This window comes from Brevundimonas sp. AVps23W, from assembly GCF_058681395.1.
In genome coordinates this window covers 3,004,801-3,060,570 of sequence record NZ_CM178738.1, presented here as the reverse complement: position 1 = coordinate 3,060,570, position 55,770 = coordinate 3,004,801, and the positions used below count along the sequence as shown (strand labels likewise).

Annotated in this window: 53 protein-coding genes, 2 tRNA genes and 1 riboswitch (2 of these 56 cut by a window edge); of the genes, 34 read left to right on the top strand and 21 right to left on the bottom strand. The window is 68.4% G+C overall.

What is annotated here, in order from left to right; all coding sequences use genetic code 11:
• The 7 genes from ACW177_RS14860 to ACW177_RS14830 form a co-directional block, all read left to right on the top strand.
• Positions 1 to 189, top strand: partial view of an endonuclease domain-containing protein gene (locus ACW177_RS14860; protein WP_492026446.1) — the end only. Its footprint begins 216 nt before the window's first position; the window shows 189 of its 405 coding nt (coding positions 217-405); its start codon lies off the left edge, out of view; its stop codon occupies positions 187 to 189.
• 3 nt (positions 190 to 192) lie between these two features.
• Positions 193 to 1,611 (top strand): sensor histidine kinase, encoded by a 1,419-nt coding sequence (locus ACW177_RS14855; RefSeq protein WP_492026445.1) that lies wholly within the window; start codon positions 193 to 195, stop codon positions 1,609 to 1,611.
• Between the two features lie 142 nt (positions 1,612 to 1,753).
• Positions 1,754 to 4,663, top strand: coding sequence for a bifunctional [glutamine synthetase] adenylyltransferase/[glutamine synthetase]-adenylyl-L-tyrosine phosphorylase (locus tag ACW177_RS14850; RefSeq protein WP_492026444.1), 2,910 nt, complete (start codon positions 1,754 to 1,756; stop codon positions 4,661 to 4,663).
• 71 nt (positions 4,664 to 4,734) lie between these two features.
• Positions 4,735 to 5,463: an EF-hand domain-containing protein gene (locus tag ACW177_RS14845; protein ID WP_492026443.1), complete on the top strand. Its 729-nt coding sequence runs from the start codon at positions 4,735 to 4,737 to the stop codon at positions 5,461 to 5,463.
• Positions 5,464 to 5,529: 66 nt separating this feature from the next.
• Positions 5,530 to 6,102, top strand: coding sequence for an RNA polymerase sigma factor (locus tag ACW177_RS14840; RefSeq protein ID WP_492026442.1), 573 nt, complete (start codon positions 5,530 to 5,532; stop codon positions 6,100 to 6,102).
• Entirely contained in the window at positions 6,099 to 6,509 is a 411-nt protein-coding gene (locus ACW177_RS14835) for a hypothetical protein (protein WP_492026441.1), read from the top strand. The genes ACW177_RS14840 and ACW177_RS14835 overlap by 4 nt, the downstream gene beginning before the upstream one ends.
• Positions 6,506 to 7,027, top strand: a complete 522-nt coding sequence (locus tag ACW177_RS14830; protein ID WP_492026440.1) for a periplasmic heavy metal sensor — start codon at positions 6,506 to 6,508, stop codon at positions 7,025 to 7,027. The genes ACW177_RS14835 and ACW177_RS14830 overlap by 4 nt, the downstream gene beginning before the upstream one ends.
• 181 nt (positions 7,028 to 7,208) lie before the next feature.
• On the opposite strand, the gene ACW177_RS14825 is transcribed toward ACW177_RS14830, so the two are convergent.
• Positions 7,209 to 7,886: a bifunctional 4-hydroxy-2-oxoglutarate aldolase/2-dehydro-3-deoxy-phosphogluconate aldolase gene (locus tag ACW177_RS14825; RefSeq protein ID WP_492026439.1), complete on the bottom strand. Its 678-nt coding sequence runs from the start codon at positions 7,884 to 7,886 to the stop codon at positions 7,209 to 7,211.
• 215 nt (positions 7,887 to 8,101) lie between these two features.
• On the opposite strand from ACW177_RS14825, the gene ACW177_RS14820 reads away from it, so the two are divergent.
• From ACW177_RS14820 to ACW177_RS14810, 3 genes are all read left to right on the top strand, one after another.
• A complete protein-coding gene (locus ACW177_RS14820; RefSeq protein WP_267515525.1) occupies positions 8,102 to 8,359 on the top strand; it encodes an Lrp/AsnC ligand binding domain-containing protein in 258 nt (85 codons plus the stop codon).
• A gap of 68 nt (positions 8,360 to 8,427) precedes the next feature.
• The gene (gene hmgA, locus ACW177_RS14815; RefSeq protein WP_492026438.1) at positions 8,428 to 9,723 is read left to right on the top strand and encodes a homogentisate 1,2-dioxygenase; all 1,296 of its coding nucleotides are present in this window, start codon (positions 8,428 to 8,430) and stop codon (positions 9,721 to 9,723) included.
• The gene (locus ACW177_RS14810) at positions 9,720 to 10,082 is read left to right on the top strand and encodes a hypothetical protein (protein ID WP_492026437.1); all 363 of its coding nucleotides are present in this window, start codon (positions 9,720 to 9,722) and stop codon (positions 10,080 to 10,082) included. The genes hmgA and ACW177_RS14810 overlap by 4 nt, the downstream gene beginning before the upstream one ends.
• 211 nt (positions 10,083 to 10,293) lie before the next feature.
• Here the strand turns inward: ACW177_RS14810 and ACW177_RS14805 are convergent, their stop codons facing one another.
• A complete protein-coding gene (locus ACW177_RS14805; protein WP_492026436.1) occupies positions 10,294 to 10,680 on the bottom strand; it encodes a DUF983 domain-containing protein in 387 nt (128 codons plus the stop codon).
• Positions 10,681 to 10,841: 161 nt separating this feature from the next.
• On the opposite strand from ACW177_RS14805, the gene ACW177_RS14800 reads away from it, so the two are divergent.
• The gene (locus ACW177_RS14800) at positions 10,842 to 13,658 is read left to right on the top strand and encodes a tetratricopeptide repeat protein (RefSeq protein WP_492026435.1); all 2,817 of its coding nucleotides are present in this window, start codon (positions 10,842 to 10,844) and stop codon (positions 13,656 to 13,658) included.
• Positions 13,659 to 13,692: 34 nt separating this feature from the next.
• On the opposite strand, the gene ACW177_RS14795 is transcribed toward ACW177_RS14800, so the two are convergent.
• The 3 genes from ACW177_RS14795 to ACW177_RS14785 form a co-directional block, all read right to left on the bottom strand.
• Positions 13,693 to 13,971, bottom strand: a complete 279-nt coding sequence (locus ACW177_RS14795; RefSeq protein ID WP_008263548.1) for an HU family DNA-binding protein — start codon at positions 13,969 to 13,971, stop codon at positions 13,693 to 13,695.
• Between the two features lie 113 nt (positions 13,972 to 14,084).
• Positions 14,085 to 14,903, bottom strand: coding sequence for a flagellar type III secretion system pore protein FliP (gene fliP / locus ACW177_RS14790; protein ID WP_492026434.1), 819 nt, complete (start codon positions 14,901 to 14,903; stop codon positions 14,085 to 14,087).
• A gap of 131 nt (positions 14,904 to 15,034) precedes the next feature.
• A complete protein-coding gene (locus ACW177_RS14785; RefSeq protein ID WP_492026433.1) occupies positions 15,035 to 15,310 on the bottom strand; it encodes a flagellar biosynthetic protein FliO in 276 nt (91 codons plus the stop codon).
• A 139-nt stretch (positions 15,311 to 15,449) separates the two neighbouring features.
• Here ACW177_RS14785 and flgB point away from each other — a divergent pair, with 139 nt between their 5' ends.
• From flgB to fliE, 3 genes are read left to right on the top strand one after another with little or no spacing between them, the layout of a single operon-like run.
• Positions 15,450 to 15,857, top strand: a complete 408-nt coding sequence (gene flgB, locus ACW177_RS14780) for a flagellar basal body rod protein FlgB (protein ID WP_492026432.1) — start codon at positions 15,450 to 15,452, stop codon at positions 15,855 to 15,857.
• Between the two features lie 16 nt (positions 15,858 to 15,873).
• A complete protein-coding gene (gene flgC / locus ACW177_RS14775; protein ID WP_395942763.1) occupies positions 15,874 to 16,293 on the top strand; it encodes a flagellar basal body rod protein FlgC in 420 nt (139 codons plus the stop codon).
• 10 nt (positions 16,294 to 16,303) lie between these two features.
• A complete protein-coding gene (gene fliE / locus ACW177_RS14770) occupies positions 16,304 to 16,606 on the top strand; it encodes a flagellar hook-basal body complex protein FliE (protein ID WP_492026431.1) in 303 nt (100 codons plus the stop codon).
• A 16-nt stretch (positions 16,607 to 16,622) separates the two neighbouring features.
• Here fliE and ACW177_RS14765 read toward each other — a convergent pair whose 3' ends face one another.
• Both ACW177_RS14765 and ACW177_RS14760 read right to left on the bottom strand, forming a co-directional pair.
• Positions 16,623 to 17,432, bottom strand: coding sequence for a metallophosphoesterase family protein (locus ACW177_RS14765; RefSeq protein ID WP_492026430.1), 810 nt, complete (start codon positions 17,430 to 17,432; stop codon positions 16,623 to 16,625).
• Between the two features lie 44 nt (positions 17,433 to 17,476).
• Positions 17,477 to 18,067 (bottom strand): polysaccharide biosynthesis/export family protein, encoded by a 591-nt coding sequence (locus tag ACW177_RS14760; protein WP_492026429.1) that lies wholly within the window; start codon positions 18,065 to 18,067, stop codon positions 17,477 to 17,479.
• A 209-nt stretch (positions 18,068 to 18,276) separates the two neighbouring features.
• Here ACW177_RS14760 and ACW177_RS14755 point away from each other — a divergent pair, with 209 nt between their 5' ends.
• On the top strand, positions 18,277 to 19,239 hold the full coding sequence (locus ACW177_RS14755) for a transglutaminase-like cysteine peptidase (protein ID WP_492026428.1): 963 nt from the start codon (positions 18,277 to 18,279) through the stop codon (positions 19,237 to 19,239).
• A gap of 194 nt (positions 19,240 to 19,433) precedes the next feature.
• Positions 19,434 to 20,558, top strand: coding sequence for a cell wall hydrolase (locus ACW177_RS14750; RefSeq protein WP_492026427.1), 1,125 nt, complete (start codon positions 19,434 to 19,436; stop codon positions 20,556 to 20,558).
• On the opposite strand, the gene ACW177_RS14745 is transcribed toward ACW177_RS14750, so the two are convergent.
• The 3 genes from ACW177_RS14745 to ACW177_RS14735 all read right to left on the bottom strand — a co-directional run bounded on the left by ACW177_RS14745 (position 20,555) and on the right by ACW177_RS14735 (position 23,356).
• Positions 20,555 to 21,928, bottom strand: a complete 1,374-nt coding sequence (locus ACW177_RS14745) for an FAD/NAD(P)-binding protein (RefSeq protein ID WP_492026426.1) — start codon at positions 21,926 to 21,928, stop codon at positions 20,555 to 20,557. The genes ACW177_RS14750 and ACW177_RS14745 overlap by 4 nt on opposite strands.
• Positions 21,929 to 22,037: 109 nt before the next feature.
• Complete coding sequence (locus ACW177_RS14740; RefSeq protein ID WP_492026425.1) at positions 22,038 to 22,952, bottom strand: WecB/TagA/CpsF family glycosyltransferase; 915 nt, start codon at positions 22,950 to 22,952, stop codon at positions 22,038 to 22,040.
• 47 nt (positions 22,953 to 22,999) lie between these two features.
• Complete coding sequence (locus ACW177_RS14735; RefSeq protein WP_492026424.1) at positions 23,000 to 23,356, bottom strand: VanZ family protein; 357 nt, start codon at positions 23,354 to 23,356, stop codon at positions 23,000 to 23,002.
• A gap of 208 nt (positions 23,357 to 23,564) precedes the next feature.
• Here ACW177_RS14735 and ACW177_RS14730 point away from each other — a divergent pair.
• From ACW177_RS14730 to ACW177_RS14695, 8 genes are all read left to right on the top strand, one after another.
• Positions 23,565 to 23,651: transfer RNA gene (locus ACW177_RS14730), tRNA-Leu, on the top strand.
• A gap of 144 nt (positions 23,652 to 23,795) precedes the next feature.
• Positions 23,796 to 24,410, top strand: a complete 615-nt coding sequence (locus tag ACW177_RS14725) for a ribonuclease D (protein WP_267515541.1) — start codon at positions 23,796 to 23,798, stop codon at positions 24,408 to 24,410.
• 4 nt (positions 24,411 to 24,414) lie between these two features.
• A complete protein-coding gene (gene lptC / locus ACW177_RS14720; protein WP_492026423.1) occupies positions 24,415 to 25,083 on the top strand; it encodes an LPS export ABC transporter periplasmic protein LptC in 669 nt (222 codons plus the stop codon).
• Positions 25,080 to 25,598, top strand: coding sequence for an LptA/OstA family protein (locus ACW177_RS14715; protein WP_492026422.1), 519 nt, complete (start codon positions 25,080 to 25,082; stop codon positions 25,596 to 25,598). The genes lptC and ACW177_RS14715 overlap by 4 nt, the downstream gene beginning before the upstream one ends.
• 37 nt (positions 25,599 to 25,635) lie before the next feature.
• Positions 25,636 to 26,430: an LPS export ABC transporter ATP-binding protein gene (lptB, locus tag ACW177_RS14710; protein WP_492026421.1), complete on the top strand. Its 795-nt coding sequence runs from the start codon at positions 25,636 to 25,638 to the stop codon at positions 26,428 to 26,430.
• 966 nt (positions 26,431 to 27,396) lie between these two features.
• A complete protein-coding gene (gene rpoN, locus ACW177_RS14705) occupies positions 27,397 to 28,896 on the top strand; it encodes an RNA polymerase factor sigma-54 (protein WP_492026420.1) in 1,500 nt (499 codons plus the stop codon).
• Positions 28,897 to 28,958: 62 nt separating this feature from the next.
• Positions 28,959 to 29,597 carry a ribosome hibernation-promoting factor, HPF/YfiA family gene (gene hpf, locus ACW177_RS14700; RefSeq protein ID WP_492026419.1) on the top strand — a complete coding sequence of 213 codons (639 nt, stop codon included), beginning with the start codon at positions 28,959 to 28,961 and terminating at the stop codon, positions 29,595 to 29,597.
• Positions 29,598 to 29,681: 84 nt separating this feature from the next.
• A complete protein-coding gene (locus ACW177_RS14695; protein WP_492026418.1) occupies positions 29,682 to 30,149 on the top strand; it encodes a PTS sugar transporter subunit IIA in 468 nt (155 codons plus the stop codon).
• 8 nt (positions 30,150 to 30,157) lie between these two features.
• On the opposite strand, the gene ACW177_RS14690 is transcribed toward ACW177_RS14695, so the two are convergent.
• From ACW177_RS14690 to proB, 7 genes are all read right to left on the bottom strand, one after another.
• Complete coding sequence (locus ACW177_RS14690; RefSeq protein WP_271163746.1) at positions 30,158 to 30,406, bottom strand: DUF1150 domain-containing protein; 249 nt, start codon at positions 30,404 to 30,406, stop codon at positions 30,158 to 30,160.
• A gap of 63 nt (positions 30,407 to 30,469) precedes the next feature.
• Complete coding sequence (locus tag ACW177_RS14685; protein ID WP_492026417.1) at positions 30,470 to 30,892, bottom strand: Hsp20 family protein; 423 nt, start codon at positions 30,890 to 30,892, stop codon at positions 30,470 to 30,472.
• A 112-nt stretch (positions 30,893 to 31,004) separates the two neighbouring features.
• Positions 31,005 to 32,315, bottom strand: coding sequence for an ammonium transporter (locus tag ACW177_RS14680; RefSeq protein WP_492026416.1), 1,311 nt, complete (start codon positions 32,313 to 32,315; stop codon positions 31,005 to 31,007).
• Between the two features lie 35 nt (positions 32,316 to 32,350).
• On the bottom strand, positions 32,351 to 36,862 hold the full coding sequence (gltB, locus tag ACW177_RS14675; RefSeq protein WP_492026415.1) for a glutamate synthase large subunit: 4,512 nt from the start codon (positions 36,860 to 36,862) through the stop codon (positions 32,351 to 32,353).
• Entirely contained in the window at positions 36,859 to 38,286 is a 1,428-nt protein-coding gene (locus tag ACW177_RS14670; RefSeq protein ID WP_492026414.1) for an NAD(P)-dependent oxidoreductase, read from the bottom strand. Before ACW177_RS14670 ends, gltB begins: the two co-directional genes overlap by 4 nt.
• A 155-nt stretch (positions 38,287 to 38,441) precedes the next feature.
• Positions 38,442 to 39,704 (bottom strand): glutamate-5-semialdehyde dehydrogenase, encoded by a 1,263-nt coding sequence (locus tag ACW177_RS14665; protein ID WP_492026413.1) that lies wholly within the window; start codon positions 39,702 to 39,704, stop codon positions 38,442 to 38,444.
• Positions 39,701 to 40,870: a glutamate 5-kinase gene (gene proB, locus ACW177_RS14660; RefSeq protein WP_492026412.1), complete on the bottom strand. Its 1,170-nt coding sequence runs from the start codon at positions 40,868 to 40,870 to the stop codon at positions 39,701 to 39,703. Before proB ends, ACW177_RS14665 begins: the two co-directional genes overlap by 4 nt.
• A 67-nt stretch (positions 40,871 to 40,937) precedes the next feature.
• On the opposite strand from proB, the gene ACW177_RS14655 reads away from it, so the two are divergent.
• From ACW177_RS14655 to ACW177_RS14640, 4 genes are all read left to right on the top strand, one after another.
• A complete protein-coding gene (locus tag ACW177_RS14655; protein ID WP_492026411.1) occupies positions 40,938 to 41,717 on the top strand; it encodes a ZIP family metal transporter in 780 nt (259 codons plus the stop codon).
• Positions 41,718 to 41,948: 231 nt separating this feature from the next.
• Positions 41,949 to 44,168: a glycoside hydrolase family 3 N-terminal domain-containing protein gene (locus tag ACW177_RS14650; RefSeq protein ID WP_492026410.1), complete on the top strand. Its 2,220-nt coding sequence runs from the start codon at positions 41,949 to 41,951 to the stop codon at positions 44,166 to 44,168.
• A 100-nt stretch (positions 44,169 to 44,268) separates the two neighbouring features.
• Entirely contained in the window at positions 44,269 to 45,429 is a 1,161-nt protein-coding gene (gene carA, locus ACW177_RS14645) for a glutamine-hydrolyzing carbamoyl-phosphate synthase small subunit (protein ID WP_492026409.1), read from the top strand.
• A 4-nt stretch (positions 45,430 to 45,433) separates the two neighbouring features.
• Positions 45,434 to 46,378, top strand: a complete 945-nt coding sequence (locus tag ACW177_RS14640) for a hypothetical protein (RefSeq protein WP_492026408.1) — start codon at positions 45,434 to 45,436, stop codon at positions 46,376 to 46,378.
• Between the two features lie 120 nt (positions 46,379 to 46,498).
• Here the strand turns inward: ACW177_RS14640 and ACW177_RS14635 are convergent, their stop codons facing one another.
• The 4 genes from ACW177_RS14635 to metX all read right to left on the bottom strand — a co-directional run bounded on the left by ACW177_RS14635 (position 46,499) and on the right by metX (position 49,417).
• A complete protein-coding gene (locus ACW177_RS14635) occupies positions 46,499 to 46,765 on the bottom strand; it encodes a hypothetical protein (protein ID WP_492026407.1) in 267 nt (88 codons plus the stop codon).
• Between the two features lie 306 nt (positions 46,766 to 47,071).
• Positions 47,072 to 47,146, bottom strand: a tRNA-Glu gene (locus ACW177_RS14630).
• A 52-nt stretch (positions 47,147 to 47,198) separates the two neighbouring features.
• On the bottom strand, positions 47,199 to 48,377 hold the full coding sequence (gene metB, locus ACW177_RS14625; RefSeq protein WP_492026406.1) for a cystathionine gamma-synthase: 1,179 nt from the start codon (positions 48,375 to 48,377) through the stop codon (positions 47,199 to 47,201).
• The gene (gene metX / locus ACW177_RS14620) at positions 48,374 to 49,417 is read right to left on the bottom strand and encodes a homoserine O-succinyltransferase MetX (protein ID WP_492026405.1); all 1,044 of its coding nucleotides are present in this window, start codon (positions 49,415 to 49,417) and stop codon (positions 48,374 to 48,376) included. Before metX ends, metB begins: the two co-directional genes overlap by 4 nt.
• A gap of 79 nt (positions 49,418 to 49,496) precedes the next feature.
• A riboswitch (SAM riboswitch) is annotated at positions 49,497 to 49,609 on the bottom strand.
• Between the two features lie 419 nt (positions 49,610 to 50,028).
• Between metX and ACW177_RS14615 the strand changes: the two genes are divergently transcribed.
• From ACW177_RS14615 to ACW177_RS14590, 6 genes are all read left to right on the top strand, one after another.
• Positions 50,029 to 51,765 (top strand): amino acid kinase family protein, encoded by a 1,737-nt coding sequence (locus tag ACW177_RS14615; RefSeq protein ID WP_492026404.1) that lies wholly within the window; start codon positions 50,029 to 50,031, stop codon positions 51,763 to 51,765.
• Between the two features lie 3 nt (positions 51,766 to 51,768).
• Entirely contained in the window at positions 51,769 to 52,725 is a 957-nt protein-coding gene (gene thrB / locus ACW177_RS14610; protein WP_492026403.1) for a homoserine kinase, read from the top strand.
• 304 nt (positions 52,726 to 53,029) lie between these two features.
• Entirely contained in the window at positions 53,030 to 53,314 is a 285-nt protein-coding gene (locus ACW177_RS14605) for a hypothetical protein (protein WP_492026402.1), read from the top strand.
• Between the two features lie 510 nt (positions 53,315 to 53,824).
• Entirely contained in the window at positions 53,825 to 54,460 is a 636-nt protein-coding gene (locus ACW177_RS14600) for a hypothetical protein (RefSeq protein ID WP_492026401.1), read from the top strand.
• 2 nt (positions 54,461 to 54,462) lie between these two features.
• The gene (locus ACW177_RS14595; RefSeq protein ID WP_492026400.1) at positions 54,463 to 55,509 is read left to right on the top strand and encodes a hypothetical protein; all 1,047 of its coding nucleotides are present in this window, start codon (positions 54,463 to 54,465) and stop codon (positions 55,507 to 55,509) included.
• Between the two features lie 152 nt (positions 55,510 to 55,661).
• Positions 55,662 to 55,770, top strand: partial view of a CsbD family protein gene (locus ACW177_RS14590; RefSeq protein ID WP_492026399.1) — the beginning only. The gene runs 200 nt beyond the window's last position; only the first 109 of its 309 coding nucleotides appear in the window; it begins with the start codon at positions 55,662 to 55,664; its stop codon lies beyond the right edge, outside the window.

Below are 55,770 nucleotides of genomic sequence, written 5' to 3'. Positions count from 1 at the left end.
GATCGCGTGCGTGACGCGGTCTTCGCAAGAGAGGGTTTGATCACCTTGCGGTATGACAACCTCCGGGTCCGGGATCAGTTGGCGGAGATCATCGAAGATGTGCGTGGGTCTTGCCTGGCCCGCCCCACCCGGTCGCCGCAGCGCGGCGACCCCCCTCCCCCGCAGGGGGAGGGAGACGGCTTGTTCTGATTCATGCGTCTTCCCTCCCTCCTTCGCCGCACGCCCTTCCGGCTGACGCTGCTGTTCCTGGCGCTGTTCGTGGCGGCGGCGGGGGCGATCCTGGCCTATGTCTATTTCGCCTCGGCGTCCGAGGCCCAGGCGCGGGCGCGGACGGATGTGGAGACCGAGCTTGAGGCCCTGACCGCCGTCCACCGCACGCGCGGGATCGACGCCCTGAACCAGGCCCTGGTCGAACGAACGATCCGGGGCGGTCCCTATTTGTATCTGCTGACCGGGCCGGACGGGAAGATCGTCACCGGCAACCTGTCCGTCATGCCCTTCGATCTCGACGAGACGCCTCAGGCGGGCCGGGGCGAGTGGAGCACCTTCCGCCTGACCGACACCGATCCCGACGGCCGGGTCGAGACCCGACGCTCCATCGGGGTGATCATGCCCCTGGCGGGCGGCGACACCCTGTTCGTCGGCGAGGATATCGGCGGGATCGAGGAATATCTGTCGCGCCTGACCCAGGCCCTGTGGGGCGCCATGGGTCTGGTCATGCTGTTGGGGCTGGCCGGCGGCCTCTACATCAGCCGCCGGGTCGAAAGCGCCATGGGCGGGCTGAACCGCGTCGTCCAGGCGGTGCAGGACGGCGACCTGAAGCAACGCGCCGTCATCCGCCACACCGGCGACGAGCTGGACGAGCTGGGCCAGGGACTGAACACCATGCTGGATCGGCTGGAGGGGTCGATGGCCTCGATCCGCCATGCCGGCGACGCCATCGCCCACGACCTGCGCTCGCCCCTGACCCGGATGCGGGCCAAGCTGGAGGTGGCCCTGATCGACGCCGAGGCTGGCAAGATCGACGGTGTCGACGCCCTGGGCATCGCCCTGGACGAGGCCGACCATCTGCTGAAGACCTTCAACACCGTCCTGGCCATCGCCCGTCTGCAAGCCGGGGGGGCGCCGGACCCCAAGCTCATGGACGCCGCCGAACTGGCCGCCGACATGGCCGAGCTTTACGAACCGGCGGCCGAGGACAAGTCCATCGACTTCTCGTCCGAGGTCGAGACCGGCCTGATGATCGAGGGCAACCAGCCCTTCCTGGCCCAGGCCCTGGCCAATTTGATCGACAACGCCATCAAATACACCCCGGCCGGCGGGGCGGTGAAGCTGCGGGCGCGGCGGCGGTCGTCGGGCGAGATCGAATATTCCGTCACCGACACCGGCCCCGGGGTGCCGGAAGAGGACCGCGAACGCGTGGTCCAGCGCTTCGTCCGCCTGGACAACAGCCGCACCGAGCCGGGTTCCGGCCTGGGCTTGTCGCTGGTCACGGCGGTGGCCGAGGCCCACGGCGGCCGGGTGGTGCTGGACGAAGGCCCCGGCGCCTATGACGGCTTCGGGCCGGGGCTGCGGGTGGCGCTGGTGCTGCCCCCGGCGAGCCAGAACTAGATATTTCCGCTCATCCCGGCGAAAGCCGGGACCCAGTCCTTTGGGCGCGCGGCCTTGTGATCCGTGTCAGGATCGTGGTCCAACGCTGTGCCGAGCGAAAGCACTGGGTCCCGGCTTTCGCCGGGATGAGCGGAAGAGTGGAATGCCTGATCCCAAGCCCCAACCCCTGTTCGAGATCCTGACCTCCGCAGGCCCCGTCGCCAACCCCGCCGCCGCCGAACGCCTGCTGGAAACCCTGACCCAGGCCGCCGAGGCCGACGGCTGGCGCGACACCCTGGACGCCGCCTGGCCCGCCCTGGCGCCTGTGGCCGGCGCCTCGCCCTATCTCGCCGGCCTGATGCGTCGCCGCCCCGCCCATCTGCGCCGCCTGCTGGAGACCAACCCGACCTCGGGCCTGATCCGCATTCTCGCCGACACCGACGCCCTGGACGCTGAACCCGATGATGTCCGCGCCCCGCTGCGGGTGTTGAAGGCCGATCTGCACCTGCTGACGGCCCTCGCTGATCTGGGCGGGGTCTGGGATCTGGATCAGGTCACCGGCGCCCTGTCCAGCTTCGCCGACGCCGCCTGCCGCGCCGCCCTGCGCGCTGTCGCCGCGGAACAGCGCGCGCGGGGCCGGCTGATCTCGCCACCGGACGATGCGCGCGGCCCTGTCCCCGGCCTGTTCGGCCTGGCCATGGGCAAGCATGGCGCGAACGAGCTGAACTATTCGTCCGACATCGACATCTCGCTCTTCTTCGAGCCGCGCCTGATGGGTCTGGCCCTGCGCGAGGGCGAGGAGATGCAGGACTTCGCCAACCGGGTCGGCAAGGGGATCGCCACCCTGCTGACCGAACGGACGGCCGACGGCTATGTCTTCCGCGTCGATCTGCGGCTGCGGCCCGACCCGTCCTCGACCCCGCCCGTGGTCGCCGGGCCGATGGCCCTGGCCTATTACGAGAGCGTCGGCCAGAATTGGGAGCGGGCGGCCTTTATCAAGGCGCGGCCGGTGCTGGGCGACCAGCGCGCCGCCGCCCGGTTCGTGAAAGCCCTGCGCCCCTTCGTCTGGCGCCGCAGCCTCGACTACGCCGCCGTCCTCGACATCCAGTCGATCAAGAAACAGATCCACGTCCACAAGACCGGCGAGGGGCTGCAGGCCGCCGGCGCCAATCTGAAACTGGGCCGGGGCGGCATCCGCGAGATCGAATTCTACGCCCAGACCCAGCAATTGATCCTGGCCGGCCGCGACCCCGACCTGCGCGCGACGCGGACCCTGGACGCCCTGACGGCCCTGGCCCAGGCCGACCACATCCCCGTCGCCGTCGCCCAGGAGATGTCCGCCGCCTATGTCGAGCTGCGCGGCCTGGAACACCGGGTCCAGATGCTGGACGACGAGCAGACCCACCGCCTGCCCGAGGACGCCCAGGCCCGCGCCGCCGTCGCGGCCCTGGCCGGCTGGACCGACCTGGCCGCCTTCGACGCCCATGTCGAGGCTCTGCTGGTGCGGGTCAACACCCGCTACGGCGAACTGTTCGAGGGCGGCGAGGAGCTGGATTCCAGCTATGGCAGCCTGGTCTTCACCGGGGTCGAGAACGATCCCGAGACGCTGGAGACCCTGCGTCGCATGGGCTTTTCGGAGGCGCCCTCGGTCGCCGACACCATCCGCTCCTGGCACCACGGCCGCATCCCCGCGACCCGGACCGAGCGGGGGCGCGAACTGTTCACGCGGCTGGCGCCCCGCCTGCTGGAGGCTCTGGCGCGGTCCGGCGCGCCCGACGACGCCTTCCGCCGGTTCGCCGTCTTCTTCTCGGGCCTGGCGGCGGGGGTTCAGGTCCAGGCCCTGTTCCTGAACCAGCCGAAACTGTTCGAGATGGTGCTGGGCGTCATGGCCTTCGCGCCGCGTCTGGCCCGGACCCTGGGGCGTCAGCCGGCGGCCCTGGACGGGGTGCTGGACGCCCGCTTCCTGGCGGACCTGTCGGACGAGACCGGCCTGACCGAACAAATGCTGCGCGAAGCGGACGAGACGGAAGATTTCGAAGGCGCAATGAACGCCGTGCGCCGCCTGCACCGCGAACAGATGTTCCGTATCGGCATCCACGCCCTGACCGGCCGGGCGGGACCCGAAGCGGCCGGCCGCGCCTACGCCGCCCTGGCCGACGCCGCCATGCGCACCCTGTCCCCAGCGGCTTTGGCCGAAACCGAACGGTTGGGCGGCGGCTTCCCTGGAGCGGTGGCCGTGGTGGCCCTGGGCAAGGCCGGGTCGCGCGAGATGACGGCCGGGTCCGATCTGGATCTGATGACCCTGTACGACGCCCCGCCCGAGACCGTGTCCGAGATCAAGGGCTGGACCGCCGACGTCTTCTACGCCCGCTTCACCCAGCGGCTGATCGCGGCCCTGTCGGCCCATACGGCCGAGGGCGGCCTGTACGAGGTGGACATGCGCTTGCGGCCCACAGGGTCCAAGGGGCCGGTGTCGGTGCGGCTGTCGACCTTCGACGACTATTACGCCGGTGAGGCCGAGACCTGGGAATTCATGGTCCTGACCCGCGCCCGCGTCGTCTGGGCCAGCGATCCGGTCTTCGGCGACCGGGTCTCGGCGGCGATCGAGGCAGCCTTGCGTCGGCCCCGCCCCGGCGTCGATGTGCCCGCCGACATCCGCAAGATGCGCGCCCTGATGGACCGCGAACGTCGCCCGCACGGCTTCTGGGATCTGAAGCTCTCGCCCGGCGGCCAGGTGGACGCCGAGTTCGCGGCCCAGTACCGCCAGCTCCAGGCCGCAGTGGCGGGCGAGGCCCTGACGCTCTCGACTCTGGAGGCTCTGCACGACGACCCCGTCCTGGCCGAGGCCTGGCGGGTGCAGCAGCGGCTGGCCCATCTGCTGGCCGCCGCCTTCGAAGGCCGGGTCGATCCCGAGGCCGAGCCGGGGGTCTTCCAGCTGCGGCTGGCCGAGGCGGCGGGGGCGCAGGACTTTGCGGCGCTGAAGACCGAACTGACCGAACTGCGGGCGCGGGCGCGCAAGGCCTTCGAACGGGCGGTCCCCGCCGGTCGCGAAGAGGGCCGCGACGGAGATTAGGCCGGGCTGCGTTCAATCTCCTGACAGGGCATGTCGAAGGCCGCGAAAAGCGGTCTCATGGAGATATCGAGATGAGAAAGATCTTTCTGAACAGCCTCAGCGCCGTCGCCTTGGCTGCGGCCATGGGCGCCGTCGCCGGGGCCGCCACCGCCGAGGTTCCTCCGCCGCCTCCGCCGCCGCCGGCTGATGCGCCCCCGCCGCCGAATGACATGGACGGTCCTTTTGAGGACGCTCCGGATCGTGACGCCGACCTGACCCGCGCCGCCTTCGTCGATGCGCGCGTCAGTCGCCTGACCGCCCTGGACGCCAACCGCGACGGCACGGTCAGCGTCGCCGAGCGTGAGGCCGCCATGCAGACCAAGCGCGCCGAGCGAGCCAATGAACGCTTCGCCAAGCTGGACGCGAACAGCGACGGCGCCATCAGCCGCGCCGAGTTCGACGCCGGCCGTCCTGAGCGTGCTGACCGCCCCGAGCGAGCCGACGGCGACGACCGCGGTCCCCGTGGCGAGCCCGGCCCGGGTCGCGGCGGCCCTCGCCATGCGATGCGCGGTTCCGGCGGTCCTGAAGGCCCCGGCGCGCCGGGCGGACCCGAAGGTCGCGAACCCGGCCCCGTGGTGATCGCCGAAGTCGCCGCCAAGCTGGGCGAGCGCTTCGACAAGATGGACGCCGACAAGAACGGCGTCGTCACCGCCGAGGAACGTCGCGCCGCCATGCCGGCCCGTCGCGGCGAGCGTCCCGATCACCGCCGCCATCAAGGTCCGGGCCAAGAACCGGCTTCCCCGCCCCCCGCTTCGGAGTAAGAACAGTGTCGGGGTCGGCCTTCGCTTGCGAATCGGTCCCTTTCGTCAGCAGCGGAAGAGGCGGGTTTGGTCGCGATCGTCGACCCCGACGAGGATCTGGTGCGCCGCGTGGGTCAGGGCGACCCGGCGGCCGCGCAGACGCTTGTCGCGCGCAAGCTGCCGCGCATCCTGGCCCTGGCCCAACGGATGCTGGGCGATGCGGCCGAGGCCGAGGACGTCGCCCAGGAGACGATGCTGAAGGCCTGGCGTCAGGCGCCGAAATGGACCCCCGGCAAGGCCCGGTTCGACACCTGGCTGCACCGGGTGGCGCTGAACCTCTGCTACGACCGGCTGCGGCGGCGGCGCGAGATCCCTACGGACACGCCGCCCGACCGTCCCGACGAAGGCCCGGCGCCGGATCGGGGTCTGCTGGCGGCCGAGACGGGCGTGCGGGTCGATGCGGCGCTGAAACGCCTGCCGGACCGACAGCGCGAGGCGCTGGTCCTGTGCCATTATCAGGAGCTGTCCAATATCGAGGCGGCCGCCCTGATGGAGATCAGCGTCGAGGCGCTGGAGAGTTTATTGTCGCGCGGACGCCGCGCACTGCGTCTGGCCCTGGCGGATATAGCCCCAGGGGCGAGTGAAGGAGACGGACGATGAAGGCGGAACGGTTGCACGCCCTGGCGGAGGCTTACGGCGCCGACCTGCGTCGGTGGCCCGCGTCCGAACGCGCCTTCGCCGAGACCCTGATCGCAGCCGACCCGTCGCTGCGATTCGTGCTGGATCAGGCGGCGGCCCTGGACGCCCTGCTGGACGCCTCGCCCGCCCCGACGCCCTCGGCCGATCTGGCGGCGCGTATCCTGGCCGCCGCCCCGAAGACCAAGGCTCGTCGCTTTCATCTGGACCGGATCGCCCTCTATCTCGGCGCCGGCTGGGCGGCGGCGGCCTGCGCCGGGGTTGTCGCGGGCGTGGGCCTGACCACCCATGTCACGGCCAATGAGCGGGCCGATGCGGTCCTGTATCAATCCACCCTGGTCGCGGTGGACGACACGGAGGTTCTTGGATGAGCGGTCGCACGCTGAAGATCGCCTTGGCGGCGTCGGTGGCGCTGAATCTGTTCGCCCTGGGGGGCGGAGCGGCCTTTCTGATCAGCCGCGCCAAGGTGGACGAACGGGTGGCCGAACAGCGCCGTCCCGGCCGCGAAGGCGGCTTCCCCCAGTTGATCGCCCGGCTCAGCCCGGCGGCCCGCCAGGAGGTTCGCCTCTCGATGCGCGCCGTCGCCCTGTCGGCCCGCCCGGACTTTGAGGCGGCGCGCGAGGCGCGGCGTCAGGCGATCGAGGCGGTCAAGCAGCCGCAGATGGATCCGGCGCGCGTCCAGGCCCTGCTGGACCAGTCCCGCACGGCGGAACTGCGCGGCCGAGCGCGCCTCGAAGGCGGGACTATCGCCATGCTGGAGAAGCTGGACGTCCGCGACCGGGCCGCCCTGGCCGAGCTTCTGGCCCGCAGGGGGCCAGGCGGCGCCGCGCGGGGCGACGGAAAGCCTCTGCCCCCGCTGCCGCCCCTGGACGCGCCTCCGCCACCCTGATCCCGCGCCCCCCGATCCGTCACCCTCGGGCTTGTCCCGAGGGCCCACGGCGGAGACAGACTCCACCTAACCGCTTGAAGGCGGGCGTTTCCGCGTCCTGCGTTCGTGCGCGCTGAACCGTGGGCCCTCGGGACAAGCCCGAGGGTGACGGGTGACGGGTGACGGGTTGCGGGGAGGGGGCTTAGCCCTTCGACGCCCGGAACGCCGCCACCGCATTTACGGTCGCGCGGACCTTGGCCTCGATAGCGGCCCAGTCGCCCGACTTGACGGCTTCGTCGGTCACCAGTTTCGATCCCATGCCCGCCGCCACGATGCCGGCGCCGAACCATTTGGCGATCGAGGCCTCGTCCGGATCCACCCCGCCGGTCGGCATGATCTTGACCCAGGGCATCGGCCCCTTGACCGCCTTGACGAAGTCCGGCCCTCCGACCGACGAACCGGGGAACAGTTTGACGATGTCGCAGCCCAGCTCGTGCGCCTCGCCGATGTCCGTCACCGAGCCGCAGCCGGGGAAATAGGCCACCATGCGCCGGTTGCAGACCTTGGCCACGTCGGGGACCAGGCAGGGGCTGACCACGAAACGCGCGCCCCGGTTCAGGTACAGCGACGCCGTGCCGCTATCGACCACCGAGCCGATGCCCAGCACCACCTCCGGGTCGGTCTTGATCAGTTCGCGATTGATCTCGCCGAACAGGTCGCAGGCGAAGTCGCCGCGATTGGTGAACTCCACCACCGGCGCCCCGCCGCGCGCGCAGGCGCGAATGACGTTCAGGCTGACCTCGGGATCGGGATGATAGAAGACGGGGCAGACGCCCTGGGTCTCGAGCGCCTGAAGCACGCTGACGCGATCATGGGCCATGTCTTACATCTCCGCCTGTCCCGAGCCACGCCGGAACGCCTGTGTTGCACCGACCGGTCGCCCGGCCCTGTCCCTGCTTATCCCAGCCGCCGCCGAAAGCGAAAGCCGCGCGGCCGGGTTCGTAGCGCTGCGGCGGAACATATTGTTTCACCCGGCGTCTTCGACCTCGTGTCCAAAACCGGTTAGGAGCCGGGCCAGCAACAGGAGCCCCCGCCATGATGACCGCCATCTTCGTCTTCATCAAAACCGAGCTGGGCTACGCCAATGACGTAGCCGCCGACATCGTGGACAATGTCGAGAACGTCTCCGAGGTCTATTCCACCTCGGGTCAGCACGACCTGCTGGCCAAGTTCAACCTGCCGCGCGACGCCGACATCGGGACCTTCGTCACGAAACAGGTCCAGACCCGGCCGCATGTCCGCGACACCTTCACCGTCATCACCTTCTCGCCCTTCCTGCCGTCCAAGGGCTGAACGGGCCCTCGCGACAGGGTGACGTTGGCGCATCGGGGGGCTAAACCGACGCCATAGGGAGACCCCATATGACGCGATCCAACGCGCCCGCCTATCAAACCGGCTTCGGCAATCATTTCGCCACCGAGGCCGCGCCCGGCGCCCTGCCGACGGGCCAGAACTCGCCGCAGAAGACGCCCATGGGCCTGTACGCCGAACAGCTGTCCGGCACGGCCTTCACCGCCCCGCGCGCCGAGAACCGGCGCAGCTGGCTGTACCGCCTGCGCCCCTCGGCCCAGCACGGCCCCTATGTGGCCTTCGACCAGGGGCGCGTCCGCTCCGGCCCCTTCGACGAGACCCCGCCCAATCCCAACCGGATGCGCTGGGACCCTCTGCCGATCCCCGAGACCCCGACCGACTGGGTCGAAGGCCTGGTGACCTATGGCGGCAACGGCGAGCCCGACGCCGGAACGGGCGCGGGCGTTCACCTGTATGTCGCCAACCGCTCGATGGTGGACCGCGTCTTCTACGACGCCGACGGCGAACTGCTGATCGTGCCCCAGCAAGGCGCGCACCGCTTCGTCACCGAGATGGGGGTGATCGAGGCCGATCCCGGCCACGTGGTCCTGATCCCGCGCGGCGTCCGCTTCCGCGTCGAGATCGACGGGCCCGTGCGCGGCTATGTCTGCGAAAACTACGGCAGTCCCTTCCGCCTGCCGGACCTGGGCCCCATCGGCGCGAACGGCCTGGCCAATCCGCGCGACTTCGAGACGCCCGTCGCGGCGTTCGAGGACGTGGATCGCCCGACCCAGTGCGTTCAGAAATACGGCGGCCGTCTGTGGGCCACGACCTTCGATCACAGCCCGCTGGACGTGGTGGCCTGGCACGGCAATCTCGCGCCCTGCCGCTATGACACGGCGCGGTTCAACACGATCAACACCGTCAGCTACGACCACCCCGATCCGTCGATCTTCACGGTCCTGACCAGCCCGTCCGAGACGCCGGGCACGGCCAATATCGACTTCGTCATCTTCCCGCCGCGCTGGATGGTGGCCGAGCACACCTTCCGGCCGCCCTGGTTCCACCGCAACGTCATGAGCGAGTTCATGGGGCTGGTGACCGGCGCCTATGACGCCAAGGCCGGCGGCTTCGCCCCCGGCGGCGCCAGCCTGCACAACCGGATGAGCGGCCATGGCCCGGATCAGGCCAGCTACGAAGGCGCGATCCAGGCGGAACTGAAACCGCACAAGATCACTGACACCCTGGCCTTCATGTTCGAGACCCGGGCGCCGATCCGGATCACGAAATGGGCGTCGGAATCACCGCAGATGCAGCTCGACTACGACGACGTCTGGTCGGGCTTCACCAAAGGACAGGTCAAATGATCCGTATCGCCCTCATCGCCGGCGCAGCCCTGCTGGCCGCCGCCTGCACGCCCCAAACCACGGGCGCCGGCTCCGACGCCCCGATGCAGAGCGCTGACGCCTCGGCCTGCGCCACGCGGGGCGGCACGATGAAACAGGTCGGCCGGATGCAATCCTGGCAGTGCGTGATCGCCTACGCCGACGCCGGCAAGCGCTGCACCGACGGCGACCAGTGCCAGGGCGACTGCCGCGTCGAAGGCAATACCGGCATCGCGGCGGGCGCGACCACGGCCGGCGTCTGCCAGGCTGACAGCGACCGTTTCGGCTGCAATACCCCGGTCGAGGACGGCAAGGCCGGCGCGACCCTCTGCATCGACTGAGGCGCAAAAGTTTAGGGCGGAGCGGGCCTCGCCCTTATGCCCGTCATCCTCACCGGTCTCCGTCGTCATTCGCCCTCTAAGGCCGTCATCCTCGCCCTTGTGGCGAGGATCCATACTCCCGGTGCATCCGCAGGGCGCTTCCTCGTTGAGACCGGGATTATGGATCCTAGGGGCAAGCCCTAGGATGACGGCGTGAGAGGGGGGCGCCCCCTCAATCCCCGTGCTTGCCGTTGCTGGAAAACTCCGGCGGCGCCGCCTTGTGCACATACTGCTCCGCCACCAGCCAGGCCTTGAACGGCCGCAGGCAGCCCAGACACATGGCGACCAGGATCGGCAGGGTGACGACCCCATGCACCCAGATCGGCGGCTTCACCGAGAAGTCGAACACCATCAGCAGGATCATCCCCACCACCCCGACCGCCGTCATGACGAAGAAGGCGGGGCCGTCCGCCGGATCGGCGAACCCATAGTTCAGCCCGCATTTGGCGCAGGATTCGCGCAGGGTCAGGTAGCCTTTGAACAAGGCCCCCTGGCCGCAGCGGGGGCAGCGACAGGCCAGTCCGGTTTTCAGGGTGCTCAGGCGCGGATAATCGATCATGACCCCAACATGGGCCGGATTTCGCCCGATGTCGCGGGGACGAACCGTCTTATTCGTGGAATCCCGGTCGATGTCGGTTAACCGCGATTAAAGAGCTTGTGAGGCAAGGCTCCACGGATATGTCCGGGACCTCGCACAGCAAGCGCCTCCTGAAGTCGACCGTGGCCGCCGCCGCGGCCGGCGCGCTCGTCTTTGCGCCCCTGGCCCCCCTGGCCCAGGAGGTCGGTCGGTCCAGCGATCCGCTGTCGATCAGCATCGGCCAGTCCAGCGAGTTCACCCGCGTCGAGTTCGGCGGCGTCATCGGCGTGCGCAGCCAGGTGCGGCGCGAGGACGACAAGGTCATCATTCGCCTGGGCGTGTCCGCCGCGCCCGACGTGTCGCGCCTGCGGGTCGATCCGCCACAGGGGGTCAAGGCCGTCGAGACGCGGATGGCGCGGGGCGGGGCCACCGATCTGGTCATCACCCTGGCCGAGGGAGCGGACGCCCGGTCCGGCGTCGCTGACGGCGCCGTCTGGCTCAACCTCTACGCCCCGGGCAAGGCGCCGGAACCGACGCAGGAAGAACGGGCGACGCTCGTCAATTCCGTCGTCCCCGTCCGCGCCGTCTCCTCGCCCGAAAAGACGGTCCTGACCTTCCAGTGGGGCGCGCCGGTCGGCGCCGCCGTCTTCCGCCGGGGCGAGGCCGTATGGGTGGTGTTCGACACCGCCGCCAAGATGGATCTGACCGGGGCCAAGGCCCTGGGCCCCGCCAAGGACGCGCGCTGGGCCGCCGGTCCCGACTATACCGCCGTCCGTATCGCCGCACCCGACGGCCTGGCCGTCGCCGCCGAGGGCCAGGGCGGAACCTGGACCGTCACCATCGGCGGTCCGTCCGCCGGCGCCTCGGGCGTCGAGGTTGATCGGTCGGACGATGGTTCGGCGACCCTGGTGGCGCGGATGGCCGGGGCGACCAAGACCGTCTGGCTGACCGATCCCCTGGTCGGCGACCGGTTCGCCGCCGTCACCGCCCTGGCCCCCGGCAAGGGGTTCTCGGGCACGCGCAGCACCGTCGATCTCAGCCTGATCCCGACCGCCCAGGGTCTGGCGGTCGAAACCAATACCGACGATCTGAAGATCGACGCCGAGGGCGACCTGGTCACCCTCAGCCGTCCCCAGGGCCTGACCCTGTCGCCGCCGTCGGCGATGCTGGAGGCGGCGGATCACGAGAGCGACGCCCCGAAACGCGCGGACCACCCGGCCCTGATCCTCGAGGAATGGGCGACGACCGGCGAGGAGGGCTTCTCCGAACGCTACCGCCGTCTTCAGGACGCGGCGGCCCAGGAAACCATCGACGGAACCGACAATCCCCGCGCCCCCATCGCGGCGCGGATGGCCCTGGCCCGTTTCCTGGTCGGGTCGGGCCTGAACTACGAGGCCATCGGCGTCATCAACGCCCTGATCGCCAAGGCCCCCAATATGCAGGGCGAGCCCGAGGTGCGGGGTCTGCGCGGCGCCGCCCGCGTCGGCGTCGGCCGGCTGGAAGAGGCTCAGGTCGATTTCGCCGGCTCGGCCCTGTCGAGCGATCCTTCCGCCAAGGTCTGGCAGGGCTATATCGCCGCCGAGCAGGGCGACTGGGAAGGCGCCCGCCGCGCCTTCGCCGCCGGCGCCTCGGTCATCGACGACTTCCCCAAGGAATGGCGCGCCCGCTTCGGCGCCGCCCACGCCCTGGCCGCCATCGAGACCAACGACCTGCCGGCCGCGCGCCAGCTGCTGGATTACGTCTTCAGCCAGAACGCCTCCGCCGCCGATCAGCTGACGGCCCGTGTGGTTCAGGCCCGCCTGTTCGACCTGACCGGCGACAAGAACCGGGCGCTGGCGGTCTACAAGGCCGTGGCCAAGGCCCCGCTGGACGGCATCGCCACCCCCGCCAAACTGGGCGCCATCAGTCTCGAGATGGAAAAGGGCGCGCTGACGCCGGACCAGGCGGCCCAGCAGCTGGAGTTGCTGAAGTGGCGCTGGCGCGGCGACGCCACCGAGCTGGCGGTGGTCCGCAAGCTGGCGAACATCTATCTGCAGCAGGGCCGTTATCGCGAGGCGCTGGACGCCCTGCGCGGCGCCGGCAAGCGGATGGCTGACGTGCCGGGCGCGGCCGAGATCCAGGCCGATCAGTCCAACGCCTTCCGCGCCCTGTTCCTCGAAGGCGCCGCCGACGGCTTGCAGCCGGTCCAGGCCCTGGCCCTCTTTTATGATTTCCGCGAACTGACCCCCATCGGCGCCGACGGCGACGAAATGGTGCGGCGTCTGTCGCGTCGCCTGATCGACGTGGATCTGCTCGATCAGGCCGCCGAACTGCTGAAGCACCAGGTGGACGAACGTCTGGACGGCGTCGCCCGCGCCCAGGTGGCCACCGATCTGGCCACCGTCTATCTGATGGACCGCCAGCCGGAGAAGGCGCTGCAAGCCATCTGGGGCTCGCGCTCCACCCTGTTGCCCACTGCGGTCAATGCGGAACGCCGGGCGTTGGAGGCTCGCGCCCTGATGGACCTGGGCCGCTACGACCATGCGCTGGAAGTGCTGGACAAGGATCAGTCCGGGGCGGCGCGCGAGGTGCGGGGCGACATCTTCTGGAAACAGCAGAAATGGGCCGAGGCGGCGCCCCTGTACGAGGCCCGGCTGGGCGACCGCTACAAACAGGCGGGCGTCCCCCTGACGCCGGTCGAAGAGAGCTGGCTGGTGCGCGCCGGCGTCGGCTATTCGCTGACCGGCAATCGTGCAGGCCTGGACCGGTTGCGCGGCCAGTATTCGCCCTTCATCGCACGGGCCCGGTCCGCCAACGCCATCCGCGTGGCTCTGGACGATGATCTGTCGGGCGTGGCGGGGGTGGCCGATTTTTCGGGCCTCTCGGCCAATGCCGACACCTTCGTCGGCTGGGTCAATGCGGCCAAACAGGATTTCAGAAAAGAAACGGGCGGGAATCGCCCAGCGACTCCCGCCCGTTGATCAGCAGATCGATCCCCGCAGGGACCGAAAAACCTTAGCCGTTGACGGCGTCCTTCAGCGGCTTCGAGACGCGGAAGCGGACGGCCTTGGAGGCGGCGATCTTGATGGTCGCACCCGTGGCCGGGTTGCGGCCTTCGCGCTCGGCGCGAGCGGCGGTGTCGAAGACGCCCAGGTTCGAGATGCGCACGTCGCCGCCGGCCTTCAGGCTGGCGTGGATGTTTTCGACGATGGCGGTCAGCACCTTGCCGGCGTCGGCCTGCGAGACACCGGCGTCCTTGGCGACGGCGGCGATCAGTTCGGCTTGAGTGGTCATAAGAAACATTTCCAGTGTTAGTCGCCCGATTCAGGGCGAGGACTGGGGGATCAACACGGATTTCGCCCGGTATTGCAAGCGGGTAAAAGGCCCAAAGCCTTATGGGGCGGGGATTATCCGGCGCCGGCCCCCCGCTGGAAGCTTTCGACCAGGCTTCCCGCAACCAGTCGCCAGCCGTCCACCAGCACGAAGAAGATCAGCTTGAAGGGCAGGGACACCACCACGGGCGGCAGCATCATCATACCCATGGACATCAGCACGCTGGCGACCACCAGGTCGATGACAAGGAACGGAATAAAAAGAAGAAATCCGATCTCGAACGCCTTCTTCAGTTCGCTGATCATGAAGGCCGGCGTGACCACGCGAAGCGGCAGCTCCTGCAGGTTGGTCGGCGCCTCGACCCGGCTCAACCGGGTGAACAGGGCCAGGTCCGAACGGTCCACCTGGGCCAACATGAAGGTTTTGACAGGTTCGGACGCCGCATCGAAGGCCTGGGGCAATTCCATCTGCTGATCCAGCAGCGGACGGATGCCCGAATCATAGGCGTCCTGCCAGGTCGGGGCCATGACGATGGCGCTCAGGAACAGGGCCAACGACACCAGGACCGCGTTCGGCGGCGACTGCTGCATGCCCAGGGCCGTCCGCAACAGCGACAGAACCACGACGATTCGCACGAAGCTGGTGGTCATGATGACGATGGACGGCGCCAGCGACAGCACGGTCATCAGCCCGACCAGTTGCACCACCCGCTGGGTCAGGCCCGCGCCCGTTCCCAGGTCGATGTTCAGCGACGATCCGCCCGCCGCCGCATCCTGGGCGAAGGCCGCCAACGGCCAGGCCAGGCAGACCAGGGTGGTGAACAGCGACAACAGAGCCGCGCGCTTCAGCTCGGACGCGGCGGGAACCGCGAAGATCTTCTCCCTCCCCTTCATGGGGAGGGACGGCGAGGCGCAGCCGAGCCCGGGTGGGGCAGTCAAAGCCTCGCTCACGCCCGTTCGGGCCCCACCCCGATCGCGACGCGATCGCCCCTCCCCATGAAGGGGAGGGAGAAGGCCGGGGCCCCTCACTTGAACAGCTCCGTCTGGCGCGGCTCGATCAGTTCGCGGCCTTCGCCCAGCAGGATCAGCCGCTCTTCCTCGTCGATTCGCACCAGGACCAGCCGCCGCGCGGGGTCCAGCACCAGGGTCTCGACCACCTGCATCCGCCGTTCGCCACGCTGGGCGTTCAGCTTGGCCATCAGCTGCGGCGCATAGCGACGCGCCGCATAGGCGGCCAGGCCGATCAGACCCAGGGTGAAGGCCAGGCCGAAAACGGCGCGGGCGAGATCAAGGAAATTCATACGCTTAAGGCCCCGCGCTGTCGGCGCTGTTCCTGGAGTCTTAACCACCACGGTTAACGATGGGTTTAGATAACGGCCTGTTAACCATGCAGGCGGCATTTTCTGCCTATCGCGCGCATCCGCGCTACGGGAGATCGCCATGGGCGTCGCCGACATTCCGCTGCTGGGGCAGATCAAGGGCCGGCTGGGCTGGCTGGACGAGCGTCAGCGGGTCATCGCCTCGAACGTCGCCAACGCCGACACGCCGGGCTTCGTCGGCCGCGACCTGAAACAGCCGACCGACTTCGCCGCCGCCATGCGGTCGGGCGGGGGACTGCCGATGGTGCGGACGAACAAGGCGCACCTGGCCCCCGCCGTCAGCGCGCCGCACTTCGACTCGTCCAAGTCGCCGGATTCCGAGACCACGCTCGACGGCAACTCGGTGGTGGTCGAGGAGCAGATGCTGAAGATGGCCGAGAGCCGCATGGCCTATGACGCCGCCATCGGCTTCTACCAGAAATCCATGTCCATGCTCCGCATCGCCGCGCGCAAGCCCGGCGCGGGCTGAGACGAAGGACTGATCCATGCCTGATCCCATCCCCCCCTCGAACAGCGCCATGGCCGTGGCGGCCTCGGCCCTCAAGGCCCAGCAGTCGCGCATGCGCGTGATCGCCGAGAACATCGCCAACGCCCAGTCCACCGCCCGCACCCCCGGCGGAGAGCCCTATCGCCGCCAGATCCCGGTCTTCCAGGCGCGCGAGGTCGATGGCGCGACCGGCGTCACCCTGGCCGAGGTCCGGCCCGACGACAGCGATTTCAAGATGGACTACGACCCCTCGCACCCGGCCGCGAACGCGCAGGGCTATGTGATGCGGCCCAACGTCGACACCCTGGTCGAGGCCATGGACATGCGCGAAGCCCAACGCGCCTACGAAGCCAATCTGAACGTCATCGAGACGGCGCGGTCGATGGACAGCCGCACCCTCGACATCATCAAACGCTGAGGACTAGGCCATGAACCCGATGATGGCCGCTCGCGCCTACGCCGCCGTCCAGGGCTCCGCCATGCCCACGGCGGCGCAACCGCCCGCCTCCGGCGACAACGGCTTCGCCGACCTGGTCAAGAACGCCATGACCGACATGACGCAGCAGTCCAGGGCGGCCGAGACCCAGATGACCCAGTCGATTCAGGGCAACGGCAATCTGATCGACGTGGTGACCGCGCTCAGTTCGGCCGAGGCGTCGTTGGAAACTGTCATGGCCGTCCGTGACCAGGTGATTTCCGCCTATAAGGAAATCATGGCCATGCCGATCTGATCGGCGGCGTCTGACCTCAAAGCGGACGTCGGCTCAGGCTGACCTGTCCGCCGGCCGAGGCGGTCTGCACCAGCTCGCGCCTCTCTCCCTCCAGCCTCAGCGCCGTCAGCACGCCGGTGGCGTAGGCGCCGGTGTCCAGACCGATCCGGCGGTGATCTGCGTGGACGGCTTCCGTGGGCGTATGGCCATGGACGACGATCTGCTCGAACGGGGCGGAATGGTTCAGGAACTCGTGTCGCACCCACATCAGCTGCTGCGGGTCCTGCTGGTCCAGCGGCACGCCGGGTTCGGCCCCCGCATGGGCGAAGAAATAGTCCCCCAGGCTGAAACTGTATTCCTGGGCGGCGAGGAAGGCGCGCTGTCTCGCGTCCACGGCGGCGTTCAGGGCTTCGCAGGCGGCGGTCCAGCCGGCGGCGTCGGCCTTGTCGAACGGCGGGCTGACGCCATACGAGGCCAGGGCCTCGCGCCCTCCATAGTCGCACCACCCCGGACCCATGTCTGGATCGACCAGAAAGGCCTCCATCCGGTCCTCGTGATTACCGCGCAGGAAGTGCAGCTCGAACATGCCCCGGCTACGCAGACCGGCCAGCAGGTCGATGACCCCCTTCGAGTCCGGCCCCCGATCAATATAGTCGCCTAGGAAGATCAGCACCTTCCGGCTGGCGGTCGAGGCCTGAAGGTCCGCGATAATCGCCTCGACCAGGGGCGACAGCAGGTCCAGCCGCCCATGGATGTCCCCCACCGCCCAGGCTGCCGTGTCCTCTGGCGTCGAGGCCTTGCGGCGCTCGGATTCCAAAGGGCGACGTTTGAACAGTTTGGAGAACATCCTCTTAGATCAGCAGCCGCCAGGGGCTTGGCAAGGCTTCAGGTTCAGAAGAAGCGCTCGCCGATGCGGATCGTGTCGCCCGGCGCCACCTGGGTCGCCGTGGTCAACGGATAGGCCTGTTCGCCGGTCCCGTCCGCGCGCTTGATATACACCTGCCGCGTATTGGCCCGGTAGGTGAAGCCTTCCGCCGTGGCGACCGCGTTCAGAACCGTCAGATTATTGGTGTAGGGATATTCACCCGGCTTGTTGACCTCGCCCAGAATATAGAAGGGGCGATAGTTCAGAACCTCGGCCGAAACGCGCGGCTCGTTGATATAGCCCTTCTTCAGGGACTCGGCGATCTCGGTCTGGAACTCGGTGATGGTCAGGCCCGCAGCCTGGACCTCGCCGATCAGGGGCATGGAGATGCGGCCGCTGCCGCCGACGATGAACTCGCCCGTCAGGCCTTCTTCGCCATAGACATTGACCCGAACCTTGTCCGCCGCGCCCAGCCGATATTCAGGCACGGTGCGGACCACGCTGGGATCCACGGAGGTCTCCGCCAAGCCGGCCGCCGCCAGGGGGCCCGCGCCGCACGCAGCCACGGTGAACATCAAGGTGAGGCCCAGAAGAGCCGCACTCAACCAATTCCGCATGATCATCATCCCTCGCTTCATTCCAGCATAGCGCAAGCCGCCTCATGTTTCCAAGGCGATGCATGCGGCGCCGCAGCAAAGATCGGGCCGAAGATGAAAACGCGCTTAATGCGGCTGAAACCAATCTTCTACAGCACCGCTAAACCGTACTTCTAAGGCTCATATTGATACGGCTCAGGCAGGGTGATCCCATGAAACAGGGATCGCCCATGTCGATTGTTCGCTCGCCGCGCCGTTCCGGCGTGATCGGCGGCGCCGTCTTGGCCGCCGCCGTCTTCGTTTCCGGCGCCGCCGTGGCGGGGCCCCGTCCCGCCGGACCCGCGCATATGCCGGTCGGCGCCGCCGCCGCTGCGCCCTCCGGTTTCCTCGACTTCTGCGAGCGCTCGCCGCGCGACTGCGTCGCTCCGGGCGAGCAGGTGAACCTCGCTGAGATGCGCGCCCGCGCCAATTCTCTCTATTGGGCCGGCGTTTTCGGACACACCCAACAGGTCGCCGCCAGTCGCCCGGCCGCGACCCGGCAGGCCGCCGGCGCCTCTAACGGATTCGACTGGAGCCGCGTCTTCCCCCAGCGCGCCGCCGCACCCGCCGTGTCGGATCCGCGTCGTGAAGGCTTCGCCGTGGCGATGGAAGACGTCGCCGCGCCGGCCGTAGAAGCTGAAGCCGTTCAGGGCGATGCCGCCCCGTCCGCCGAGGATTTCGGTCGCGACGTCTCGGCCCGCGTCAAGGATCTGGACCGGCCCTGGGCGCGTCCGGCGCCGGTCAAGACTGCGCCGGTCATCGCCGTGTCGGACAGCGACTGGAAGGCGATCGGCGACATCAACCGCCAGGTCAATCGCCAGATTCGCAGCGGCTCGGACGCCCGAGTTTACGGTGTCGGCGACTATTGGGCCGTGCCCAACGGCGACCGCGCGCGCGGCGATTGCGAAGACTATGTCCTGGCCAAGCGACGCGCCCTGGTGCGCGCCGGCTATCCGGTCGGCGCCCTGTCCATCGCGGTGGTCGAGACGCGCTGGGGCGAGGTCCATGCGGTGCTTCTGGTGGCCACGGACCGGGGCGACTACGTTCTGGACAATCTGACCGGCCGTATCTCGCGCTGGGATCAGGCCGACTATAGGTGGCGCGAGCGTCAGGCTCCCGGCAAGACCTTCGAATGGGTCCGCATGGCGGGCTGAGCCCGCTTTCCGCAAGATTTCTTGTTCCCGTCCTGATACAAAGGCGGCCAGCACTGGGTCGAAACGGCACAGGACGGCTTGGCGTTTCCTTGTTCATCTCCGGCAGTCGGCGTTGTTTTCGCGGCGCCGCACTTGCTGTGTGTGGGCTGATCGGACGCCCTGAGCGGCCCTGCGTCCCCTCTGCCGGAGCAAGAATGACCATCGACCGCGAAACACCTTCCACGCCGCCGCCGTTCGCCGGACCGCGCCGCCCGCGCCCGTCGCAGCGGCCCCGTCGTCGTATTCGGCGGATTCACGTGATCGGCGCGGCGCTTCTGGTCCTGGCGCTCGCCGTGGTTGCGGTTCTGGTGTTTCGTTCTCAAGGCGCGGCGCGCGGCGCGCCCGCCGTCGCTCGCCAGACCGGACTGGCGCAACAGGCTCCGGCCGGTATGCAGCAGATGCTGGACACCACCCTGGCGCCGGATGACATCCGTCCGATCACTCCGGACGAGGCGCGGGCCTTCAACGCGGCCCTTCCGTTCTCGACCCTGCCGATCCTGTCGGCCAAGCCCTTCATCATGCCGGCCGACAAGCTGGAGGACTATGCTCGCGCGCTCGATTGCCTGACCGCCGCCGTCTACTACGAGGCCGGCAGCGAGACGGCGGCGGGGCAGGCGGCCGTGGCCCAGGTCGTGATCAACCGGATGCGCCACCCGGCCTATCCCAAGACCGTCTGCGGCGTGATCTTCCAGGGCTCCGAGCGGGCGACCGGCTGCCAGTTCAGCTTTACCTGCGACGGCGCCATGAGCCGCCCCCCTTCGCCCGAGGGCTGGGCGCGCGCCCGTCTGGCCGCCGGCGGCGCCCTGAACGGTTTCGTCGCCTCAGGCGTCGGCATGGCGACCCACTATCATACCGACTGGGTCGCCCCTTACTGGGCCGAGCGTCTGGTCAAGATGCGCCAGATCGGCACCCATATCTTCTATCGCTGGGGCGGGGGCTGGGGCCTGCCGCCCGCCTTCACCGGCCGCCATGCGGGCGTGGAGCCGACGATCGAGAAGATGACTCTGGTCGCGACGCCGATTGATCCGCTGGAGCTGGACGATCCCTTGCTGGCCCCGCCGCCGCCTGTCCTGGTGTCGATGGCGCCGCCGCCGCTTGCCCTGGCGCCGACCCCGCCGGTCCAGGCCCCGGTCGCCCCCAGGCCCACGCCGGCCCCTGTCTCCAGCACGGCGCCCCCGCCGCCGGCGGCCACCACGCGTCCGGTCGTCGAAAATCCCCTGACCACGGCTCCCGGCGAGCCCCAGCCGCGCCGTCGCGCCCGGATCGCCGCGCCTTCCTAAGCCGGCGAAGACTTGCCCAGGGTGGTGCCCAGGGTGGTGGCCAGAGTGGTTGTCAGAGTGGCGGCCAGGTCACGCGCCTGGCCCCGCAGGTCGGGCACCGCCGTCATTTCCCAGAAGGCGCCGCGCGTCATCGGTCCTATGGCGTAAAGGCCCGCCGACGGGGATCCAGAGGCGCCGGTCAACCGGCCGGCGTCATCGACCTCCAGGCCCAGGCCCAGGGGATCGGGCCGGCCATAGCCCTTGGCCAGCAGATCGCGGATGACCGGCTCGGCGCTGTGCTGGATCACGCCCAGCGGGCCGGTGCAGTTGATCACCAGATCGAACCGGTCGCGGATCGGTCGGCGACGGTGGCGCGGACGCCAGGCGGCCTCGACGGTCCCGGCGTCCAGCACTGCGCCGGTCAGCTTGCCCGCCAACACCGTCAGCTCGCCCGAGGCCAGCAGGGATCCGATCTCCCGCGCCGTTCCCGGCGACATCCGGTGACGGTGCACGTCCCAAAGGGGGCGAAGATGACGCAGGAAGCGCCGCTTCTGCCCCGGCGTCCAGCTGCGCCACAGGGGGCGCGCGACCTGCCTTAGCCGGTCGAAAACCGCGCGCCAGTCGTGGGTCAGGGTCGCGTCCCGCACCTGGCCCAGAACCTCGGCCGGGCCGCCCGAGAAGTCGCCGGTGAAAGGCTGCGGCGGGACTGTGGCGTGGCCGCGCGGCAGCAGGCCATGGCGCGACAGGGCGGTGAAGCGCCGGCCCGTGCGTTGCAGCGTCAGCACCGCGTCCACCATGGTCAGGCCGGATCCGATCAGCAGTATGTTTCGCGCTGCGCCGATGCGCTCGACGTCGATCCGCCAGGGATTGTCGACATAGGCCGGCGAGGCCAGAACCGCCGCCTCGAGTCCCGGCGGCGAGGCCGGCTCCAGATTGCCCAGGGCCAGGACCACCGCGTCAGCCGTCACCACCTGATCGCCGACCGTAATGCGCCAGACGCCGTCGGCGGCCTCGATCGACTGGGCTTCGCCCCGCACCAGCCCCAGCCGCTCCGGCGCTCCGTCGCGCGCCTCGTCCAGCAGGTGACGCAGATAGCCGCCGTACATGCCGCGCGTAATGAAACCGTCCTGCGCGCGCCAGCTCGGCTGTTCCGCCAGCCAGTCGGCCAGATGCCCCGGCTGGTCGGGAAAGGCGCTCATATTGTCCAGACGGACGTTCAGCAGATGACCGGGATTGCCGGTGTCATAGGCGACCCCAGGGCCGAAGGCGTCGCGTCGTTCGATCAGGCTCACCCGGGTCGCCGGGTCTTGCCTCAGCAACTGGACCGCAGTCAGCAGGCCGCTGAAGCCCGCGCCGACGATTGCGACATGCGGTCCCTGATCCTGCGGCATCGGCGCTCCCGGTTCGAACCCCCTTGGCGGAGGCGGCCCGCCCTTAATAAGACAAGCGGCGAATGGGTTCGATCATGGCGATAAATATCTATCTGCCAAGTAGGAATATCTATCGGGCGCCGCGCGGAAAATTATCGACGGGCGGTGCGCCGAAGTCTTCGGTGCGGCGGGCGGCCTTGCCGATCATGCGACGCCGCGCCGCACGCAGGTCGCGGATCGCCAGCGGGATCAGGGCCCAGGGTTCGACGCAGTAGCGGGTGAACAGCCGGCGCGGATCCTGCACCAGACGATAGGCCCATTCGACCCCGGCCCGGCCCATCCAGCGGGGCGCCGGCGTCTGGGTTCCCGCTTCATAGTCGAAGGCGGCGCCGACCGAGAAGATCACGCAGTCGGGCAGGGCGTCGAACACCGCCAGGGTCCACAGCTCCTGGCGCGGCATCCCCATGCCGACGAACAGGATATGCGGCTTGAACGCCTGGATTTCGGCGATGATCTCGGCGTTGTCGGCGGAGCCCGGCGTGGCGTCGAAGAAGCCGTGGCGGGTGCGGATCTCGGTCTTGGGATAGCGGGCGCCCAGACGACGCGCCGCCTCTTCGCCCACGCCCGGCTCGCCGCCGACCGACATGACGCGCCATTCCTTGCGGTTGGCCAGGCTCCAGAAATGGTCGCGCCAGTCCAGATAGGTGCAGCGGTGAAAGCCCCGGCTGTGCAGGCCCAGGGCCCGCGAGAACCAGATCATCGGCGTCGAATCGACCTCGACCATCTCGGCCTTGTCGTAGAAGGCGCGAATCTCCGGCTGCTTCTGGATCAGGTACAGGCTGTGCAGATTATGGTTGGCGACCAGGCTCTTGCGGCCCTCGGCCACGGCGTCCTGAACGTGGTGCAGCACTTCCTCGGGCTTAACCAGATCGACCAGCTGGCCGAACATATGCGCCCGCTCGCGCCGCCGCCTGCGCTTGCGATAGGCCGGGCGTGCGCTGGTGCGACGCTCTTTCGTCGGGGATGTCAGGGACGCTTCCGCCATGCCCAGTCCATAGCGGGCAGGCCTCAAGGCGGGGTAAGCGAACAGGCTTAACGCGCCGGAAACAGGTCCGGTTTCGCCCGCTCGGCCCAGGTCCGCAGTCCGGAGGCGACCGCGATCCCGACCCCGTCCGCCATCAGGTCGAACAGATTGGCCGAGCGTCCGCTGATCCCCTGGACCACCTCGACGCCCGCGCCCAGCGCCAGGGCCAGCAGGGCCGTGCGCCACACCCCCAGGCTGGGCGCGATCAGGGTCAGACAGACGGTGATGATGAAGAAGCCGATGGCGTGCGCCGGCTTGTCGGTCAGGCCGATCCCCTCCTCGGCGCCCTGAAAGGGACCGAGCATGGCGACGAACAGGGCCAGCAGCGCCAGAACGGCGCCGCCGCGAAGGACGGTCAGGATCACGGGCGCACCGATCAAGGGGAGGAGAAGGCGCGGAAAACGAAAGCCGACCCTAGACCGGGGACCGCCAAATGGCCACCCGCCGGGGGTTACGGCCGCGCTTGCGAAATAAAACCGACCTCCGACGAAAAATCCCTGTTGACCCCGCCCGGACCCTCCCTTAGAGGTCCGCGCCTTCCCGATGGAAACGCCGCAAGGCGCTGCCGACGGGGCCCAGATGGCGGAATTGGTAGACGCGCTGGCTTCAGGTGCCAGTGGCTTAACGGCCGTGGAGGTTCGAGTCCTCTTCTGGGCACCATATTATGAACGGCGTCGTGTTTTCGGACACGGCGCCGTTTGCTTTTTGGCCTATCGCGTCGCGCGCGGCGCTCTGCTGCTTGAGGCCCGTTCGTTGCGCGGTAAGCCGTTTCGTCCCGTCCCTCAGCCGTGTAAGAACCAGACCATGACCGTTTACCTGCACGAGGGCGACCTGCCCGACGACCTGGACCTGGGTTCCGACGTCGCCATCGATTCCGAGACCATGGGCCTGCGCTTCCGCCGCGACCCCCTGTGCGTGGTCCAGCTGTCGTCCGGCGACGGAAACGCCCATGTCGTGCGCCTGAACCGCCCCGCCTACGACTGCCCCAATCTGAAGCGTCTGCTGACCGATCCGGCGGTGACCAAGATCTTCCATTTCGGCCGTTTCGACATCGGCATGTTCCTGCTGCACCTGGGGGTCGAGACCCGGCCGGTCTATTGCACCAAGATCGCCTCCAAACTGGCCCGCACCTATACCGACCGCCACGGCCTGAAGGACGTGGTGCGCGAGACGGTCGGCGTCGACCTGTCCAAGGCCCAGCAGTCGTCCGACTGGGGCGCGGCCGAACTGACCCAGGCCCAGCTGGACTACGCCGCCTCGGACGTCCTCTATCTGCACGCCGCCCGCGCCAAGCTGGACATGATGCTGGCGCGCGAAGGCCGCACCGAACTGGCGGCCCGCTGCTTCGACTTCCTGCCGGACCGTTCGGCGCTCGATCTCGCCGGCTGGGACGAGATCGACATCTTCGCCCACAGTTGATCCCGTGACCGCCCCCCGCGACCCGACCGGTCATAAAGGCGACGAAGCCGACGAGGCCCGGGTGGTCCTGGCCGGCGCGCGCTGGCGGGCGCATTCGCGGCGGGTCAAGCTGTTCCGCCGCGTCCTGCCCATCATCATCCTGGTTCTGGCCGGGGGCGTCCTGACCTGGACCGTGTTCCGCACCGTCATGTCGGGGGTCGAGCGCAAGGCCAGCCAGGGCCAGGAGGTCCGCCTGGACAAGCCCCTGTTCCACGGCCAGGACGCGCAAGGCCGCGCCTTCACCGTCGGCGCCCAGGGCGCGATACGCGATCCGGCCACCGGCCATTTCCGCCTGGTCGGCCCGGCGCTGAAGCTGAACCTGGGCGGGCGCAAGGTCACCGAAATGACCGCCGACGGCGGCACCTATAACGAACAGGCCAAGACCGTGACCATCGGTCCGAACGTGCGGATTTCGGACGGCGGCTCCGGCTTCGTCCTGACCACGCCCGAGGCGGTGGTCGACACCGCGACCGGAATCATCACGGGTTCACGGGGCGTTCAGGGCGCGGGCCCTATTGGAACCATCAACGCTTCGTCCTATGCGATCTATGATCAGGGCGAGCGCGTGGTGTTCAAGGGCTCTGGCGACACCAAGATAAGCGGAACCATCAATCCCTCGGGATCAGGCGAATGACGGCGATGACATCGAAACCCTCCCTCGGTCGCGCCGTAGCGGCGCTGGCGGCCCTGACCCTGCTGGCCCTGCCGGCCGTGGGCGATGCCCAAAGTGCGCGCACGACCTCCAACCAGCCGATCGCCTTCGGCGCCGACGACGGCGAGCAGGGCACGGATCGCATCAGCCTGCGCGGCCGGGCCGAAATCACCCAGGGCCAGAACCGTCTGCGGGCCGAGGCGATCACCGCCTTCCGCGACGCCCAGGGTCAGTTCACGCGGGTCGAGGCCACGGGAACCGTCTATTTCGTCACCCCGACCCAGTCGATGCGCGGCGACCGCGCCGTCTACACCCTGTCGAACGGCGAACTGGTCGTGACCGGAAACGTCATCCTGAACCAGGGCAAGAACGTCCTGACCGGCGGGCGGCTGACCTATAACGTCAACACCGACGCGGCGACCATGTCGGGCGCCCCGCGCGGCGCCGGCGCCGGCAGCCGCATCCAGGGCGTCTTCTATCCCGACGGAACCAACTGAGGCTGCGGCCCCGGTCGCGCTGAGCACGGATTAAGATTTGGCCCGCAAGGAACTCTCCGCCCTGAACCTGGCCGACCGGCCTGTGGCGACGCCCCAGCCGGCGGCTTCGGCTGCCGAAAAAGGGCTGCGGGTGCGCAACATCGCCCGCGCCTTCGGCCAGCGTCAGGTGGTGCGTGACGTCTCCCTGACGGTCCAGCGCGGCGAGGTCGCGGGCCTGCTCGGCCCCAACGGCGCCGGCAAGACCACCTGTTTCTACATGATCACCGGCCTGATCCCGCCGGATTCCGGCACGATCTGGCTGGACGGCGAGGACATCACCAGCCAGCCCATGTACCAGCGCAGCCGCATGGGCCTGGGCTATCTGGCGCAGGAGGCCTCGATCTTCCGCGGCATGACGGTCGAGCAGAACATCAAGGCGGTGGTCGAACTCAACTATCCGCGCGACCAGCTGGACGCCGAAACCGACCGCCTGCTGAACGAGCTTCACATCGACCACCTGCGTCACGCCCCCGCCACCGGCCTGTCCGGCGGCGAACGTCGCCGGGTCGAGATCGCGCGGGCGCTGGCCGGCCGCCCCTCCTTCATCCTGCTGGACGAACCCTTCGCCGGCATCGACCCCCTGGCCATCGCCGACATCCGCTCGGTCATCCGCTATCTGGCGGACCAGGGCATCGGCGTCCTGATCACCGACCACAATGTCCGCGAAACCCTGGACATCACCGACCGCGTCTCGATCATCTCGGGCGGCTCTGTCCTGTTCGAAGGCACCGCCGACGAAGCCGTCACCGACCCCGAAGTCCGCCGCGTCTACCTCGGCGAAAACTACGCCTGATAGTCTCACCTCCCCGTTCGCGGAGGCGAACGGGGAGGACAGGCGGGAGCGTCAGCGAACGCCAGGAGGGGGCGACTCGGTGTCTGAAGTCGGCCCGGTCACCCCCACCGCCAGAGTCGCCCCCGCCTGGTCGCAAGCGCGACCTGTCCTCCCCACGCGCTCCGCGCGCGGAGAGGTGACGCCGCTGCCTCGCTCACCTCCCCGTCGGCGAAGGCCGGCGGGGAGGACAGGCGGGAGCGTCAGCGAACGCCAGGAGGGGGCGACTCGGTGTCAGACGCTGGTTCGGTCATCCCCACCGTCAGAGTCGCCCCCTCCTGGTCGCAAGCGCGACCGGTCCTCCCCACGCGCCTTCGCGCGCAGGGAGGTGAGCCAGCGCGCACAATGACGCTGCCTCGCTCTCAAAAATTCAACGCTCTAAAAGAATCTCACCCCCCGCTTCTAACCACCCTCCAAAACCCCCGCATAATACCCCCGGTCTCGTCGCTAGGAGGGCTCGTAAGGCCTGCGACCTTACGGCGGCGGGAGCGTATGGAACGGGGGCGGGGGTGGGATTCCCTCGCGCCGCATGACGGTGCATCGGTGGGCTCATCCCGCGCAGAAACGTCGGCGGAGGACACGGGGTTAGGAACCCGGTCGCACTCGGGACGATCCTTCGCAGGGATCGCCGACCCGTCGCAGGCCTTGGGGAAGAGGCATCACAACTGCCGCTTCAATATCCCCGGCCGGCAGAAACACCATGCGCGCGGAGCGTCTGTCTTCGTCGAAACGGTAAAAACTAATCCATCCCGGGCGAGGCCCGGCGCTCCGTCCTGCCCTCCACTCGCGATGGGCCTTCAACTTCGCAGCTGAGGCGCGAGGGGCTTTTGCACACCCGTGTTCCGATATTTGTCGGGCGTTAACCAATAGGCCGCCATTCTGCACAGCAAGTTCCGGGCCAGTTCGGCGCGCGGAGGGGATTTTTCGAACGTGATCGGGCAACGTCTAGAGATCAGACAGGGGCAGGGGCTGGTCATCACGCCCCAGCTGCAGCAGGCGATCAAGCTGCTGCAACTGTCGAACCTCGAGCTTGAGGAGTTCGTCGAGGCCGAGCTGGAACGCAATCCCCTGCTGCAACGCGACGAGCCCGAGGGTGAGGCCCCCGAGGCGCCGGAGCCGGTCTCCGCCGCGTCCGACGGCGAAATGTCCTTCGGCGACGGGGTCGGCCAGGATTCCGTGGCCTCGATGGACGCCGGGTCCGACGACGTCTACGGCGACGCCGCCCCCGGCGAACGCACCAGCGACCGCATGACCGACGCGGCCCAGCCCGGCCTGTCCGACTGGTCCAGCGCCGGCAAGGGCGGTCAGGTCTTCGAGGGCGACGGCGAACGGCCCGACGCCCACGAGCTGACCCTGTGGGAACATCTTCAGGCCCAGGCCTCGTCGGCCGGTCTCTCGGCCGCCGATCACGCCATCGCCCTGACCCTGATCGACGCCACCGACGAGGGCGGCTATCTGCGCGGCGAAATGGCCGAGTTCGCGGATCGGCTGGGCGTCGGCCTGGATCGGATCGAGGCGGTCGTGGCCGTCTGCCAGGGGTTCGAGCCGACCGGGATCATGGCCCGTTCGGTGCCCGAATGCCTGAAGCTGCAACTGATCGAGCGCAATCGTTTCGATCCGGCCATGGGCGCCCTGCTCGACAATCTGGACCTGCTGGCCCGCCGCGATCTGGCCGGCCTGAAGAAGCTCTGCGGCGTCGACGGCGAGGATCTGGCCGAGATGATCTCGGAGCTGAAGGCCCTGACCCCGCGCCCCGGCGCCGGCTTCGGCGGCGAACCGGCCCAGACCGTCGTGCCCGACGTCCATGTGCGGCCCGACCCCGCCGGCGGCTGGCGGGTCGAGCTGAACGCCGACACCCTGCCGCGTCTGTTGATCGACAAACGCTATCACGGCCTGGTCCAGGCCGGCGCCCGGTCGGACACCGAAAAGACCTTCGTCGCCGACTGCGCCGCCCAGGCCAGCTGGCTGGTCAAGTCGCTGGACCAGCGGGCCAAGACCATTCTGAAGGTCTCGTCCGAGATCGTGCGTCAGCAGGACGCCTTCCTGGCCTTCGGGGTCGAGTTCCTGCGGCCGCTGAATCTGAAGACCGTCGCCGACGCCATCGGCATGCACGAATCGACGGTCAGCCGCGTCACCTCGAACAAATATGTCTCGACCCCGCGCGGCGTCTTCGAGCTGAAATTCTTCTTCACCGCGGCCATCCAGTCGGTGGACGGCGCCTCCACCCATTCGGCCGAAGCCGTCCGCCACCGGATCAAGGCGATGATCGATGGAGAGGCTCAGGACGGCGACGTTTTGTCCGATGATCGGATCGTCGAAATCCTTAAGGAGACGGGCATAGATATAGCCCGTAGAACGGTCGCCAAGTATCGGGAAGCCTTGAGGATTCCATCCTCGGTCCAACGTCGCAGAATGCTTAAGACGGCCTGAAGCGTGACCACAAATTGGTGATCCCGATTGACACCAAAAGCGGGCGGGAGCGTTCTATCCGTATGCAAGTCCAAGTCAGCGGCAAGCAAGTGGATGTCGGCGAAGCGTTAGGCTCGCGCATCTCCCAGGAACTCGAAGAAGGGGTCGGAAAATACTTCGCCCGCGGCGGTGACGACGCCGAGGTCGTGGTGTCCAAGGACGGCCACAACTTCAAGGTGGACTGTTGGGTCCGCCTCGCGTCGGGCCAGACCCTGGTGACGACCGGAATGGGCGGCGACGCCCATTCGGCCTTCACCGAGGCTCTCGACCGGCTCGAAAAGCGCGTCCGTCGCTACAAGCGCCGGCTCAAGGATCACCACATCGGGCCCAAGGGTCTTTCGCCCGAGAAGACTGAAAACGCCGCTCGCGAAGTCGCCCGCAGCATCGTGCTGCGGGATCCTGACAGCGTCGAGGATGACGTCTTCGGCGACGCCAGCGAAAACGACGGCCCGCCTCCGCTGGGCATGGTCATCGCCGAGACCGAGCATGAGATCCGCACCATCACGGTCGGTCGCGCGGTGCTCGAGCTGGACATGACCGGCTACCCGGTCGTCCTGTTCCGCAACGCCGCCCACGGCGGCCTCGCGGTGGTTTACCGCCGGCCCGACGGCAACGTCGGCTGGATCGATCCGGAGCGCACCAAGAAGACCAACGGCCATTAGGTTAACGGCTTAGTTTGACTTTGTCGCGGGAGCCTCTAAAGGGGCGCCCGCGACCCCCAGTCGCGTATCTAGAGTTGGGCTACCATGGACATCGCAGATCTGCTTGCGCCGAACGGCGTGGTGCTGCGCGGCGGCGCCTCTTCAAAACGCCAGGCTCTTCATGCTGTCGCTGAAGCCGCATCCATGGCCCTCGGCGTCGATCAGGGCCGAATCTTCGAAGCCCTGCTGGAACGCGAATCCCTGGGATCGACCGGCCTGGGCTCAGGCGTCGCCGTTCCCCATGCTCGGTTGACGGAAATCGATCGGGTCTCGGCCGTCTTCGTGCGGCTGGATTCGCCGGTGGCCTATGACTCGGTTGATGATCGTCCAGTCGATCTTCTGCTGGCCCTGTTCGCCCCGCCTAAGGACGGCGCCGAACACCTGCGCGCCCTGGCTGCCGTCTCCCGCGCCCTGCGCTCGCCCGAACTCCGCGAGCAGTTGCGCCAAGCTCAGACAACGGACGCCATCAAGGCCCTGTTCGTCAAGGATCAGGCCCCCGCCACGGCGGCCTGACCACGGCCTCAGTGAACTGAAACCGGCTCCAGCTCGTGCGCCACGGCGGCGGCGAAGGCAGTCTCGCGGTCCAGCATCACGGCCAGCCGCTCTCCGTCCGCGCTATGGACCGCATACAGCGACTGGTTGGGGTCGAAGGCGATGTCCTTCATCTCGACCGCCTCTTCCAGCAGGTCGGACGCCTTCACCTCGCGCACATAGACGAGATCGGGCGCGCCCATTCCTGCAAAATCTTCCTTGGTCATCATCGGCGTCATTAGGACCGCCTCCTTCAATTTTACAACGCCCGGATCGCCAGGCGGTTCTAACGGTCGCGCTTTTCAGCCGGCCGTGATGGGAATCCGCCGCACCTGACGCTCAGCCTCGGGCCGGATCAGGTCGACGTGCAGCAGGCCGTGCTCCAGCCGCGCGCCTTGAACCTCAAGCCCATCGGCGAGGACGAAGCTCCGCACGAAACCCCGTGCGGCGATGCCGCGATGCAGGAAGGCCTGTTCGCCCTTGCCCGCGTCGTCGCGCTTTCCGGCGATGGTCAGCTGCCGCCCTTCCAGGGTGATGGTCAGTTCGTCGGGGGCAAACCCGGCGACGGCCAGGCTGATACGCACGCCCGCATCACCGATCTGTTCGACATTGTAGGGCGGATAGCTCTCGGCTGCGGCCTTTGCGGCGCGGTCGATCAGGGCGCGGGTGTGGTCGAAGCCCAGCAGGAAGGGGCTGTCGAACAGGATGGTGCGGGTCGTCGTCATCTGGGTCCTCGCAAAGCGACCGACCGTCGGCCTCCCGCAATCGGCAAGGCTCCCGGTCACAGATGAAGATGGGGGCGGACAGGGACGGGATCAACCGCCCCTGGCTGTGGCCTCAGTGGATGGCTTCGCCATGCTGGGTATAGTCCAGCCCCTCGACCTCTTCGTCCTTGGTGACGCGCAGGCCCGTGGTGAACTTGCAGATCATCAGGACGACGAAGGTGCCGACCGCGCTCCAGACGATGGCGCCGCCCAGGCCGACGGCCTGTTTCCACACGGTCGCGCCGTCGGACAGGGCGTTGACGCTGGTGGTGGCGAAGACGCCGGTCAGCAGGGCGCCGACGATGCCGCCGATCCCGTGCACGCCGAACGCATCCAGGCTGTCGTCGTATTTCAGCGCGTGCTTCAGCCAGACGGCGCCCGCGCAGGCCGGCCCGGCGATCAGGCCGATGAAGAAGGCGCCCTTGGGATCGACGAAGCCGGCGGCGGGGGTGATGGCGACCAGGCCGCCGACGATGCCGGACAGCAGGCCCAGCAGGGTCGGGCGCTTGCGGTCGAACCACTCCACCGCCATCCAGCCCAGGGCTGCAGCCCCGGCGGCCAGGATGGTGTTGAAGGCGGCGGTGGCGGCCAGCGCATCGGCCGCGCCGGCCGATCCGGCGTTGAAGCCGATCCAGCCGACCAGCAGCAGGCCGGTGCCGATGGCGCTGTAGACCAGATTGGCGGGGGCCATGTTGTCTCGGCCGAAGCCGTGGCGCGGGCCCAGCACCAGGGCGCAGACCAGGCCGGCGACGCCCGCATTGACGTGAACCACCGCCCCGCCGGCGAAGTCCAGCACGCCCATCCCGCCCAGATAGCCGCCGCCCCACACCTGATGGCAGATCGGCGCATAGACGATCAGATGCCACAGGGCGAAGAACAGCAGGCTGGCCGAGAACTTCATCCGTTCGGCGAAGGCGCCGGCGATCAGGGCCGGGGTGATGATGGCGAAGGTCATCTGGAAGCTGACGAACAGCAGCTCCGGCAGGCCGGGCAGCAGACTGTGCGCCGTCTGCATCGTCACCCCATTCAGGAACGCCGCTTGCACCCCGCCGACGAAGCCGTCGATCGTCTCCGGTCCCTTGCCGAACGAGAGGCTGTAGCCGACCAGGAACCACAGCACCGAGACGATGGCGAACGCCGCCGCCGACTGGGCGATGACGCTGATGATGTTCTTCTTGCGCACCATGCCGCCATAGAACAGCGCCAGACCCGGCAGGGTCATCAGCAGCACCAGGGCGGTGGACGTCAGGATCCAGGCCGTCGCTGCATTGTCGATGACCAGGGGCGCCTGGTGCGCCAGCAGGGCGGGCGCCGCCAAGGCCGGTGAGGCGAGCGACGCCGCCCCTGCAACGACAATGGCGGAAAGGGCGGCGGTTCGGGTCATTTCAGGCGTCTCGGGGAGGAGAGGTAAGGAACGGCTCAGGCTGAAGTCTTAAGCCGTTCCTCCGCCCTGACAATGTCCGTGAGCGGCAGGATGCGAACGAAACGGTCAAGCGTGTTTTCCCAGTCGCCCAACAGGCGTCGTGCCAGCGGCGAACCGGTCGCCGCCAGATGGGCCTCGACCAGTTCGCGCAGCCGTTCGGCCGCCGTTGCGTCCATGTCGGCCACGCCCGCCAGATCCCCGTTCAGGGCCCGCTCGGCATAGCCCGGCTGGTCCAGCACGAACAGCTCGCCGCCGCTCATGCCCGCCGCCAGGTTCCAGCCGACGGAGCCCAGCACGACGACCCGGCCGCCGGTCATATATTCGCAGCCATGCGCGCCCAGGCCTTCGACCACGGCCTCTGCGCCCGAGTTGCGGACCGCGAACCGCTCGCCCGCCGCGCCGGCGACGAACAGTCGACCCGAGGTCGCGCCATACATCGTCGTATTGCCGCAGATCAGCTGGTCCTCGCGCCATTCCGGCGTGCGGATCGAGATCTCGGCGCCCGACAGACCCTTGCCGACATAGTCGTTGGCCTCGCCGGTCAGGTGCAGTTCCAGACCCTTGGCGGCGAAGGCGCCGAAGCTCTGGCCGGCGATGCCTTCCAGACGCAGCTTCAATCGACCCGCCGGTCCTTGCGCCCCGAAGCGCCGCACGATGGCGGACGAGACGGCGGCGCCCACCGTGCGCTGGGTGTTGTTCAGCGGATAGGACAGCTCCAGCGTCTGGCCGCGATCCAGGAACCGGACCGCGTCCTTCAGCACCCGGGCGTCCAGACTGTCGGCGATGGGCTTGCGGCCCTTATCGGCCCATTTGCCGGCCGCGCCCTCGTCCACCTGAACCAGCAGGGGGTTCAGGTCGAGATCGTCCAGGTGCGAGCCGCCACGACGGACCTGACGCAGCAGGTCGGTGCGGCCGATGATCTCGTCCATCGTCCGCGCGCCGATGGAGGCCAGGATTTCGCGCGTTTCCTCGGCGATGAAGGTGAACAGGTTCACGACCTTGTCCGGCGTGCCGGTGAACTTCTCGCGCAGGCGGTCGTCCTGGGAGCAGACGCCGACGGGGCAGGTGTTCGAATGGCACTGGCGCACCATCAGACAGCCCATGGCGATCAGGGCGGCGGTGCCGACGCCGTATTCCTCGGCCCCCAGCATGGCGGCGATGACCACGTCGCGACCGGTGCGAACCCCGCCGTCGGTGCGCAGCGTCACCGAGCCGCGCAGATTGTTCAGCGTCAGCACCTGGTGGGCCTCGGCCAGGCCGATCTCCCACGGCAGACCGGCGTGCTTGATCGAGGTCTGGGGCGAGGCGCCGGTGCCGCCGTTGTGGCCGGCGATCAGGATGGCGTCGGCGTTGGCCTTGGCGACCCCCGATGCGATGGCCCCGATGCCCGAGGCGGACACCAGTTTCACCGTCACCTTGGCGTCGGGATTGATGGCCTTCAGATCATAGATCAGCTGGGCCAGGTCCTCGATCGAATAGATGTCGTGGTGCGGCGGCGGGCTGATCAGGGTGGTGCCGGGCACGGCGTGGCGCATCCGGGCGATGAACTCGGTCACCTTGAAGCCGGGCAGTTGCCCGCCCTCTCCGGGCTTGGCGCCCTGGGCCACCTTGATCTCGATCTCGCGGCACTGGTTCAGATATTCGGCCGTGACGCCGAACCGGCCCGAGGCCACCTGCTTGACCGCCGAGTTGGCGTCGTCGCCGTTGGCGCGCGGGTGATAGCGTTCCGGATCCTCACCGCCCTCGCCCGAGACGGAGCGTGCGCCGATGCGGTTCATGGCGATGTTCAGGGTCTCATGCGCCTCGGGGCCAAGCGCGCCCAGGGACATGGCCTGGGTCAGGAAGCGGCGGCGGATGTCCGACACGCTCTCTACCTGATCGACCGGGATGGCGACGCCTTCGCGGAAGTCCAGCAGGTCGCGCAGGCTCAGGTCCGGCTGGTTGCGGACGGCCTCGGAGAACTGCTTGAACCGGCGATAGTCGCCCCTGTTGCAGGCGTCCTGCAACAGGTGGATGGTCTTGGCCTCGTGGGCGTGGGCCTCGCCGCCCGAGCGGATCTTGAAGAAGCCGCCGATAGCCGGGGAGGGCAGGGCCTCGCCCCAGGCCACCTTGTGCCGCTTCATCGCCGCCTGTTCCAGACCGGCCAGGCCGATGCCGGAGATGCGCGACGGGGCGCCGGGGAAGAACTCGGCCGTCAGTGCGCGGGACAGGCCCAGCACCTCGAATTCGCAGCCGCCGCGATAGGCGGAGATGACGCTGATCCCCTTGCGCGCCAGGGTCTTCAGCAAGCCCGCCTCGATGCCGTGCTTGTAGTTCAGGCAGGCGTCGCGCAGCGTCAGGCCGGGATACAGACCCCGGTCCAGACGCTCCTGGAACAGGTCCTGGGCCAGCCAGGCGTTGACGGTGGTGGCGCCCACTCCGACCAGGACGGCAAACCCGTGCGGGTCCAGCGTCTCGGCCGTGCGAACGACGATGGAGCAATAGGTCCGCAGACCCGCAGCGGTCAGTCGGCCGTGAACCCCAGCCGTGGCCAGGATCATCGGCGCGGCCAGACGAGTCGCGGAACCCTGTTGGTCCGTCAGCACGATCAGGGCGGCGCCGTCACGGGCGGCGGCCTCGGCCTCGTCCATGATCCGGTCCAGGGCGGCGCGCAGACCGGCGCCGGGACGGGCGTCTTCTGACGGCGTATCGTAGCTACAGTCGATGACCACCGTCGAACCGGCGCCGACAGTGGCGACCATCCGCTCGTACATGCCGTTGGTCAGGACCGGGCTGTCCAGGACGAAGACGTCGGTCTGGGCTTCTTCCTGGGCCAGGATATTGCCCAGGTTCTTGAACCGGGTCTTCAGGCTCATCGCCCCCGCTTCACGCAGGGGGTCGATGGGCGGGTTGGTGACCTGACTGAAGTTCTGGCGGAAATAGTGGCTCAGCGGGCGCGGCAGGGCCGACAGCACCGCCGGCGGGGCGTCGTCGCCCATAGAGCCGACGGCCTCCTTGCCGTCGCGAACCAGGGCGTCCAACAGCAGGTCCAGATCCTCTCGGCTGTAGCCGGCGGCGATCTGGCGGCGGGTCAGATCCTCGCCCGAGGCCGAGCGCGGTTCCGGTCCGGGGCCGATGATCGGCTCCAGATCCACCATATTGTCCAGCCACTCCGTATAGGGGTGGGCGGCGGCCAGGGCGTCGATAGCCTCATGCTCGTCGTACAGACGGCCATGCTTCATATCGACGGCGATCAGCTTGCCAGGGCCGATGTGCAGGCGGCGCTTCACCCGGCTTTCGGGAATGGGCACCAGGCCGGCTTCGGACCCGGCCATCAGCAGACCGTCCACGGTCTCGACCGCGCGCAGCGGGCGCAGGCCGTTGCGGTCCTTGCCCGCCACGATCCAACGGCCGTCGGCGGCGCAGATGGCGGCCGGGCCGTCCCACGGCTCCATCACCGCGTTGCAATAGGCGTAGAAGGCCCGGTGTTCGGGCGGCATGACCACGTCGTCCTTGGCCCAGGCCTCGGGGATCAGCAGGGCCTTGGCCATGGGGGCGGGACGACCGGCGTGGACCAGCACCTCCATGACGTTGTCCAGAGCGGCCGAGTCCGACCCGCCCGGCTGGACCACCGGCTTCACCTCGCGGTCGCGATCCCCGAAGGCCTGGGCGGCCATGCGGATTTCGTGCGACTTCATCCAGTTGAGGTTGCCCTTCAGCGTGTTGATCTCGCCGTTGTGGGCCATCATCCGGAAGGGCTGGGCCAGCTTCCATTCGGGGAAGGTGTTGGTCGAATAGCGCTGGTGGAAGACGGCGTAGGCCGAGACGAAACGAGGGTCCTCCAGGTCGGGGTACAGGTTGCCCAGCAGTTCGGCCCGCACCATGCCCTTGTAGGCGATGGAGCGCGCGGACAGGGTGCAGATGTAGACGGCGGCAAGGTTCTCGGTCTTGACCGTCTTCTCGATGCGGCGGCGGCACAGGTACAGCTCGCGCTCCAGCGCCTCGCCGTCCAGCGGCTGTCCGGCGTCGTCCAGCGGCGGAGCCAGCATGATCTGTTCGATCTCGGGCCGGGTGGCGCCGGCCTTGGTCCCGACGACCGACAGGTCGATGGGCGTCTGGCGCCAGCCGTAGATCCAGAAGCCGGCGCGCAGGGCCTCGGTCTCGACGATGGCGCGGGCGCGGTCCTGGGCGCCCAGATCGGTGCGCGGCAGGAAGACCTGGCCGACGCAGATCGGGCCGGGACGCAGGGACTGACCGATCAAGGCCACCTGGTCGGCGAAGAAGCCCTGGGGCAGTTCGCACATGACGCCGGCGCCGTCGCCGGACAGACCGTCGGGATCGACGGCGCCACGGTGGGCCACGGCCTTCAGGCTGCGGATCGCATATTCGACCACGTCACGGCGCGGCGTGCCGTCGATGGAGCAGACCAGGCCCACGCCGCAGGCGTCGCGCTCGGACGCGCGATCATAGGCGTTGCCGGCTTCCAGTCGGTCGCGGGTCTCTTCGTACTTGTTCAGCCAATCGGTCATGCCGCGACCTCCTCGGTGCGGGTCTTCAGGTAACGGTCGATCTCGGCGGCGGCGTCCTGGCCTTCCCGAACGGCCCAGACGACCAGCGAAGCGCCGCGCACCGCGTCGCCGGCGGCGAAGACGCCGGGCAGGCTTGTGGCGAAGCTGACGGAGCCGACCTTGATGGTGCCGTCGTCGCGCAGACGCAGATCGGGCTCATGCGCCGCGAACGGCTCGGGCGAAAAGCCCAGGGCCTCGATGACGATGTCGGCCGGAATGTCGAAGTCGGCGCCGGGCACGGGCACGATGTCGCGCCGCTCGCCGGGGGCGGCCTCGGTCAGCTGCATCCGCGCGGCGCGAACGCCGGTGACGGTGTCGCCTTGCGACAGCAGCGCCTTGGGCGCGCCCAGCCATTCGAAGACGACGCCTTCCTCTTCGGCGTTGACCACTTCGCGGGCCGAGCCGGGCATGTTCTCGCGGTCACGACGATACAGGCAGGTGACCGATGCCGCGCCCTGACGGACGGCGGTGCGGACGCAGTCCATGGCGGTGTCGCCGCCGCCGATGACGACCACCCGCTTGCCGCGCGCCTCGTGCCAGCCGTCTTGCTCGGCGTCGCCCAGGTCGCGTCGGTTCTGGTGGGTCAGGTAGGACAGGGCCGCCACGGTCGAGTCCGGCCCGCGGCCCGGCGCCGACAGGATGCGTGGCTGATATACGCCCATGGCCAGCAGGACGACGTCATGGCGCTCGCGCAGTTCAGTCAGGGTCACGTCCTTGCCGACCTCGCAGCCCAGCACGAACTGGACCCCGCCTTCAGCCAGACGGTCCACGCGCCGCTGGACGACATGCTTCTCCAGCTTGAAGCCGGGAATGCCGTAGATCAGCAGGCCGCCGGCGCGGTCGTGCCGGTCATAGACGGTGACCTGATAGCCCTCGCTGCGCAGACGGTCGGCGGCGGCCAGGCCGGCAGGGCCGGCCCCCACAATGCCGACGCTCTCGCCGCGTTCGGCCGCCGGACGGATCGGTTCGACCCAGCCGTTGGCGAAGGCCTGATCGCCCAGCCATGCCTCGACCGAGCCGATGGTCACGGCGTCCCAACCGGACTGGTTCAGGGTGCAGGCGCCCTCGCACAGCCGGTCCTGCGGACAGATGCGACCGCAGATTTCGGGCATGGTCGAGGTCAGAGAGGCGACGCGCCAGGCTTCACGCGGCTCGTTCTCGGCCGACAGGCGCAGCCAGTCGGGGATGTTGTTCTGAAGCGGACATGCGTTCTGGCAGAAGGGCACGCCGCAGTCGGTGCAGCGCGACGCCTGTTTCTCCGCCGTCTCGGTCGAGGGCGGAATCGTAATCTCTCCGAACCCGCGCGCGCGCAGTTCGGCCGAGGCCTTCGAGAGGCGGCGTGGTTCGACGACGAAAGTCCCGCCTTGCTTCAGGGTCTTATGCATGAAGCGCATATGCCGCAAATGGCGGGGTGCGCGCAATTACCGTTTGCGTGACGGGGGCTAAAGATGACTAAATTGCAAAAATAATCCCGCGCTGACTGCGTGGGAATGAATTCATTGCGCGGTTTTTCGGGTTCCGAACAGCAAACCTTGGCCGCTCAAGGCCGCGTCTGGCCCTGACCGCGCACCACATATTTGTAGGTCGTGAGCTGTTCTGCCCCCACGGGGCCGCGGGCGTGCAGGCGGGCGGTGGAGATGCCGATCTCGCCGCCGAAGCCGAACTCGCCGCCGTCGGCGAACTGGGTCGAGGCGTTGATCAGAACGATGGCGCTGTCGACCTTGGCCGCGAAGCGTTCGGCGGCCTGGGCGTCGGTGGTGACGATGGCCTCGGTATGGCCCGAGCCATAGCGGGCGATGTGGTCGGTCGCCGCCTCCAGGTCATCGACGATCCGCACCGCCAGGATCGGCGCCAGATATTCGGTGGTCCAGTCGGCTTCGACCGCAGACTCCATCTGAGGAACCAGGGCGACGGCCTCGGCGTCGCCGCGTAGTTCGCACCCGGCCGCGATCAGATCTGCGGCCACCAAGGGCAGCAGGCGTTCGGCAGCCGCAAGATCCACCAACAAGGTCTCGGTCGCGCCGCAGACGGACACCCGCCGCATCTTGGCGTTCAGTACGATGGCGCGCGCGGTCTCCAGATCGGCCGCTTCATGCAGATAGGTGTGGTTCAGACCCTCAAGATGGCTCAGCACCGCCGTCTTGGCCTCAGCCTGGACGCGGGCGACCAGGCTCTTGCCGCCGCGGGGGATGATGACGTCGATGGCGCCGTCCAGCCCGCCCAGCATCAGGCCTACGGCCTCGCGGTCCGGCGTATCGACCAGTTGCACCGCGTCGGCGGGCAGGCCGGCCTGGGCCAAGGCTTCCGCGATCAGGCCGGCGATGGCCAGGGACGACTGGAGACAGTCCGAGCCGCAGCGCAGGATGGCGGCGTTGCCCGACCGGATGCACAGGGCCGCCGCGTCGGCGGTGACGTTGGGGCGGCTCTCATAGATGACGCCCAGCACTCCGATGGGGGTCCGGACGCGGGCGATGTCCAGGCCGTTGGCGGGGGTCCAGCGTTCGGTCTCGACGCCCAGGGGATCGGCTACGGCGGCAATGGTCGCCACCGCTTGAGCCATGCCGGCGACGCGGGCGGGCGTCAGGGCCAGTCGGTCGATCAGGGCCTCGCTCATGCCGTTGGCGCGGGCGGCGTCCACATCGCGGGCGTTGGCGGCCAGGATGTCGGCTTCGGCGGCCGTCAGCTTCTCGGACAGGATTTCCAGCGCGCGGGTGCGGGCGGCGGGCGGCGCGTCTCGCAGGCCTACGGCGGCGGCGCGGGCGCGGCGGCCCTTTTCCAGCATTCGGGTCTCAAGATCGGTCATCGGTCGTCCAGAACCATGTCGTCGCGGTGGATTAGAACCGAGGGCCCGCGATAGCCCAGGGTCGCCTCGATTTCATCGCTGCGGCGGCCCCGGATGCGGGCGGCCTCGTCGGCGGCATAGGCGGCCAGGCCCACCCCGACCGCCCGGCCGTCGGCGTCGGTCAAGCGCACGCAGTCGCCTTTTTCGAAGTCCCCCGCCACGGCCGTCACCCCGGCCGGCAGCAGGCTTTTCCCCGCCCTCAGCGCCGTCACCGCCCCAGCGTCCAGCGTCAAGGATCCCGCTGGCGACAGACTGCCGGCGATCCACTGCTTGTAAGCGGCCATCGGGCCGTCGGGGGCGGTGATCAGGGTGGCGCGGGCGCCGGCTCGGATGGCGCTCAGCGGCGACAGGGTCTGGCCCGAGGCGATGATGGTGGCGCAGCCGGCTGAGCGGGCGATCTGGGCCGCCGCCAGCTTGGTCGCCATGCCGCCGGTCCCGACCCCGGCCTGGGCGTTGGCGCCCCCGCCCATGGCAAGGATGTCGGGGCCTAGAGTCTCGATCAGCGGCAGGTGGGCGGCGCTCGGATCACGGCGCGGATCGGCGGTGTAGAGGCCGTCCACGTCCGACAGCAGGATCAGCAGATCGGCCCGCGCCAACTGGGCCGTTCGCGCCGCCAGCCGGTCGTTGTCGCCATAGCGGATTTCTTCCGTCGCTACGGTGTCGTTCTCGTTGACGATGGGTATGACCCCGTGGCCCAGCAGGGCCTCGACGGTGGCGCGGCCGTTCAGCCAGCGACGGCGGCGTTCCGTGTCATCGCGGGTGAGCAGCACCTGGCCCACAACTAGGTCGTGGGGCGCCAGGGCCTCGGACCAAGCGGCCATCAGCAGGGACTGACCGACTGAGGCCGCCGCCTGCTTGTCTTCCAGCCGGGTTCCCAGGTTCGGCAGACGGCCCCGCCCCAGGGCGATGGAGCCGGATGAGACGACGATGACCTCGCGTCCCTGCGCCTTCAAGGCCGCCAGATCCCGCGCCACGGCCGCCAGCCAGTCGTGCGTCGGCCGCCGCGTCTCGGCGTCGATCAGCAGCGAGGATCCGATCTTGACCACGACCCGGCGCGCGGCCTCCAGGGCGGAGGCGGCGTCGGTTGCAGAGTCTGGGCGCGGGGCGGGGGAGGCGACCTGGGACATGAAGGTTTCTCTAACGCGGCTGTTCGAGCTTGTCTCTTGCCGTGTCGGTCGTCACAGCAGACGAATGATGGAATCCCTTTCCCCGATCGCAGCGGGCGCCCTGGGCAGTCTGGCGGCCGGCATGATGACGGCGGTGGGCGCCGTGCCCATGCTGTTCCTGAAAAAGCCGAGCGAGCAGACCCAGAGCGTCCTGCTGGGCTTCGCCGCCGGGGTCATGCTGGCGGCGTCCTTCTTCTCGCTGATCATTCCCGGCGTGGACGTGCTTCAGACCGGCGGCGCGTCCCAGGCCTGGGCGGCGGGGACCATGGCGGCGGCGGTGCTGATCGGGGCGACGGCCATTGGTCTGATGAACCGTTTCGCGCCGGTGGACATGCTGGCCATCGGCCCGGCCCAGTCGAAACATCTGGCGCGGCGCATCTGGTTGTTCATCATCGCCATCACCCTGCACAACTTCCCCGAAGGCGCCGCTGTAGGCGTCAGCTTCGGCGGCGGGGACATGCACCAGGGGCTGGCGACAGCACTGGGGATCGGCATCCAGAACATGCCCGAAGGTCTGGCGGTCTCGGCCGCCATGGCGTCGCTGGGCTATGGTCGCGGGCCGGCGTTTCTGGGCGCGCTGGCGTCGGGTCTTGTCGAACCCATCGGGGGTTTGATCGGGGCCGGGGTGGTCGGGATGCTGCCCGGCGCCCTGCCTTGGGGGCTGGGTCTGGCGGCCGGGGCGATGATCTATGTGGTGACCGCCGAGATCATTCCGCAGACCCGCGAACAGTCCAAGGGCGACAGCTCGATGATCGGGCTGATGATCGGCCTGGTGGGCATGATGTTCCTGGATATCGCCCTGGGTTGAGCCGCTTATCGCGGTCGCCGAAGGGGCAGTTACATCATTTACATCCCGCGCGGGTCTGGACGGCGCCCGTCGCCAGAGGTTAGGCCACCAAGCTCGCAGTCCGGTCTTCCCCGCCTGAACTTCCCGAAGGAGCGCCCCATTAAGACGCGACCTATAAAGCCTTCGGCTTCCCGTCGAAACTTCTTGTCTGGCCTGGGGCTTCTGGCCCTGATGGGCGCCGGAGTCTTCCCCATGCCTGTTTCCGCTGAAATCTCACGCACCGTTCAACGCCATCGCCAGAGGATCGAGGATCTGATCGCGGCGATGACGGTCGAGGAGAAGGCGGGACAGTTGAACCTGTTGGCCGACCCGTTCCGCTGGATGCCGACTGCGGTCAACCCGCTGGACGGCACTGGGGATCCGGCGCGCGTCACCGCCATGATCCGCGAGGGCAAGGTGGGCTCGCTGTTCAACGGCATCGGCGCCGAGACCGGCCGCCGTATTCAGCAGGTTGCGGTCGAGGAGTCGCGTCTGAAGATTCCGCTGCTGTTCGCGGCGGACGTGATCCACGGCCTGTCCACCATCTTCCCTGTGCCGCTGGCCGAGGCGGCGGCCTTCGACACCGAGCTGGCGCGCCGCACCGCGCGGGCCGCAGCCGTCGAGACGGCGGCCTCCGCCGTGCACCAGACCTACGCCCCCATGGTGGATGTGGCCCGCGACCAGCGCTGGGGTCGCAATGTCGAGGGCGCCGGCGAGGACGTGCTGCTGAACAATCTGCTGGCCGCCGCTCGTGTGCGTGGCTTCCAGGGCGACAAGGGATTGGACGACCGTGACGCCGTCCTGGCCACCGCCAAACACATGGCCGCCTATTCGGGCGCCATCGGCGGGGTCGAGTACAATACCACCGACATGAGCGAACAGACGCTGCGCGGGGTCTATCTGCCGCCGTTCAAGGCGGCGGTGGACGCCGGCGCCCTGTCGATCATGAGCGCCTTCAACGATGTGAACGGCGTGCCTGCTTCGGGCAGCCGCAAACTGCTGACCGACATCCTGCGCGGCGAATGGGGCTTCGAAGGCTTCGTCGTCTCCGACTACACCTCCGAGCAGGAACTGGTCGCCCACGGCTTTGCCGAGAACGGCCGCGACGCGGCTCGCATCGCCTTCAACGCCGGGGTCGATGTCTCGATGGTGTCGGGCCTCTATCTCGAGCACCTGCCCAGCCTGGTGGCGAGCGGCGAAGTGTCGATGGCCCGGCTGGACGAGGCGGTACGTCGCCTGCTGACCACCAAGGCGGCCCTGGGCCTGTTCGACGACCCCTATCGGGGCACGGACCCGGTGCGTGAGAAGGCCGTGGTCGGTTCGCGCGAACACATCGACCTGTCGCGCGAGGCGGGCCGCAAGTCGGTGGTCCTGCTGAAGAACGACAACCAGCTTCTGCCGCTGAACAAGAGCCAGAAGATCGCCCTGATCGGCCCGTTCGCCGATGACGTGGACAATGTCTGGGGGCCGTGGACCATCTGGGGCGCGCCTGAGCGTCGCGTGTCGCTGGAGGCCGGTTTCCGCGCCGCTATGGCTGACCCGCAAACCCTGACCGTCGCGCGTGGCTCGGGCATTGAGACCCCGCTGGCCGGCGGTATCGAAGAGGCCATTCGCGCCGCCGCAAACGCCGACGTCATCGTCCTGGCCATCGGCGAGAGCCAGAAGATGTCGGGCGAGGCCCAGTCGCGCACCGAGATCGTCGTGCCCGCGCCGCAGATGGCTCTGGTCGACGCCATGGCCGCCACCGGAAAACCCATGGTCATCCTGCTGCGCAACGGCCGGGCTCTGGCGCTGGAGGGCAATGTCAAGAACGCCCAGGCCATCGTCGTCACCTGGTTCCTGGGCGAGCAGATGGGCCACGCCGTCGCCGACGTCCTCTTCGGCGGCCATGGACCTTCGGCGCGTCTGCCGATCAGCTTCCCGCACAAGTCGGGCCAGCAGCCCTATTCCTACGACCACAAGAACACCGGCCGTCCGGCCAGCCCGGACCTGCCGATCGAGGAATACAAGGCCCGCTACCGCGAGACGACCAATACGGCCCTCTATCCGTTCGGCTATGGCCTGACCTATGGCGACTTGGCCTATGGCCCGGTGCAGATGGCCAGCGATCAACTGGCCTGGGCCGGCACGCTGGATGTCGCCGTGACCGTCACCAACCAGGGCGCCCATGTCGCCGAGGAACTGGTCCAGCTCTATATCCACGACCGGGTCGCCAGCCTGACCCAGCCGGGTCGGTTGCTGAAGGACTTCAAGCGGGTGACGCTGCGGCCGGGCCAGAGCGAGACGGTGCGCTTTACCCTGAACGCCCGCCAGCTGGGCTTCATCGGCGAGGACAACACCTATCGGATCGAGCCGGGTCTGTTCGATCTGTGGCTGGCGCCCCATGCTCAGGGCGGTTCGGCGGCCCAGTTCCGACTGGTCGGTCCGGCTTAGGATGCGGATGGTCGTTGACCCGGCGCACGGCAGGGCTTAACGACCCCGCCGTTTGTCTTCCGCCTCCATATGGGCGGGATTCGTGTGTAGGAGCGCGCCCATGACGACCAAGATACTTCCGGGCGCTACGGGCGTCCTCGCGCTCGCCGACGGCACGATCCTGCAAGGGATCGGCGTCGGCGCTGTCGGATCGGCGCTGGGCGAGGTGGTCTTCAACACCGCCATGACCGGCTATCAGGAAATCCTGACCGACCCGTCCTACATGAGCCAGATACTGGCCTTCACCTTCCCGCATGTCGGCAACACCGGCACCAATGTCGAAGACATCGAGCAGATGGGCGGCGGTTCGGACACTTCGGCGCGGGGCGCCATCTTCCGCGACGTGCCGACTGATCCGGCCAACTATCGGTCGGACGCCAGCTTCGACGAGTGGATGAAGCGGCGCGGCGTCGTGGGTCTGGCCGGCGTGGACACCCGCGCCCTGACCAAGATCATCCGCGACAAGGGCGCGCCCCACGCCGTCATCGCCCATGACCCGAACGGCCAGTTCGACCTCGACGCCCTGGTGGCGCAGGCCAAGGCTTGGACCGGCCTGGTCGGCCTGGACCTGGCCAAGCCCGCCTCGACGCTTCAGGCGTTTGAATGGGACGAAGGTCTGTGGGAATGGCCGGAGGGCCATCCCAAGACCCAGGGCCGCAAGGACGTGGTGGTCATCGACTATGGGGTGAAGCGCAACATCCTGCGCGCCCTGGCCTCGACCGGCGCGCGGATCACGGTAGTCCCGGCGACGACGACGGCGGAAGAGGTTCTGGCCCGCAATCCGGACGGCGTCGTCTTGTCGAACGGTCCGGGCGATCCGGCCGCGACCGGCGAATACGCGGTGCCCGAGATTCAGAAACTGGTCGCCAGCGGCAAGCCCCTGATGGGCATCTGCCTGGGTCACCAGATGCTGGCCCTGGCCCTGGGCGCCAAGACGGTGAAGATGGAACAGGGCCACCATGGCGCCAACCATCCGGTCAAGGACCTGACCACCGGCAAGGTCGAGATCGTGTCGATGAACCACGGCTTCACCGTCGATCGCGACAGTCTGCCCGACGCCGTGACCGAAACCCACGTCAGCCTATTCGACGGCACCAACTGCGGCATCGCGGTCAAGGACAAGCCGATCTTCAGCGTCCAGCACCACCCCGAGGCCTCGCCCGGCCCGGCCGACAGCCTGTATCTGTTCGACCGGTTCGCCGATCTGATGACCGCCCGCTGATCTGATGAAACAGGGGGCGGTGCGGTCGGACTATCTGGACTGGCTGGCTCAGGCGCTGGAGGTCGGGCGCGGAATCACGCCCTTACCCGACGGGGACGCGGTGGTCGGTTACGCCACCGGATACGATACGGCCGACATCGCCCCGTTCGTCTTGTCGCTGCGGGCCGTTTTCGACGGCCCGGTCGCCTTGGTGGTGGATGCGGATACTGAGCTGCGCGCCTTCCTGGCCGAGCATGGCGTGACCGCCATCGATGCGCCGGTGTGGCGTGGCTGGGCGCCCCATCCTGTGATGCAGAGGTTCGTCGCCTTCGCCGGTCTGTTGGGCGACCGCGTCGGCGCGGCTCTGGCGTGCGACGTGCGTGACGTGATCTTCCAGGCCGCGCCTTTCGCGCCGGCTCCGGCGGGGTTGGAAGCGTTCATTGAGGCGGAGGCGCCGCTCGCGGGCCACGACTTCAATATGAAATATCTGCGCGCTCTGTTCGGCGAAGCCCAGGCTCGACAGCTGGCTGATAAGGCCTGCCTGTGCGTCGGAACGATCCTGGGGCCGCGGGCCGAGGTTGCGCGTTTGTCGCGGCTGATCCTGTCGTTGGCGGCGACGCCCCGGTCAGAGATCGGCGGGGCCTTCGGCGCCGACCAGGCCGCCTTCAACATGGCCATTCATCAGGGTCTGACGGCGGCGACCGTCCGACCCAACTACGGCCGGGTGGCGACCCTGGGCCTGACCCCTGGCGACACTCTGAGCCTGCGCGACGGTCAGGTGGTCAATCCGGACGGCACCGTCAGCCCCATCGTCCACCAGCACGACCGCCATCCCCATCTGGACACGGCCGTCCACGACCGCTGGGGCGGCGGGCTGGAACATCGCAAACGGATCCGGCCCAAGTCAGCCAGCCAGAAGCTGGCCAAGCTGACGGCCTCGTTGCGGCGGCGGACGCCGGAACTGCGTTAAAAGCGTCGCCGCCCCCTCAATCCGGGGCTCTGACTGTGAATCCTGGCTCAGGTCAGCACGTGCATCCGCCGTGGGCCCTCGGGACAAGCCCGAGGGTGACGAGCGAGGAGGCGGAAAATCCTACGGTAGGGGCGCGAAACTCTTGTCCTCGCGCAGGGCGCTGGCCTTCTGCACCGCCATGGGGGCCGCGTGCAGCCAGTAGTCGGCGTCGTCTAGCCGATGCTCGCGGCGGCGTTCCTGCCCGCGCATCCGCCTGAGGGCGGCGTTTTCAAGAAGGCGCGCGTGCAGGGCGCGGGGCGTCGGTTCGGGGATGGCGGAAGAGCCGGGGACAGCGACGAGATCGGGGCCTTGGGGCTCCACCGCCGGACGGGCGATGGCGATGAACATGAACCACTCTTGGGATGAGGAGGGGGCGCTTCTGCACCAGAGCGTCTGTGGATGAACCACTCCCTTTGTGGATAGTTCCTGAGCGTGTCCGAAAAAAGGTATGGGAATCGAAAGGCTTGTCGCCGCAATCCGGTCAAAAGGCTTGTGGGTTGATTAACCGTGGCCGCACTGGGCGTCGGGCGGGCGGCGACAGGTTCGCGCCCTCTCGCGCCGCTGGGTTCCAGGCTACGGGACAAGCGGCTTTTCGCTCGGAGTGATGAAAGGGAAGTGCGGCGGCGCTTTCGCCCGCAACGCCTTGAAACCCGGTGGCAGTCCCTAGGGGAGTCGAACCCCTCTTTTCAGGTTGAAAACCTGACGTCCTAACCGATAGACGAAGGGACCGCAGCCGGGGCGGCGCATTTGCCCCGGATCGGTCCCTCCTGCAAGCAAAAACTTACGCCGCTTCCGCCTTCGCCGGGACGACGGCGTCCAGAGCCGGGAACAGGTCGGCGATCAGGTCCTCGACATGCTCCAGCCCGACCGACAGCCGGACCAGGCCGTCGCCGATGCCGGCGGTGGCGCGCTGGTCCGGGGTCATGGCGGCGTGGGTCATGGTGGCGGGGTGGGCGATCAGGCTTTCGACCCCGCCCAGGGACTCGGCCAGGGTGAAGATCTCCAGCGTTTCGACCAGGGCGCGGACGGCGTCGGTTCCGCCTTCCAGCTCAAAGCTGAGCATGGCGCCGGGGCCGGCCTGTTGCGTGGCGACCAGGGCGTGGTTGGGGTGCGACTTCAGGCCGGGATAGTGAACCACCTTGACCGCCGGGTGGGCGGCCAGTCGTTCGGCGATCTTGCCGGCAGTGGCCTGTTGCCGCTCGATCCGGGCGAACAGGGTGCGGACGCCGCGCAGGGTCAGATAGGCGTCGAACGGAGAGCCGGTCACGCCGGTGCAGTTGGCCCACCAGGCCAGGGTCTGGTGATCCTCGGCGTCGGCCGAGACGACGGCGCCGCCGACCACGTCGGAATGGCCATTGATGAACTTGGTGGTCGAGTGGACGACGAAGTCGGCGCCCAGCTTGATCGGGTTCTGAAGCGCAGGCGACAGGAAGGTGTTGTCGCAGACGACCTTGGCGCCGGCCGCATGGGCGCGGGTGCAGATGTCGGCGACGTCGACCAGGCGCAGCAGGGGGTTGGACGGGGTTTCGACCAGAACCAGCTTCGGCTTCCGCGCCAGGGCGGCTTCAAGGGCTTGGGGATCGCCCTGGTCGACCAGCAGCAGCTCGAAATGGCCCTTCTTGGCGCGGGCGTTCAGCAGGCGGCAGGTGCCGCCGTAGCAGTCGTGCGGCGCGATCAGCAGGTCGCCCGGCTCCAGCAGGGCAAGGGGCAGATCGACGGCGGCCATGCCGGTGGCGGTGATGACGCAGCCGGCGCCGCCTTCCAACTCGGCCAGGGTTTCGGCCAGGACGTCGCGGGTCGGATTGCCCGAGCGGCTGTAGTCGTACTTCCGCTTCTGCTCGAAGCCGGCGAAGGAATAGTTGGACGACAGATAGAGCGGCGGCATGACCGCGCCATGCGCCGTGTCCGAATCCACGCCCGTGCGGGCGGCGATCGTGTGCGGGTTGGCGATACGGGTCATGCTTTAATGTCCTTGAAAGCAGCGCGGAGGATGTCGCCGACGAAGGCGTCCTCCTTCAGAAAGGCGTCGTGGCCATACAGGGAGGGCGCTTCGACGAAGCGCCACAGGGTCGGCAACCGCGCGGCCAGTTCGCGGATGTCGTCGATCGGCACCAGCCGGTCGGAGGTGAAGCCGATCAGGGTGACGGGGGTGGTTATGGCCTCGGGCGTCACGCTGTGGCGGTCCAGCGAGTCGGACATCGACAGCCAGCGGGCCGGGGTGGTGTGGGTGCGGTAGGCCTGGCCCCGCGCCGTCAGATAGTCGCAGACGGGATAGGCGCCGCCGACGGCCTCGGGCGCCGTCGTCTCGAACCGGTCGTTGAACTCTTCGGCCGTGCGATAGGTGGTCATGGCCAGCTCGCGGGCCAGGGCGACGCCTTCTTCTGGGCGGCCGGCGGCGACGGCGAACTGAAGGATGCGGCGCTGGATGCCCCGCCAGGCGGTGGCTTGCGGGTGGGCGCGGTGGGCGGCCGAAACCACGATCAGTTGCTCAGCCCAGTCGGGGTACAGCTCGGCGAAGGCCAGGCCGACCATGCCGCCGTAGGAGCAGCCGACGAAGGCCGCGACCCGCTCGATCTTCAGATGGTTCAGGACCAGGGCCAGCAGGCGGGCCTGATCGTGGGTGGTGATGGTGACGGGGGTGTCCTGGAACTCCTGGCCCGGGGCGAAGTCGACGGCCAGGACCTGGAGACGTGACAGGTCGATGGGACCGCGCACAGACACGGCGCCGGACCACCAGCCCAGGCCGTTGGTCTCGGTGCGGTGGACGAAGCGGCCGGCCGAGATGCCGCCGGCGACCACGACGACGGGGGCGCCGGCGCGGCCGTGGATGCGGCCGATGACATTGGGCTGGTTCAGGCGCTCGCCCGAGGCCAGGCGGAACTCGGCAGGGATGGGGACGATGACGTCGCGGGCGCCGCCGCGTTCACGCGGAGCGGGCGCCTGAATCGGCTGTGGCCGACAGTCGGGGTCTTCAAACAGGGATGTTTCAGCCAGGGTCATCAATCGTCGTCCGCATCGTTCTCGCCTCAGCAAGGCTCGATGCGGTGACAGATCGTGGAGCGTCGCCTCGTCGATGCTCCACTCATCTCTCGCGGCCCGAAGGACCCCGCAGGAGTTGGCACCGTTTCGGGCGGAACCCGATGGTTGCCCCGGCGTCAAAGGGCCTAATCCCTCAGCCGGTCTTGATGAGTGATCTTACGTTGATCAAACCCAGGGCGCCGGTCAAGAGAAAAATTCAACCCCACGCCGCGTCGCCGCGCTATATCATGGGCGTAAAACGGACCTAAAACGACCTGTCGTGAAAAAATCATCCAACACGACTTGACAGTGTGGGGGTGGTCCGATCACCCTAGGCTCAGATTTCAACCGGAACTGCCCTGTGCAACAGCGCGCCCTCATCGCCGAACTTTCGACCGTCGCCGGCCTCGCCGCGACGCGTCTCGGCATGATTATTGGCACCACCGGCGGCACCACCACCACCATGCCCTTACGGGCGGGACGAGTTTAGCGCGCCGAACCCCGGCAACCGCAGAACCCGAACCCCGCCCGGTCCGCCTGGCGGGGTTTTTCTATTCACCCCACCCCCCTCCGAACATTCCCGAGAAACCCCAATGTCCGCCTCACTCGCCGTCGTAGAGAAATCCGAGAGCCTCGATCCCAGCAGTCAGCCTGCTACCGAAGTGGTGGTGCTGAAGTTCGGGTCGTCGATCCTGCGCAGCCCGGCGGAGGCGCCGCTGGTCGCCTCGGCCGTCTATGGCCATGTGCGGGCGGGGCGGAAGGTGGTGGCGGTGGTCTCGGCCTTCGGCGGGGCGACGGACCAGATGCTGGGCGAGGCGCGGGCGCTGGGCCTGGCCCATTCCAACGACCTGCTGCCCGGCTATGTGGCGCTCGGCGAGGAGAAGTCGGCGGCCCTGGTGGCCATCGCCTGCGACCGGATCGGCCTGGAGGCCTGCGCCCTGTCGGTGCGGGAGCTGGGCATCGTCGCCGAGGGGGAGCCGGAGCATTCGCGCCCCTGCGGCCTGCGGCCCGATCATCTGAAACAGGCGCTGGACCGGCACGAGGTGGTGGTGGTGCCCGGCTTCGGCGCCGTGCGGCCGGACGGGCGGATCGCCCTGCTGGGCCGGGGCGGATCGGACCTGACGGCGGTCTTCCTGGCGGCGGAACTGGGCCTGAAGAAGGTGCGGTTGGTGAAGGACGTCGACGGCCTGTACGACCACGATCCGAACGACCGGACGGCCCCCGCCCTGCGCTATCGCCGGGCGTCCTGGGATGTGGCGCGCAAGCTGGGTGGCGCTCTGGTCCAGCACGACGCCATCGACCTGGGCGAGAGCCGGGGCGTGGAGATCGAGGTCGCGGCCCTGGACCGGGCCGACGGCACCGTCATCGGCAAGAAGTCGGCGCCCCCCGGACCGGCCCCGGCCCTGCCGCCGCTGAAGGTGGCGGTCGCCGGCTGCGGCGTGGTGGGCGGCGGGGTTCTGGCCCGGCTGCTCAGCGATCCGCGCTATGACGTGGTCGGGGTGCTGGTGCGCGATCCGAAGAAGGTCCGCGACGTGGCCTGTCCCCAGTCCCTGTTCACCGCCGACCCGGCCGTGCTCTGGGCCAAGAAGCCGGACATCGTGCTGGAGGCCCTGTCGGAAGGCGAGGCGGGTCATGCGGTCATCCGCGCCGCGCTGGAGGCCGGTTGCGACGTGGCCAGCGCCAATAAACAGGCGGTCAGCCGCGATCCCGGCGGACTTCAGGAGCTGGCCAAGGCCCATGGCCGGCGGATCTTCTGGTCGGCCTCGGTCGGCGGCGGTTCGCCGATGATCGAGACCGTGCGGGCGGCCCGCGCCGCCGGCGAGGTGGTCGGGTTCGAGGCGGTGCTGAACGGCACGGTCAACTTCATGCTGGAGCGGCTGGGCGACGGCGCGGCCTTCGCCGAGGCCCTGGCCGACGCCCGGGCGGCGGGCTTTGCCGAGGAGGATCCGTCGGCGGATCTGGAGGGTCTGGACGCCGCCGCCAAGGTGCGGCTGCTGTGCCACGAGGCCTTTGGCCGCTCGCCCGACGGCGAGGTCCCGCGCGACCACCTGACCGAGGCCACATCGGCCGAGGGCGGGGTGCGCCAGATCGGCGCCGCCCATCTGAAGGACGGGGTCATCGCGCCCTCGGTCAAGCTGACGGCCGAGCACGGCGATCCGCTGTTCTCCAGTCTGCGCGGCGAGGGCAACGCCCTGAAGGTTTACGGCGCCGACGGGCGGGTGTGGCGCTGCCGGGGCCGGGGCGCCGGCCGCTGGGCCACGACCGAGAGCATCATGGCGGACCTGGCCGAGATCGTGCGCGCCCGCCGCGCCGACGCGGGCCTGAACTAGGTCATGGCCGTCTTCACCCCCGTATCGCTGGACGAGGCCAGGCGGTTCCTGGCCGGCTACGACCTGGGCGAGGTGGTCGAACTGACCGCCATCGCCGAGGGGGTGGAGAACACCAATTACCGGCTGGAGACCCGGCAGGGGGCGGCCCGGCGGCGGTTCGTCCTGACCCTGTTCGAGGCGCGGACGGACGAGGCGTCGCTGCCCTTCTGCCTGGGGCTGACGGCCCATCTGGCGGGGCGGGGCTTTCCCTGTCCGACGCCGATCGAGGATCGGTCGGGCGGCTGGCTGGGGCGGCTGAACGGCCGTGCCGCGGCGGTGATCGAATGGAAGACCGGCGCCTGGCTGCGCCAACCGTCAGAAGCCGATCAGGCGGCGGCGGGGGCGGTGCTGGCGCGGCTGCACCAGACGGCGTCCGGCTTCGCCGGGCGGCGTGACAACCCGGTCGGGCCGGCGATGTGGCGGCGGTTGGCGGATCGGTGCGCCGCGGGGGCCTCGGGCGAGGACCGGGTGTTGCTGGATCAGGTCGAGGCGGCGCTGGCGCGGCTGGATGATCCGTTTACGGACGATCTTCCGGTAGGGGCGATCCATGCCGACTATTTCCCCGACAATATCCTGTTCGAGAACGGCTCCGTTTCGGCGGTGATCGACTTCTATTTCGGCTGCACCGGGCCGCTGGTTTACGACCTGGCCATCGCCCTGTCGGCCTGGGGGTTCGACGCCGAGGGCCGACCGATGCCCGAGGCTCTGGCCGCCTTCCAGCGCGGCTATGAGGCGGTGCGGCCGCTGAGCGAGGCCGAGCGCGCGGCCCTGCCGCGACTGGGCGAGGCGGCGGCGCTGAGGTTCACCGTCACCCGCCTGCACGACCGCATCTTCCACGACCCGTCCAAACTGGTCACGCCCAAGGACCCGGCGGTCTTCCTGCGCCGCATGGACCACTGGCGGGCGCTGGAAAATGCATGATTAGACTCCGAAAAAAGTGAGTCTATTTTCGTCTAATGTTTCGCGCGGGGGTGAAATTGCACCGGGCGGAAAAGACGGTGCAATGTGCAAAAGAGTGCAATTTGCCGGGGCGGCTGGGGTTCAGTTTTCAAAGACCGGGCAGGGAGTATGGCACGGTTTTGAAGGGCGTTAGGTAGAGGGGCGTTTGCGGGCGCCAGGGGATTGAAAAGGTGCGGCTTTGTTTGCGGAATTAGGACAGCAAGGACTTTGGCGCGTCCCCCGCGCGCGAGGTTTTTAGCCGCCCAAAGCGTGATAGCTTGGCCTTATGATGAAACTGCTCAAGATCCTGTCGCCCATCCTGCTGATCGTCGGCGGGTGCGCGTCGCCAATCGGTCCAAGCCGCGCGGATCTGGCGGGCGTGCTTGCGATTTCGTCGTCCAATATCGACCGGGTGGGTTGCCACGACATCCCTGAGGAGCCGACCGAATTCGGGTGCCGTTATCGCCAGCGGGATTCCTCTGGGCAGTGGGTGCGGCAGGACGTCATGGTTGCAATGGATGGGGCGACCTGGGTGATCATCGATGGGCCAGGGGCGCCCGATTACCGCTGACGGTGGCGGGGCTCTTTTCCGCCCCACCGAATCCGGGTCAAGGGCCCCTCCGTCACGGTGCCGAAGAGGCGCCGCGCCACCTCCCCATGAAAGGGAAGGAGACCATAGGGCTAGTGCTTGCTTGGTTGCTCGATATGCGGTTTGGCGCCGAAAAATAGAAGTATGAGGCTCGTTGTCGAACTCTTATGAAGTTGTGGCTTTCAGGCAAACACCAGTTGGGGTAGTTCGCAATCAGGGGTTCACCGGGGGTGCTGCCGAATGTCGTTTCGTTCATTGATTGTCGCGACCATAATGGCCGCCGGGCTTTGGGGCGTGCCCCGAGCGGTCCTTGCGCAGACACAGACCACGGTATCGACACCCTTCATAATCCACGCCGGCGTCACTCACGGACCTGCGCCTGGTGAAGAATCGACTGTTCAACGCGGCAAGCCGCTGCTGACGCAGCGCGCGACATCGATCCGGGCGGCCCGGCTGGAGTCGGAGACTCCCTCCCTTGCCGGGTTCCGAAAGATGAAGTCGTTCGCCGCGGGCACGCCAATGTTCGGCGTCTATTCGCTGACGGGCTGGGTCTATTGCGCCGTGGCGGAGACGACTGCGTCCTGGTGGGCGGGCGACGAGTTCGTCTGTTACGAGGATATTGACGGTGACGGGCGTTTCGAGAGCGCGATGCTGTCTGGCGCCCCCTTCCTGGGCGTGCCCCTGTTCGTCTTCGAGTTGGGCGAACGCCGGGCGTTGGCGGAGCCGGCGCCTTATACCGTTATCTCGGGAGCCGAAGGCCCATCTGTGGAGTTCGCGCTCGTGGCCGCCGTCCAGACCCGACGGGCGCCTGGCATGGCGGCCGACGCGCCGCCGATGACGATCGTGACGGTGAAGGGCGGGTTTCGGGCCAGCGCCGACCTGGGCGGCGTGGGGCGTGCGGCCGATCCGCCCACCACGCCGATCGCCGGATGGTCCGACAGTGTCGTTCTCGGTCCTGAACGACGCAACAGAGTTGATGTCATGGGGGCGGAGGTCGAAATCCTGGGTGTTGGTGAAGACGGCGCCGTCCGCTACCGCGTGATTTCGCCGGCGCCCGCCCAAGTCAATCGGATCGCGATGAGTGTGACGCGTTCGACCACCTATACGCCAATCTTCATTCCGGGCTGACCATGTTCCAGCTTTCCATGATTTTCGCCGGCATAGTCCTGGCCGCCGCACCGGGGCAGGAGGCGCCGCCCGTGGCGGTCGAGCCGGCTGCGCCTGTCGCTGTAGAGCCCGCCGACGGCGCGGTCCTGCCGGACGGACCCTTGACCTGGGAAAGCCTGCCGGAGCCCCTCCGCGCTCGCATCGACGAGACGATCGGCAAGCCGATCCCCCAGGCAGTCGTAGTCGTCGACGCCCCCGCCGCAGCCGATGTTCAGGCGCGAAGGCTTGATCATGGCATGATCGTCAGCGAGCAGACGGTTCGCCCCGCTGCCTTCGCATCAATCGTCACCCCCGCGCGCAACGCCCGCAAATATGGCCCTGCGGGCGCGCTGTTATGGCGCGGCGTCAGCGAGGCCGGCGACTGGTGGTGCTGGCGCAACGACGAGAATTTTCCGAACTGGCGATCGCCGTCCAACATCTATTGCTATCGCGACGCCGACAACGACGGCGCCTTTGAGCTGGTGATGGAAAACAGCGGCGAAGGATACATCTTCAATAGCCGCTACCAGTTTCGTAGCCTGGGTCACGACGAGCGTCTGCGCGACGTCGTCACCTACAAGACCGATGCGCAGCCGGTCGATGCGGATCGCTTCGCCGAAAAGATCATCGTGCGGTACGACGGCCCGGTGTCCGGCCGCATCCAGGCCGATGGCCGACTGACCGATGGACAGGTCGTTTTCGATCTGCTGACGGGGGCCGGGGTGGCCAGCACGCCGGCCCCGACGCGCGGCAACGCTCTGGTGCGGATCATCCCTGGGCCGCCGGATGACGGCCTGACGGAAATCGGCAAGCTGTTTGTAAAGCTGGATGCGGACGGCCGTGGACGCCTGACCGACAGACGCGGCATCGTTCTGGAAGTCGATAGGGTCGATGCCGACGGCTCGGCCGACGTCAGGCTGATCTCCGGCGTGCCCCCCGGCGAGACCCTGTTGTTCCCGCCGCCGACGCGCGAAGACATACTGGCGATCATCCAGGAGATGCGGGACCGACGGGCGGACAGGGTCGATTGACCCCTTGAAAGTTTCCTCGGTGATTTGAGCCTGCTCCTCCTCCTTGAAGGTGGAGAGAGAAGGGCGGTGAAGTTGTCGCTGGAACGGAAGCGGGCTCGAGGATTTTCATCGTTACGCGGCCATGAGGGCCGCGCTCCCCGAGGATGAGAGACATGACCGACGAACGGATCGAGGGCGCTGCGTATGAGGCGACCGGTAAGACGAAAAAGGGTTTCGGCAAGATGGTCGGCGACCAGAAGCTGCAGGTCGAAGGGGCGTTCG

Excerpts from the sequence above, each read along its gene's own strand:
- ACW177_RS14855 (WP_492026445.1), top strand. The coding sequence starts at position 193 with ATGCGTCTTCCCTCCCTCCTTCGCCGCACGCCCTTCCGGCTGACGCTG.
- ACW177_RS14850 (WP_492026444.1), top strand. The coding sequence starts at position 1,754 with ATGCCTGATCCCAAGCCCCAACCCCTGTTCGAGATCCTGACCTCCGCA.
- ACW177_RS14845 (WP_492026443.1), top strand. The coding sequence starts at position 4,735 with ATGAGAAAGATCTTTCTGAACAGCCTCAGCGCCGTCGCCTTGGCTGCG.
- ACW177_RS14835 (WP_492026441.1), top strand. The coding sequence starts at position 6,099 with ATGAAGGCGGAACGGTTGCACGCCCTGGCGGAGGCTTACGGCGCCGAC.
- ACW177_RS14830 (WP_492026440.1), top strand. The coding sequence starts at position 6,506 with ATGAGCGGTCGCACGCTGAAGATCGCCTTGGCGGCGTCGGTGGCGCTG.
- ACW177_RS14825 (WP_492026439.1), bottom strand. The coding sequence starts at position 7,886 with ATGGCCCATGATCGCGTCAGCGTGCTTCAGGCGCTCGAGACCCAGGGC.
- ACW177_RS14820 (WP_267515525.1), top strand. The coding sequence starts at position 8,102 with ATGATGACCGCCATCTTCGTCTTCATCAAAACCGAGCTGGGCTACGCC.
- hmgA (WP_492026438.1), top strand. The coding sequence starts at position 8,428 with ATGACGCGATCCAACGCGCCCGCCTATCAAACCGGCTTCGGCAATCAT.
- ACW177_RS14810 (WP_492026437.1), top strand. The coding sequence starts at position 9,720 with ATGATCCGTATCGCCCTCATCGCCGGCGCAGCCCTGCTGGCCGCCGCC.
- ACW177_RS14805 (WP_492026436.1), bottom strand. The coding sequence starts at position 10,680 with ATGATCGATTATCCGCGCCTGAGCACCCTGAAAACCGGACTGGCCTGT.
- ACW177_RS14795 (WP_008263548.1), bottom strand. The coding sequence starts at position 13,971 with ATGACCACTCAAGCCGAACTGATCGCCGCCGTCGCCAAGGACGCCGGT.
- fliP (WP_492026434.1), bottom strand. The coding sequence starts at position 14,903 with ATGAAGGGGAGGGAGAAGATCTTCGCGGTTCCCGCCGCGTCCGAGCTG.
- ACW177_RS14785 (WP_492026433.1), bottom strand. The coding sequence starts at position 15,310 with ATGAATTTCCTTGATCTCGCCCGCGCCGTTTTCGGCCTGGCCTTCACC.
- flgB (WP_492026432.1), top strand. The coding sequence starts at position 15,450 with ATGGGCGTCGCCGACATTCCGCTGCTGGGGCAGATCAAGGGCCGGCTG.
- flgC (WP_395942763.1), top strand. The coding sequence starts at position 15,874 with ATGCCTGATCCCATCCCCCCCTCGAACAGCGCCATGGCCGTGGCGGCC.
- fliE (WP_492026431.1), top strand. The coding sequence starts at position 16,304 with ATGAACCCGATGATGGCCGCTCGCGCCTACGCCGCCGTCCAGGGCTCC.
- ACW177_RS14765 (WP_492026430.1), bottom strand. The coding sequence starts at position 17,432 with ATGTTCTCCAAACTGTTCAAACGTCGCCCTTTGGAATCCGAGCGCCGC.
- ACW177_RS14760 (WP_492026429.1), bottom strand. The coding sequence starts at position 18,067 with ATGCGGAATTGGTTGAGTGCGGCTCTTCTGGGCCTCACCTTGATGTTC.
- ACW177_RS14755 (WP_492026428.1), top strand. The coding sequence starts at position 18,277 with ATGTCGATTGTTCGCTCGCCGCGCCGTTCCGGCGTGATCGGCGGCGCC.
- ACW177_RS14750 (WP_492026427.1), top strand. The coding sequence starts at position 19,434 with ATGACCATCGACCGCGAAACACCTTCCACGCCGCCGCCGTTCGCCGGA.
- ACW177_RS14745 (WP_492026426.1), bottom strand. The coding sequence starts at position 21,928 with ATGCCGCAGGATCAGGGACCGCATGTCGCAATCGTCGGCGCGGGCTTC.
- ACW177_RS14740 (WP_492026425.1), bottom strand. The coding sequence starts at position 22,952 with ATGGCGGAAGCGTCCCTGACATCCCCGACGAAAGAGCGTCGCACCAGC.
- ACW177_RS14725 (WP_267515541.1), top strand. The coding sequence starts at position 23,796 with ATGACCGTTTACCTGCACGAGGGCGACCTGCCCGACGACCTGGACCTG.
- ACW177_RS14715 (WP_492026422.1), top strand. The coding sequence starts at position 25,080 with ATGACGGCGATGACATCGAAACCCTCCCTCGGTCGCGCCGTAGCGGCG.
- hpf (WP_492026419.1), top strand. The coding sequence starts at position 28,959 with ATGCAAGTCCAAGTCAGCGGCAAGCAAGTGGATGTCGGCGAAGCGTTA.
- ACW177_RS14695 (WP_492026418.1), top strand. The coding sequence starts at position 29,682 with ATGGACATCGCAGATCTGCTTGCGCCGAACGGCGTGGTGCTGCGCGGC.
- ACW177_RS14690 (WP_271163746.1), bottom strand. The coding sequence starts at position 30,406 with ATGACGCCGATGATGACCAAGGAAGATTTTGCAGGAATGGGCGCGCCC.
- ACW177_RS14685 (WP_492026417.1), bottom strand. The coding sequence starts at position 30,892 with ATGACGACGACCCGCACCATCCTGTTCGACAGCCCCTTCCTGCTGGGC.
- ACW177_RS14680 (WP_492026416.1), bottom strand. The coding sequence starts at position 32,315 with ATGACCCGAACCGCCGCCCTTTCCGCCATTGTCGTTGCAGGGGCGGCG.
- gltB (WP_492026415.1), bottom strand. The coding sequence starts at position 36,862 with ATGACCGATTGGCTGAACAAGTACGAAGAGACCCGCGACCGACTGGAA.
- ACW177_RS14670 (WP_492026414.1), bottom strand. The coding sequence starts at position 38,286 with ATGCATAAGACCCTGAAGCAAGGCGGGACTTTCGTCGTCGAACCACGC.
- ACW177_RS14665 (WP_492026413.1), bottom strand. The coding sequence starts at position 39,704 with ATGACCGATCTTGAGACCCGAATGCTGGAAAAGGGCCGCCGCGCCCGC.
- proB (WP_492026412.1), bottom strand. The coding sequence starts at position 40,870 with ATGTCCCAGGTCGCCTCCCCCGCCCCGCGCCCAGACTCTGCAACCGAC.
- ACW177_RS14655 (WP_492026411.1), top strand. The coding sequence starts at position 40,938 with ATGGAATCCCTTTCCCCGATCGCAGCGGGCGCCCTGGGCAGTCTGGCG.
- ACW177_RS14650 (WP_492026410.1), top strand. The coding sequence starts at position 41,949 with ATGCCTGTTTCCGCTGAAATCTCACGCACCGTTCAACGCCATCGCCAG.
- carA (WP_492026409.1), top strand. The coding sequence starts at position 44,269 with ATGACGACCAAGATACTTCCGGGCGCTACGGGCGTCCTCGCGCTCGCC.
- ACW177_RS14640 (WP_492026408.1), top strand. The coding sequence starts at position 45,434 with ATGAAACAGGGGGCGGTGCGGTCGGACTATCTGGACTGGCTGGCTCAG.
- ACW177_RS14635 (WP_492026407.1), bottom strand. The coding sequence starts at position 46,765 with ATGTTCATCGCCATCGCCCGTCCGGCGGTGGAGCCCCAAGGCCCCGAT.
- metB (WP_492026406.1), bottom strand. The coding sequence starts at position 48,377 with ATGACCCGTATCGCCAACCCGCACACGATCGCCGCCCGCACGGGCGTG.
- metX (WP_492026405.1), bottom strand. The coding sequence starts at position 49,417 with ATGACCCTGGCTGAAACATCCCTGTTTGAAGACCCCGACTGTCGGCCA.
- ACW177_RS14615 (WP_492026404.1), top strand. The coding sequence starts at position 50,029 with ATGTCCGCCTCACTCGCCGTCGTAGAGAAATCCGAGAGCCTCGATCCC.
- thrB (WP_492026403.1), top strand. The coding sequence starts at position 51,769 with ATGGCCGTCTTCACCCCCGTATCGCTGGACGAGGCCAGGCGGTTCCTG.
- ACW177_RS14605 (WP_492026402.1), top strand. The coding sequence starts at position 53,030 with ATGATGAAACTGCTCAAGATCCTGTCGCCCATCCTGCTGATCGTCGGC.
- ACW177_RS14600 (WP_492026401.1), top strand. The coding sequence starts at position 53,825 with ATGAAGTCGTTCGCCGCGGGCACGCCAATGTTCGGCGTCTATTCGCTG.
- ACW177_RS14595 (WP_492026400.1), top strand. The coding sequence starts at position 54,463 with ATGTTCCAGCTTTCCATGATTTTCGCCGGCATAGTCCTGGCCGCCGCA.